We start from the raw sequence: 57,365 nt of genomic DNA, 5'->3' as shown, positions 1-57,365 counted from the left end.
CGCGCTGTTCATGGTGGTGGTGCTGTCGATCGTGTGCTACGGCTTCAAGACCGCGCTGCAGGCCCGCGCCGTGACCCGCCCGACCGACAAGGAAACGCCGTTCGAGCCGCTGCCGGGCACCGCTGCGGCCCAGTCCTGATCCTTACATCGACAAGGAGCCGCCATGCTGGAACAACTTGGCACCATGGGCCGATACCTCGGGCAGTCGCTGCGGCTGATGGTCGGGCTGCCCGACTACCAGACCTATGTGGCGCATATGGAAAGCACGCACCCTGACCGAGCGCCAATGAGCTACGAAGAGTTTTTCCGCGAGCGCCAGGAAGCGCGTTACGGCGGCGGGCAGGGCAAGTGCTGTTGACGGCACGCTGAGCATCGCCACCGAACCTGGCTCGGGGGCAGACAAAGCAGACAGGCGATCACTTGATCGCCTGTCTTTTTATTGAGTGTTGTATTTTCACCGCGCCTTTGTAATGGCCCGATACCGTTTCTGCAGGGGGTTACAGGGCTTTACAGGTGGTTACAGCAAGGCTGCGGCACCTTATCTACACTTGCGACACATCATGGCAATTCGAGGAAAAAACATATGACTCGCCATCCCGTTCGCAACCTGACCGTTGCCCTTGCCCTGGCGGCCTGCGCGCTGCCGGCCTTTGCGGGCGACATGAACAATGCCCTCGGCGGCGCGCTCGGCGGTGTCGCCGGTGCCGCGGTCGGCGGCGCGCTGGGAGGCAGCACCGGCGCCGTGATCGGCGGTGCGGTGGGCGGCGGCGCCGGTGGCGCAGTCACGTCCAACCGCCGCGAGCGCACCGGCGCCATCATCGGCGGCGCGCTGGGCGGTGGCGCCGGCACCGCGGCCGGCAACGCCATGGGCGGACGCACCGGCGGCCTGATCGGTGCCGGCCTGGGTGGCGGCGCGGGCGCGGCGCTGGGCGGCAATATCTCGCGCAACAACTCGTACGACGACGATCGCCGCTACTACAACAAGAGCCATTACAAGCGCAAGAAGCACAAGCACCATCATCGCCACCACTACGACGATTAAGTCGCAGCGGGGTCAGCAAAACGGGCCGTCATGGCCCGTTTTTCTTTGGCGCCGCCCCCGCGGGTATCCCCCCGACCTTATTGCGTTGCGGCGTCTGGCATAATCGACCACGGACCGCGCCGGATCTGCCGGCGCCAGAAACAAAGAAGCCCGCACCGGTCCCGGTGCGGGCTTCTTCTCCAATAAAGCGGGAGAGACGCGGGGCGCTCTCCTAAAGACCTGCGGAGACCAGGTTCAAGCGGTGGACCGTGCCGGCTCAGAGCGGCGCGCGATCGGTCGTGGTGTCGTACTTCGCGCCTTCCGAGAAGGTGTCGAACTTGCCGGTGCGGGCGCCGTCAGTGAAGGTGTCGAACTTGCCGGCCTTGGCACCGTCCGTGTACGGGTCGAACTTGCCGGCCCGGGCGCCGTCGGCGTAGACATCGAAGCTGGCTACCTTGGCGCCGTCGGTGTAGACGTCGAACTTGCCATTCTTGGCAAAGGCGGGCGCGGCGGAGAGGGCGGCAGCGACGGTGGCGACAGCGATGAGGGCGTAACGATTGGTTTTCATGATTCAGGCCTTCCTTGTAGCGTGGATGCCTGATCCGGCACCTTCAGGTGAAGGGCATGTTGCATTGCGGCATCCAATGGCTAGATATTAGGCATTTCCCTCATATCAATAAATATCAGGATCCACAATGATTAGTTTTGATTCGGACAATAAAATAAGCTGATTGCGTAAGAATTCAGCAAAGAACCGGGAGACTATGTCATGGATCGCCTGCAGTCGATGCGTGTGTTTTCCAAAGTGGTGGAGCTCGGCAGCTTCGCGCGTGCAGCGCAGCAGCTGGAAATGTCCAACGCGGTGGTCACGCGCTACGTGGCCGACCTGGAAAGCCACCTCGGCACGCGCCTGCTCAACCGGACCACGCGCAGCCTGTCGCTGACCGATGCCGGCGAGACCTACCTGCAGCGCTGCCAGCAGATCCTGGAAGACGTGGAGGAAGCCGAAAGCGTGGTCACTGCGCGCAGCCAGTCGCTGTCCGGCACGCTGCGCCTGGTGACGCCGGTGATGTTCGGCCTGCACCTGTTGCCCGAGCTGCTGTCGCGCTTCCAGCAGCTTTACCCTGACGTGGTGTTCGACGTGATCCTGTCGGACCGCAATGTCGATATCGTCGAGGAAGGCCGCGACGTGGCCGTGATGCTGTCCGACCTGGGGCTGGGATCGCACCTGGTGGCGCGGCCGCTGCTGTCGGCCGAGGTGATCCTGTGCGCCTCGCCCGGCTATGTCGCCGCGCATGCGCCGATCCGCCATGCGCATGAGCTCAGCCACCATCGCTGCATTGCCATGCGCCTGCCCAGCGCCGAGCACGAATGGACGCTGCTCGGGCCCGAAGGCGAGGTGACCGTGCCGATCCGCCCGGGGCTGCTGTGCAGCAATGCCGAACTGGCGCACCAGGCCGCACTGGCCGACATGGGCGTGGCCATGCTGTCGTCCTACCTGGCGCGGCCCAATATCGAAGCCGGCCGGCTGGTGCACGTGCTGCCTCAGTACCAGTTGCCCCGGCGCGATGTCAGCGTGGTCTATCCGAGCCGCAAGTTCCTGCCCACCAAGGTGCGCGCCTTTATCGATTTCCTGCTGGAAGAGGGGCACGTGCGAAGCAAGGAGGAGCAGCCGGCCGTCAGCCTGGGCGCCCACGCCTTGCGTACATGACGGCGGCGCCCGCGCGGAGCCGCAGCAAATAAAAAACGCCCGGCAATGCCGGGCGTTTTGCCTGGGTGGCTGCGCTTACTCGCCGGCGGCCGCCGCGCGCGTCTTCTTGGCCGCGGCGGTCTTGGCGGGTGCCTTCTTGGCCGCGGCCTTCTTGGCAGGCGCCTTGGTGGCAGCGGTCTTGGTCGCGGTCTTGGCGGCGGTCTTGGTTGCCGGCGCCGCTTCGGCTTCCGCCGCGCCGCGCGATGCCGCCTTGGCCGGAGCCTTGGCCGCCGTCTTGGCGCCGGCCTTGGGCTCGCGCACCTCGAACTCGAAGCCGATCTTGCCGTCGGGCTGCTTGACCAGGAAGGCCTTGAAGTTGCGGCCGGTGCGCGACGACTTGAAGCCGGTCAGCAGGTCGGTCTTGCCTTCGTTGAGCAGCTTGCCGATCTGCTCGCGGCTGATTTCCTGCTGCAGGATGATCTTGCCGGTGGTGAAGTCGCAGCTCTTCGGGCTGGTCGTGCTGTTCTCGCAGACATACTTCATGCCGTGCTCGAACACCGAGCCGCCGCACTTCGGGCAGGTTCCCACCGGCTGCTGGCCGCTGAAGTCGACCGGCTCGCCGTCGCCCTCGTCATCGTTCTGGCCGAAGTCGAACTCCATCTTGTAATGGCCTTCGTCGTCCTTGCCCAGCTTGAGGATGGCGGCGAACGGGCGGCCCATCTTGCTGCGGAAACCCTGCAGCGGACCGATCTCTTTCTTCAGCAGCAGTTCCTCGACTTCCTCGATCTCGAACTGGCGCCCGCCCGGGATCTTGCTGATCGAGAATTCGCACGCGGTGCAGGCAAAGCGGCGGTAGTTCTCCTTGACCTGTCCGCCGCACTGCGGACACGGCGTGTCCAGCGTAGCGTAGTCGCCCGGGATGGTGTCGCTGTCGTATTCCTTGGCGCGCTTGACGATCTGCTGCGTCATCTGCGCAATCTCGCGCATGAACTCGTCACGCTTGAGGCGGCCGCGCTCGATCTGCGACAGCTTGTGCTCCCACTCGCCGGTCAGTTCCGCCTGGGTCAGTTCCTGCACGCCCAGGCCACGCAGCAGCGTCATCAGCTGGAACGCCTTGGCGGTGGGGATCAGCTCGCGGCCTTCGCGCACCAGGTACTTCTCGGTCAGCAGCCCTTCGATGATTGCCGCGCGCGTGGCCGGCGTGCCCAGGCCCTTGCCGGCCATGGCTTCGCGCAGCGCGTCGTCGTCGACCAGCTTGCCGGCGCCTTCCATCGCGGACAGCAGCGTGGCTTCGTTGTAGCGCGCGGGCGGCTTGGTGGTCAGGCCGACGCCCTCGACCTTGTCGGTCTTGACCTTCTCGTCCCTGGCCACCGGCACCAGGTTGGCGGCGTCCTTGTCACCCTGCGCCTCGCGGCCGTAGATCACCAGCCAGCCCGGATTGACCAGGACCTTGCCTTCGGTCTTGAAGTGGTGGCCGGCGACTTCCGTGATGCGGGTCGTGACCTGGAACTCGGCCGCGGGGAAGAACACCGCCAGGAAGCGGCGCACCACCAGGTCGTACAGCTTCTGCTCCGGCTCGGACAGGTTCTTGGGCGCCTGCAGCGTCGGGATGATGGCGAAGTGGTCGCTGATCTTGCTGTTGTCGAAGATCCGCTTGTTCGGCTTGACCCAGCCCTGCGCCAGGATCTTCTTGGCGTGCGGCAGGTAGTTGGGCGAGCTGTCGGCGAGCATGTCCATGGTCTGCTTGACCGTGTCCATGTAGTCCTCGGGCAGCGCGCGCGCGTCGGTACGCGGGTAGGTCAGGACCTTGTGCTTTTCATACAGGGCCTGCGCCAGGCCCAGCGTATTCTTGGCCGAGAAGCCGAAGCGCGAGTTGGCTTCGCGCTGCAGCGTGGTCAGGTCGAACAGCGCCGGCGACTGCTGCGTCGACGGCTTGGATTCCTCGGTGACGGTGCCCGGCTTGTCACGGCAGGCCGCGACGATGCTCTTGGCCTCGGCCTCGCTCCACAGGCGCGACTCGCGCGCCTCGGGGTCGAACTCGTTCTTCTTGAACTTGGGATCGAACCAGCGGCCTTCGTACAGGCCGGCAGCGGCGATGAACTCGGCGCGCACTTCCCAGTAGTCGCGCGGCACGAAGTGCTTGATCTTCTCTTCGCGCTCCACCACGATCGACAGCGTCGGCGTCTGCACCCGGCCGACGGTGGTCAGGAAGAAGCCGCCGCCCTTGCTGTTGAAGGCGGTCATGGCGCGCGTGCCGTTGATGCCGACCAGCCAGTCGGCCTCGGAACGGCAGCGCGCGGCATCGGCCAGCGGCAGCATGTCTTCGTCTTCGCGCAGGGCTGCAAAGCCATCGCGGATCGCCTGCGGCGTCATCGATTGCAGCCACAGCCGGCGCACCGGCTGTTTGGCCTTGGCCTGCTGCGCGATCAGGCGAAAGATCAGTTCCCCTTCGCGCCCCGCGTCGCAGGCATTGATCAGCGCGGTCACGTCCTTGCGCTTGATCAGCCGGTTCAGCACCTTCAGGCGCGACTCGGTCTTGGCGATCGGGCGCAGGTCGAAGTGCGGCGGGATCACCGGCAGGTTGGCGAAACTCCACTTGCCGCGCTTGACCTCGTATTCGTCCGGCGCGGCGATCTCGACCAGGTGGCCGACGGCGGAGGACAGCACGTAGTCATCGCTCTCGAAATACTCGTCGTGCTTGGTAAACCCCCCGAGGGCACGGGCGATATCCGCCGCAACCGACGGCTTTTCCGCGATGATGAGGGCTTTTGACATGGGAAGGGTCCTTGCGGGCTGCATCCGGCAACCCGCTAATTGCACTGCAAACGTAGTAATCCGAACGCCGGGGGGCTATGAGGCGCCAATAATAAGCGCGGTTTCGACGGCGGTGCAAGCCAGCCTCATGGCGGCTCGCCTGCCGTCGCGCGCGCCGCCTAGGCGCCGCCGCGTCCCCCACCAAGCAACCAGTCCAGCACCTCCGGCACGTCTTCGGCGGGCGTCGGCATGGCCGTGCCGCGCGTGAGCATGCGTTCCAGCACCTCGATATGCGGCAGCAGGGTGCCATAGAACTGCGGCAGGCCACCCGCGGCCGGCTGCACCAGCACCGTCGGGAAATTCTCGATATCGATATCGCCGAGCGCATCCGCATGGGTCTCGATATCGATCCAGACAAAGCAATCGTCCGGATGGCGCTCGGCCAGCGCCGTCAGCGCCACCAGGTAATCCCGGCACGTGCCGCACCACTGCGCGCACAGGCAGGCCACCAGGCGGCCCTGCGGCCGCGCCGCCAGGCACTCGGCAATGGCGCCGGCGTCACGTTCAGGAAAGTAAACGGTCATGGCATCGGAAACATGAGGTGCCCGCGACACACGGACAGCCGGCGCATTGTATCGGTATTGCACGGGCGCTCCGGCGCAGCCTTCATGCAAGGCGCCGGAACAGGTTTCCCGGTAGACGCTCGGCATGCCCGGCCAGTTCCAGCTCAAGCAGGCGCGCCGCGGCGGCTTCCGGGGGCTGGCCGCTGCGCTCGCACAGCGCATCCAGCGTAACCGGATCGTAGCCGAGGGCGGCCAGCAGGGGGTCGGCGGGATCGGCAAATTCAGACTGGTCCGAAGCCGGCGGCGATGCCACGGCCTGCGTTCGCGGCCGGCCAGGCACCGGTGCGGCCGGCCCCAGGTTGATTTCCTCCAGCACGTCCTCGGTGCGCTCCACCAGCTTGGCGCCCTGGCGGATCAGCAGGTGGCACCCCTGCGACAGCGGCGCGTGGATCGAACCCGGCACCGCGAACACCTCGCGCCCGAGTTCCGCGGCCAGCCGCGCGGTGATCAGCGAGCCCGATCGCGCCGCGGCTTCCACCACCAGCACTCCGTGCGCCAGCGCTGCGATGATGCGGTTGCGGCGCGGGAAGTTGGCCGGCAGACCCTGCATGCCGAGCGGGAATTCGGTAACCACGGCGCCGCGCCGGGCAACCTCATGGGCCAGGGCCAGGTTGTCGGCGGGATAGACCCGGTCGGCCCCCGTCCCCGTGACCGCGATGGTGCCGCCGCAGCCCGGCAGGCCGCCGGCATGGGCGGCGGCGTCGATGCCCAGCGCCAGGCCGGAGATCACGGTCAGGCCCGCCTCGGACAGCTCGCGCCCGAACGCCTGCGCATCGCGCTTGCCCTGCTCGGTGGCATTGCGCGCGCCGACGATGGCGACTGCGGGGCGGGCCAGCAGCGCGGGATCGCCTTTGATATATAGCAGCGGCGGCGGATCGTGCAGGTCGAACAGGCGGCGCGGGTAGGCGTCGTCGGCCAGCGTCAGCAGATGGCTGCCGGGCGTGCCCAGCCACGCCAGCGTGCGTTCGACCAGCGCCGGCAGCCCGGCCCCCGGCGTGGCCAGCACCGCGCGCGCCAGCTTGGCCGGGACCACGGCAGACAGCGCCGTCACGCTCTGCGCCAACACCTGCCGCGGCAGCCCGAACGCGGCCAGCAGCAGGCGCACCGCGACCGGACCGACGCCGGGGGCACAGGCCAGTTGCAGCCAGGCCTTCAGGTCGTCGGCATCGCGGATGGCGGCTGGCGCGCCGGCGCCGGGATGGCAGGGGGATACGGCGCCGACAGGCGCCGCCGGAGATGTCACCAAGAGCGGCTCAGCGCGGCGAGGTGGCGCGGTCGCCGACCGCGATCACGTTGGAAGCGTCGGTAACCAGCGCATACGAGACGCCGGGAAACACGCGGAAGACAAAGGCCAACCCGTAGCGCTCGTCGGGCAGCCGGATGGCGCGGTTGCTGTCGGTCTTGTCGGTCACGGTCTCGCCGGTGCGCGACAGGGCCAGCACGTGGCCCGGCTCCACCCCGGCCTGGCTGCCGAGGTTGAGCACCACCACCTGCCTGGCGCCACCGAACTCGACCCCGCCATAGACCTTGGCGACGCGGCCGTCGAGCTGCGCGTCGGGCGCGTGCGGCACGTAGCGCAAGGCTTCGCGCGCGGGTTGCGGCATCAGCAGCGTACCGACGCCCATCTCCTGCCTGGCCTGCGTGACCTGCATGGTCGAGACCGCGTCCGGACCCTGCGCGCCGCGTGCCAGGCGCACATTGCCTTCGTATTCGGCCTCGTAGCCCAGCACGGCCTGGGTCACGGGATCGCGCACCGGGGTGAGCGGGCGGTAGGCCTGCCAGTCGCTGCCCTGCGGCGCATCCGCGGGGATGCCGCGTGCGTAGCCGGTGTCGTCGCGGCCCAGGATGACGCGCGATTCCGACACCGCCACGATGCGCGCCGAGGTGTCGAGCGTGTCCTGGTCGACCACCAGCGGCCGGATCAGGAAGGGCTCGATCTCGGCGGCCGGGATGCTCAGGATGGCGGCGCCGTCGACGGCGCCGCTGCGCATCTGCGGCGACAGGCGCACGGTATCGCCGCCGCCCGGCGTGGTCGACAGCCAGGCACGCCCGTCGCGCTGGATCAGGTACAGGATCTGGCCCGGGTAGATCAGGTGCGGATTGCGGATCTGCTGCCGGTTCATGCCCCACAGCTCGGGCCAGCGCCACGGCTGGCGCAGGAAGCGGCCCGAGATGCCCCACAGCGTGTCGCCGGCGCGCACCGTATATTGCGATGGCGCGTTGGCGGCAAGATCGGCCACGGGAATGCCGTGCCGGGCGGTGCGCTGGGCTTCGGCCTGCTGGGCCGGCGTGACCGTCAGGTCAGCCGCCAGCGCCGGCAGCGCGGCCACGGCGGTGAAGGCCGCGGCACTCAATAGTGGATAAGCAAGAAATCTGGGGATGAACGCGTGCAGCCTGCGGCCCGACGCCGCCTGGTGTTCTTTGGTAAGATCGCGCATTTTCCTGACCGGCCGGTGGTTCGGCCGGATTGACCCGGGAGAGCGTGCCTGTTGCGGCGCGCCTTGAATTTTTGTACTTGCGCCCCGATTCTGCATGTAAACATCCGCCGCCGCAACGCGGCCCGGTTGCCGGCAGCAGCCGGCGTTGCGCCCCAGCATCATGGCAAAACTCGACATCCTGACCTACCCCGATCCCCGCCTGCACACCGTCGCCAAACCCGTGGCCGCGGTGGACGACCGCATCCGCCAGCTGGTCAAGGACATGGCGCAAACCATGTACGAAGCGCCCGGCATCGGCCTGGCCGCGACCCAGGTCAACGTGCACGAGCAGGTGGTGGTGATCGACGTCTCGGAAACGCGCGACCAGCTCCAGGTCTTCATCAACCCGGAGATCGTCTGGGCCAGCGACAACCGCAAGGTGTGGGAGGAGGGCTGCCTGTCGGTGCCCGAGGTCTATGACCGGGTCGAGCGTCCCGACCGCGTGCGCGTGCGCGCCCTCAACGAGAAGGGCGAAAGCTTCGAGCTCGATGCCGACGACCTGCTGGCGGTATGCATCCAGCACGAGATCGATCACCTGCGCGGCAAGGTCTTCGTCGAGTACCTGTCGCCGCTCAAGCTCAACCGCATCAAGAGCAAGCTGCAGAAGCGCGAACGCACCCGCATGTAAGCCGCCGCGCGGCAATAAAGATGTAACAGCGCGCCGGAATCCGGCCACCCGCGTGCGGCAGCGGCGCGGGGTCTGTTATCTTTATGACTTCCGAAGAACCACGATACCGGCCGCGATAGCGGCCGGTGCCATTTCAGGCCACGGAAACCTGCCATGTCCCAAGCCAGCCCCTTGCGTGTCGCCTTTGCCGGCACGCCCGAGTTTGCGCGCGTCGCGTTGGAAGCCATCCACGCCGCCGGCTTTCCGGTGGTCGCGGTACTGACCCAGCCCGATCGGCCCGCCGGCCGCGGCATGCAGCTGCAGGCCAGCCCGGTGAAGCAGTTCGCCGTTGCCAATGGCCTGGCGCCGGTGCTGCAGCCGCGTTCGCTGCGCCGCCAGGGCAAGTATCCCGAAGAAGCCACCGCGGCGATCGAAACGCTTGCCGGGCTCGCCCCCGATGTCATGGTGGTGGCGGCCTACGGCCTGATCCTGCCGGCCGAGGTGCTGACGCTGCCGCGGCTGGGCTGCCTGAATATCCATGGCTCGCTGCTGCCGCGCTGGCGCGGCGCGGCGCCGATCCACCGCGCCATCGAGGCGGGCGACGCCGAGACCGGCATCACGCTGATGCAGATGGACGAGGGCCTGGACACCGGCGACATGCTCACGCGCGGGGCGGTGCCGATCGGCGCGGACGACACCACCGGCACGCTGCATGACACGCTGGCCGCGCTGGGCGCGCGCATGATCGTGGATGCGCTGCGGCAACTGGATGCCGGCCGCCCGCTGCCGGCCACGCCGCAACCGGAGCAAGGCGTCACCTACGCCGAGAAGATCGCCAAGGACGAAGCGCCGCTGGACCTGCGCCGCCCTGCCGCCGAGCTGGCCAACCAGGTGCGCGCCTTCAACCCGTTCCCGGGCGCCACCGTGCAGGTAGGCGACACTGTGATCAAGTGCTGGCAGGCCGTGCCGCTGGCGGCGGCCAGCAGCCTGCCGCATCCGCCCGGCACGGTGCTGGCGGCCGACGCCGCCGGCGTCCTGATTGCCTGCGGCGAGGGCAGCGCACTGCAGGTCACCGAGCTGCAGAAGCCGGGCGGGCGCCGGCAGCCGGCGCAGCAGTTCCTGCAAGGCCTGCCGCTGCCGCCCGGCACGCGCTGCGTCGTGCCCGGCGACGGCGCTGCGGCGGCGTGAGCGGACAGCCCTTTGGCGCACATGGCGCTTGATGTGCCGCGGACGGCGCCCCCCTGCCTGCAAGTGAGCAACATTGCAAAGGCCATTGGACGGCCGTTGAATTTTCTGCGATCGGCCCCTATCTAACGGGCATCGCGCCAGCTTTTCCGGGGCGCGTCACGATTTCACGGAGATCACCGCAATGTTCAACTGGGTCAAGACCTTCATGCTGATGGCGGCCATCACGGCGCTGTTCATCGTCATCGGCGGTATGATCGGCGGGCGCAGCGGCATGATGTTCGCGCTGCTGATCGCGCTGGGCATGAACTTCTTCTCCTACTGGTTCTCGGACAAGATGGTCCTGCGCATGTACAACGCGCAGGAAGTCGATGCCGGCAGCGCGCCGCAGTTCTACGGCATGGTGCAGGACCTGGCGCAGCGCGCCGGCCTGCCGATGCCGCGCGTCTACCTGATCAACGAAGACGCGCCCAACGCCTTTGCCACCGGCCGCAATCCGGAACATGCCGCGGTGGCGGCCACCACCGGTATCCTGCGCGTGCTGTCCGAGCGTGAGCTGCGCGGCGTGATGGCGCACGAGCTGGCCCATGTACGCCACCGCGACATCCTGACCTCGACCATCGCCGCCACCATGGCCGGCGCGATCTCGGCGCTGGCCAATATGGCGATGTTCTTTGGCGGGCGCGACGAGAACGGCAACCGCACCAACCCGATCGCCGGCATTGCCGTGGCCATCCTGGCGCCGCTGGCGGCCTCGCTGATCCAGATGGCGATCTCGCGCGCGCGCGAATTCGAAGCCGACCGCGGCGGCGCCGAGATCAGCGGCGACCCGCAGGCACTGGCCAGCGCGCTGGACAAGATCCACCGCTACGCGCAGGGCATTCCGTTCCAGGCAGCCGAGGAGCATCCGGCCACGGCGCAGATGATGATCATGAACCCGCTGTCCGGCGGCGGCATCGCCAACCTGTTCTCGACCCATCCGGCCACCGAGGAACGCATCGCGCGCCTGATGCAGATGGCACAGACCGGCACCTACCCGGCCTGAGCCGCCGGAAATCCGGGGCGCGGCCCCGGCACAAGGTAAACTGCCCGCTGTTCCGCGTGGACCGGCGGGCTTTTTTTGGCCCGTGCCCACGCCTTCCCGATTCACCGCCTTACCCGCTGCCTGATCCGCCGCCTGACCGATATGCGCCTGCCTCCCGATTCGCTTGCCTTCCAGATGCTTGGTGCCGCCGCCGCGGTGCGCACCGTCAGCGAAGGCACCGCCTTGCCCCAGGCGATCGAGGACGCCGCCGCGCAACTGAAGCTGGACCGCGTGCGCGACGCCGCCACGCGCGGCGCGCTGCAGGACATCGCCTACCGCACCATGCGCCAGTTCGGCACCGCGCGCGCGCTGGTGACCAAGCTGGTGACGCGCCCGCCCGGCGCGCAGGTCGATTCGCTGCTGGCGGTGGCACTGGCACTGTTGCTGGAACATACACCGGGCCCGCGCGAGCGGCACGACGGCGCCGACCCGGCGCGCCAGGATGCCGACGCCGGCCGTCCGGGCTACAGCACCTTCACGGTGGTCGACCAGGCCGTGAGCGCGGCCGCCTCCGAACCCAAGACCGCGCATGCGCGCGGACTCGTCAACGCGGTGCTGCGCCGTTTCCTGCGCGAGCGCAAGGCGCTGCTGGCCGAGGTCAACCGCGACGAGCAGGCGCGCTGGAACCTGCCGCCGTGGTGGCTGCGCATGCTGCGCGAGGCCTACCCCGACCAGTGGATGGCGCTGGCCGCCAGCGCCAACGTGCGCCCGCCGATGACGGTACGCGTCAACACCGCGCGCGTGTCGGTGCAGCAGTACCGCACCGACCTCGCCAACGCCGGCCTGGCCGGGCACGTCGTTGGTCCGCAGGCCGTGCGCCTGGTGCGCGCGGTGCCGGTGAACCAGCTGCCCGGCTTTGCCGAAGGCACGGTCTCGGTGCAGGACGCCGGCGCGCAACTGGCCGCGCCGCTGCTCGAGGTGGCCGACGGCATGCGCGTGCTCGATGCCTGCGCGGCGCCTGGCGGCAAGACCGGACATTTGCTGGAGCTGGCCGATATCGAAGTGACCGCGGTCGAAAGCGATCCGCAACGCGCCACCCGCATCGGCGAGAACCTGGCGCGCCTGGGCAAGACCGCCAGGATCGTGGTCGGCGACGCCAGCCGGCCCGCCGACTGGTGGGACGGACAACCCTTCGACCGCATCCTCGCCGACGTGCCGTGCTCGGCCTCGGGCATCGTGCGGCGCCATCCCGATATCCGCTGGCTGCGCCGCGAAACCGATATCGCCAAGCTCATCACCGAGCAGCGCCGCATCGTCTCGCAGCTCTGGCCGCTGCTGAAGCCGGGCGGCATCCTGGTCTATGTCACCTGTTCTATTTTCCCAACGGAGGGCGAGGAGCAGGCGCGCTGGTTTGGTGAGCAACTGGCAGATGCGATACGATTGCAGGCGCCGGGACAACTGCTGCCCGGCACCCATGCAACGCTTGCCGCGGGCGCGGACGGTGACAAGGCCACCCTTGACAGCACCGGCCGCACCGACGGTACCAGCCTGCCATCCGATCACGATGGCTTCTTCTACGCCCGCTTCCAGAAACGCGCCTGATCTGATCCGATGCCGAGCACGCCGCGCCTGTCAGGCTTTCGCGTTGAAGTGGACCTCCGCTGCAGACTGCTGGCGCGCTGGGCACTCGCGCTGCTGCTGGCGCTGGCCGCCGCGCTGTGGCTGCCGCGCGCCGCACAGGCACAGGTGATCGAAGCCACCGAGGCCCGCGTCGAATACCAGGACGGCGGCTTCGAGCTTGCCGCCAGCTTCGACTTCGACCTGCCGCCCGCACTCGAGGACGCGCTGCACAAGGGCATCTCGCTGTATTTCGCGGTCGACTTCCAGCTGTCGCGCTCGCGCTGGTACTGGTTCGACGACAAGCCGGTCAACACCACCCGCAGCGTGCGGCTGTCGTACCAGCCGCTGACGCGCCAGTACCGCATCTCCACCGGCGGCCTGCAGCTGCCGTTCACGCGGCTGAAGAGCGCGTTGCAGTTTATCCAGCGCGTGCGCGGCTGGCGCGTGTTCGAGCGCAACGCGGTCAAGCCCGGCGAGACCTACAACGCCGAAGTGCGCATGCGGCTGGACCTGTCGCAGTTGCCCAAGCCGTTCCAGATCAACGCCGTCAACACGCGCGACTGGAACCTGGCGTCCGACTGGCGGCGCTTCACCTACACCGTGCCGACCGACCTGAGCGCGCCGCCCGCGCCACCGCCGCAGCCGCCGGCACCGCCGCCCGCGTTGCCCGCATCGCCCGCGCTGCCGGCCTCGCCGCCCATGCCCGCGCCCGCACCGTCTCCGGCCTCGATGCCTGCCGCGGCCAACGAGCGCGGCCTGATGGAAGGACGCGGGCTGTATCTGCAGGCCGCGTCGTACGCGCTGTCGCCGGCGCTGCTGGCGCAGCCCGCGTCGAGCCAGCCATGAGCAACCCGTTGTGGGACAGCCGGTTCCGGCGCGTGCTGTACCGCGTCGTGGCCGGCATCATCGTGTTCCTGGCGCTGGTGCTGGTGGGCCTGCTGGCCGGCGCCTCGGCCAATACCGAATTCTTCGATCGCTATTTCACGCTGCTGTTCAAGGTGAATCTGGTGATCGGCGCGCTGCTGGTGCTGACCGTCGGCGCGCTCGCGGTCACGCTGTGGCTGCGCTATCGCCGCGGCAAGTTCGGCACGCGGCTGATGACCAAGCTCGCCGTGTTCTTCGGCGTGGTCGGCGTGCTGCCCGGCGTGCTGATCTACCTGGTGTCGCTGCAGTTTGTTTCGCGCAGCATCGAGTCCTGGTTCGACGTGCGCGTGGAAACCGCGCTCGAGGCCGGACTGAACCTGGGCCGCTCCACCATCGACAGCTCGCTTGCCGACCTGCAGGTCAAGGCACGGCTGATGTCCGAGCAACTGGCCGGCGCCTCCGGCGTGGCCACCTCGCTGCAGCTGAACCGGCTGCGCGAGCAGTACGGCGTGCAGGAAGCCGCCATCTTCACCGGCAGCGGCCGCGTGCTGGCAAGCGCTTCCAGCAACTATGCCTCGCTGGTGCCGGACCTGCCTTCCGGCGTGCTGGCAGAACAGGCGCGGCTGGCCGGTGGCTATGCCGCGGTGGAGGGCGGCACCGATCCGTCGAGCGATGTCGGCCAGGCTGCCGAGCGTGTCGACAGCAGCCACCTGTATCGGGTGCGCGTGATCATCCCGCTGGGCGCGGCGCCAGGGCCGGCACAGGATACGGTCGGCGCCGCCAGCGCACCGCGTGCGCTAGCCCGCCCGCCGCGCTGGGCCGGCTCGGGCCTGTCGGTGGAGCGCAGCCCGGAAGATTCGCCGTCGAGCGGTTTCGGCCTGGTCGGCGAGACCGTGCGCGAAGAGCGCTACCTGCAGGTGCTGCAGCCGGTGCCGGCCGTGCTCGCGCGCAATGCCGACGAGGTCCAGCGCGCGTACCAGGAATACCAGGAAAAGGCGCTGGGCCGCACCGGCCTGCGCAAGATGTATATCGGCACGCTGACGCTGACGCTGTTCCTGGCGGTGTTCATCGCGGTGATGCTGGCGCTGCTGCTCGGCGGCCAGCTGGCGCGGCCGCTGCTGATGCTGCTGCAGGGGACCAAGGAAGTGGCCGAGGGCGATCTGTCGCCAAAGCGCGAACTGAAGAGCCGCGACGAGCTGGGCATGCTCACGCAGCAGTTCAACCAGATGACGCGCCAGCTGGCCGAGGCGCGCCTGGCGGTCGAGGAAAACCGCGCCGCGCTGGAGCAGTCGAAGGCCTACCTCGAAAGCGTGCTGCAGAACCTTACCGCAGGCGTGCTGGTGTTCGACCGCCGCTTCGTGCTGATCACCGCCAACCCTGGCGCCGAACGCATCTTCCGCCAGCCCTTCGGCGCGGTGATGGGTCTGCCGATGGAACAGATCCCCGGCATGGGCACGTTCGGCGAGATCGTGCGCCAGGCCTTCTCGGACCAGAACACCAGCGAGGTGCTGGGCGGCGCCGAGCACTGGCAGAAGCAGATCGAACTGCCGCAGGGCGAGGAGCAGCCGCTGACGCTGCTGGTGCGTGGCGCGCGCCTGCCCGGCGGCGAGCGTGACGAGCCCGGCTATGTGATCGTCTTCGACGATATTTCCGATGTGATTTCCGCTCAACGCTCGGTGGCGTGGGGCGAGGTGGCACGGCGCCTGGCGCACGAGATCAAGAACCCGCTCACGCCGATCCAGCTCTCGGCCGAGCGCCTGCAGATGAAGCTCTCGCCCAAGCTGGAAGGCACCGATGCCGACGTGCTCAAGCGCGGCGCCGCCACCATCGTCAACCAGGTGGCGGCGATGAAGCGCATGGTCGATGATTTCCGCGATTACGCGCGCACGCCGCCGGCGGTGCTGCAATCGCTGCAGCTCAACAGCCTGGTGGCCGAGGTGCTGCATCTGTACGGCATCGACGATCCGGCGGTGCACGAGCACCCGGTGATCCATCCGACGCTGGGCCGAGCGCTGCCCGAGATCAAGGGCGACCCGACGCAGCTGCGCCAGGTCATCCACAACCTGCTGCAGAACGCGCAGGACGCGGCCGCGGAGAACGTCGCGGCCGGTAGGGCGGCGCCCCATATCACTCTGCACACCGAGACTGTAGAATACAAAGATTCTGCCGGCGAGAACCGACAGGCCGTCAAGCTCACCATTGCGGACAATGGTCCCGGTTTTGCACCACGCATCCTGAGCCGTGCGTTCGAGCCCTATGTGACCACCAAAGCCAAGGGCACTGGTCTCGGGCTCGCGATGGTAAAGAAGATCATTGACGAACACGGCGCGCGCATCGAACTGCGCAATCGCATGGAAGGTGCCGAGATCGTCGGTGCGCAGATCTCGATCCTGTTCGTTAAACTGGCATAGTCAACATTGGCGTCCGGTCCCGGAACGCTGCGGTGGGGTTAAGAGGGGAAGTATGGCAACCATCCTCGTAGTCGATGACGAAATGGGAATCCGGGAGCTGCTCTCGGAGATCCTCAGCGACGAAGGCCATGTGGTCGAACTCGCGGAAAACGCGCAACAGGCGCGCGATTACCGTGCGGCGGGCACGCCCGATCTCGTGCTGCTCGATATCTGGATGCCCGATACCGATGGCGTCACGCTGCTCAAGGAGTGGTCCGCGCAGGGACAGCTGACCATGCCCGTGATCATGATGTCGGGCCACGCCACCATCGATACCGCGGTCGAGGCCACCAAGATCGGCGCGCTCAATTTCCTGGAAAAGCCGATCGCGCTGCAGAAGCTGCTGTCCGCGGTGGAGCAGGGCCTGGCCCGCGGCATCGAACGCCCGCGCAGCAGCACCGCGGCCGCCGCCGCACCCGCCACCGCGCCGACCGCGGAGCCTGGCACTGCCGCCGCCACGCCCGAGACCACTGCCGAAGCCGCGCCCAATGGCAGCCCGGCGCGCGTGCCCGAGGCCGAGATGCAGTTCTCGTTCGACATGCCGCTGCGCGAAGCGCGCGACCTGTTCGAGCGCGCCTATTTCGAATACCACCTGCTGCGCGAACACGGCAGCATGACCCGCGTGGCCGAGAAGACCGGGCTGGAGCGCACCCACCTGTACCGCAAGCTCAAGCAACTCGGCGTCGAACTGGGCCGCAACAAGCCGGAACCGGCCGAACACTGAGGCAGTGCCCTACATGACGCTTGACTGGTCCTGAAAGACAAGTTATAGTTTCGCTTCTTTGGCCCGGTAGCTCAGTCGGTAGAGCAGAGGATTGAAAATCCTTGTGTCGGCGGTTCGATTCCGTCCCAGGCCACCAGAACAGGAAAAGCCCGGCTCTTGCAGCCGGGCTTTTTGCATTGGGCGCTCATTGGGCGCGCCATGCCTTCCGCGCTCTCCGGCGACACATCTGCATTCCACCCACGTCGCATCCCCCCGAACCGCTCGACACGGCTGACCGAAGTCAAGGTTGCCTTGCGCGTGCCGGCACATCGTGACGCGCTCGACAGCAGGAAGCTTGCCTGCTGCACCCGACAGGGAATTTTTGTACTGGCAAATATTCCTTGTCCCGCCTATTTAATGCCTATACAATAAATTGGTGCCGCTCGTGTTCGATCCGGTCAAGGATCTGGCCAACCAGATCAAGCATGGCGTACCGCTCGCCTTGGCCGAAGCATTCGAGATGGATGGTGCGCTGATCCGGGACGATCTGCGCTTTGCATACGGTGAAGGGCGCGTGATCGCGACCGGGCTGATCGGCAACCGTGTCTTTGTCATGGTCTACACGATGCGAGGCGAGACGATGCGCGTCATCAGCCTGCGCAAAGCCAATCGCCGCGAGGTACTGAAGTATGTCAACGAAACGCAAGGTTCATATCCCGACTGATGCCGAAGACAAGGCACTGACCCGCGCAGCGCAGGCCGATCGTGACAACCCGCCGCTGACGGATGCCGAGCTGGCGCGCATGCGGCCGGCGCGTGAAGTCCTGCCCCGGCTGGTCGGTGGAAAGGCAGCGCAAGCGCTGTTGCGACCCCGCGGACGTCCGGCGCTGCCGGAAGGCCAACGCAAGGTCACGCTGAACATGCGTTGCGACCGCGATGTGGTCGAAGCCTTCAAGGCAACCGGTGATGGTTGGCAGACGCGCATCAACGACGTGCTGCGTGCCTATGCGAAGTCGCACCGGATGCTGTCCAGCCGCTGACGCGGCCGTCGTTTTGCGTGGCGCGCAACACCCAATCCAGAAGTAAAAATCTTCTACTTGGCACCCGATCCATGTCTCTCTACGATGCCCTGACGCGCCGCTGCCAGGCGCGCGGGCCAGGCCGGCCAAGCCGCATCCCAAGTCTTATATAAAGCAGATACGCCGGCCCGGGCCGATACCTTTTCACCGGGGGTTCGATGGACACACTGATCGGGACGGACAAGCGCTGGCCGCCGCAGACCGCGGCCGGCGAGCGTGGCTTGTGGAAGAGCACCGTGGCGGCGGCCAGCCAGGCGCTGGGGGCGGCGGGGCGGATGCAGCAGGCGGTATCGCAGACCCTGAAGCTGCAGAACAAGATCCGTGCGCTGCGCGACGAGCTGCATCAGATGGAAGCCGAGCGCGATGTCTACCGCGAGCTGCACGCGCGCACGGTGGAAGAGCTGCACCAGGCCATCGACCGCAGCCCGGCGGAGATCAAGCGGTTGCGCGCCGAGACCGAGGCCATGCAGGTGCGCCATCGCGCCTACAAGCTGCTGGTGCAGCACTACATGCGCCTGGGCACGCCGATCGATCCCGCCGTGTTTGCCGAACAGCGCAGCCGCGTGCAGCAGCACATCCTGTTCCAGCGCCGCAAGGGCATCCCGGTGGGGAATATCGTGGTCGAGGATATTGCGTTCCTGTTGCGCTGAACGGCGCGATTCGAAACCCGGCGTCAGCACACAACATCGCCAGCGCGCATTGACGCGCCCGGGCCGCGGCGGAACACTGTCGCGACCGCGTGCGCAGCCGCTGCGCCGCGGCGTTGACCTGCTCAGGGCAACGACCTGCCACCGTTCGAGGCGTCGTCTCAGGCGACGTTGTCCATCTTGTTGCTGCGCGCTGTCCCCATCGTTTCCGCCACAGGCCCCGATACAAAGCCACGGGCCGGCCTTGCTCCCGTCCCCACTTCGCGCCGCTGCGCCGGCGCAGCGCAGCGATGAGTACGCTGGCGCGCCGCCTGGTGGCGGAAGGACTCGGCACCGCGCTGCTGGTGGCGATCGTGGTCGGCTCTGGCATTCGAGCCGAGCGCCTGGCCGCCGGCGACACCGCGCTCGCGCTGCTGGCGAACTCGCTCGCCACCGGCGCCGGGCTGGTGGCCTTGCTGGTGTCGCTGGGGCCCGTCTCGGGCGGGCATTTCAACCCGGTGGTGAGCTTGTCGGCGCTGGTGCAGGGCACACTGGCCCCACGCGATGCGCTGCGCTACGTGCTGGTGCAGCTGGCGGGCGGTGTCTGCGGCGTGCTTGCGGCGCATGCCATGTTCGGCGAGCCGGCACTGGCGTGGTCGGCGCAGAGCCGCACTGGCGCCTCGATGTGGTGGAGCGAGTTCGTGGCGACCTTCGGCCTGGTCGGCGTGGGCATCGGCACGCTGCGCAGCCGCCCGCAACTGGTGCCGTTCGTGGTGGCCGGCTATATCACCGCGGGCTACTGGTTTACGTCATCGACCTCGTTCGCCAATCCCGCGCTGACGCTGGCCTGCGCGCTGACCGATACCTTCACCGGGATCCGGCCGCAGGACGTGCCGGGCTTCGTGCTGGCGCAGATCGGCGGCGGGCTGGCGGCCACGCTGCTGTTCCACTGGCTGTTGCGCAAACCCGCCGCGGTGGCACCGGCGCCGGCCGGTACCCTGAGCGGCCCTACCAGCGCAACTACCAGCGCCGATTGAGCTGCACGCCGAAGATCGAGCCACTCGGCTGCGAGGCCCACGCGTCGGCCGGCGCGGTGTAGCCGATGCCATCCACGTCGCTGGCGCGGCTGTAGGTGTAGAAGGCGCGCAGGTTGGCATTCCCGGCCGACTTGCCCAGCGTCAGCGTCGGCGCCACGGTCAGTGCGGTGCGCTGGCCGCTGACGCCGAAGCCGGACGAGATCTGGTCGTGCGACACCTCGAAGTTCAGCCGGAACTGGCTGCTGGCCACGTAGGCGGGGCGCAGCCGCGTGGTGGTCCACTGGAGCGTGCCGACCGGCGAACGGTCGAACTGCAGGCTCTGCTCGACGGCGCCGCTCAGCCCCCAGCGGCTCTTCCATTCGATCGAGTCGGCCACACGCGTGCGCGACAGTGACGGTCCCATGCCGGTATAGCCGGTCATGGCATTGCGCGAACCCGAGCCGAACTGCAACCCCAGCCGGTTGGTGCCGAACAGCACGCCTTTCTGCTCGTGCAGCGCCGAAGCCCACCACGCTCCGCCGGAGTCCTCCACCAGCGGCTGCGCTTCCACCCGCGTGAAGCCGAGCTGGACCGAACCCTGTTCATTGGTGGGGATCGGCGCAGTGCGCAGCGAGTGGTAGCTGGGCAGGTTCTGTCCGTTCTGGTCGGCGCGCGCGGTGTACTGGTAGTTCAGGCCGATATCGCCAACCAGCTTGGCGTTGTCCACGCCGAAGCGCATCGCCGTGGAGTTCGGCGGCAACAGCCCGGACGACATCAGGAACGGCGCGTTGTCGCGCCGGCCGGCCCACATGGTGGCGCCGTCCAGCACCGCCAGGCCGCTCACCGCCGTATAGAACTGCGGCACCAGCGCATAGGGATCGATCGCCGCCGGGCGGCCATTGACGGTAGTGGCATCGGTGCCGCGCGCCTGCGCGATCAGCATCACCTGGGCGCCGCCGTCGAGGTCCAGCACCGACTCGCGGATCCGGACCTCGCCCGCGCTGCGGCAGGCCAGCCCGCTGCCGATGCCGGTGGACAGCGCGCCACCGGGACAGGCACGCATGGTGGACGGGCGATCCTCGACCGCAGCGCGGCCACTGTAGCTCAGGCGCCACACGGAATCGCCCGCCGGGTCTTCGGCGGGCAGGTGGGAATGCAATACCGGCGGCGCGTCCGACGGGGTGCCGGCGTCCGCAGCACCTTGAGCCGGGGCAGGGGACGCCTCGGCCTGGAATTCGCCAAGCCTGGGCGGGAACAGCACCAGCGGCGGTGGCGGCGGGGCCGGAGGTTCGGGCGGGCCGACGAAATCGGGATCGACCGGCGGCGGGGTCGCGGCAATGCTGGTGTCCGCCGAAGCGGGTACGGTGACGCTCGCCGCGGGCGCCGCTTCGCCGGCGATCAGCGCGGCAAGCGGGTCTTCGGTGGTGGCCGGCGCGGGCGATGCTGCCGTTGCGGCGGTCGCCGCTGCCGGCGCTGCCGCCGGTATGCCTGGCGCCGCCACTGACGCGGTGACCGTTGCCGGCACCGCCGGCCGCGGCGCAATGCGCGGCGGCTGCAAGGCTGCCGCGGATTCGTCAGCGCCCGTCACCGGGGCACCGGTCTGCGCGCATGCCGCCAGACCCCAGGCAGCCAGCACGGCAAAGCCGAGGCGGCGCAGCGGCACGCGGCGGCCTGCGCAAGCGCCGGGCGGCTTCAGGGGGAGTCGACGAGAACAGGCGGGCAATTGGTACGGCAACGAGGCAATTCAGCGGGCAACCACGATATCCGGCAGGCAGGGCTCCGGAGGCGGGACTGTTTTTTATCAGCCGAGACCATTTGACCGCAAGCCGGGTTACAAAATCCATCACAGCGTGCGGCGTCTCACAATACGAAAAACAGCGGAAATGGCGCAATCGACTAGCGAAAACCCGCACTTGCGCGGGGCCCCGTGCCGAAAGGGCCACCGCTATAATCGGCTGGCTTGTCTTTCGGGTAAGACAGCCCTCGGCCGTGGGCGCGGTTCCAGCGTCCGGCATGCAGGGCACGCCGCCGTGCCCGTTCGCCACAGGCACTGCGCTGCGCAGGCCGCCGTACCCCGGCGGCCGGTGCGTCACGGTCCGGCGCGCGGCCTCATGCAAGCCGTGCGCCCGCATCCGAATCAATATCTATAAGAGGAGAAGTGGAGATGGAACGTCGTTCCTTTCTGTTGAAAGCGTCGGCCGTGGCTGCCACCGGGGCACTGGCCGCGTGCGGCAAGGGTGAAGAGAAGGCAGCGCCTGTCGCCGCCAGCGGCCCGGCCGCGCCGGCCGTAGTGGGCAGCAACCCCGCCGTGGAATGGCGCCTGGCCTCGAGCTTCCCCAAGTCGCTCGACACCATCTTCGGCGGCGCCGAGACGCTGTCGGCCCGGGTCCGCGAACTGACCGACGGCAAGTTCAACATCAAGGTCTTCGCCGCCGGCGAAATCGTGCCGGGCCTGCAGGTGCTGGACGCGGTGCAGAACAACACCGTGCAGATCGGCCACACCGCCGGCTACTACTACTTTGGCAAGAACCCGACGCTGTGCTTCGACACCACCGTGCCGTTCGGCCTGACCACGCGCCAGCAGAATGCCTGGATGCTGCAGGGCAACGGCATGAAGCTGATGCGCGAGTTCTTCAAGGAATACAACGTCGTCAATTTCCTGGGCGGCAACACCACCGCGCAGATGGGCGGCTGGTTCCGCAAGGAAATCAAGACCGTGGCCGACCTGCAGGGCCTGAAGTACCGCATCGCCGGGTTTGCCGGCGTGGTGCTGTCGCGCCTGGGCGTGGTGCCGCAGCAGATTGCCGGCGGCGACATCTACCCCGCGCTGGAGAAGGGCACCATCGACGCGGCCGAGTGGGTGGGCCCGTACGATGACGAGAAGCTGGGCTTCTACAAGGTGGCCCCGTACTACTACTATCCGGGCTGGTGGGAAGGCAGCGCGCAGCTGTCGTTCTACGCTTCGGCCAGCGAGTTCGAGAAGCTGCCCGCGCTGTACAAGCGCGCGCTGGAAACCGCCACTATCGAGGCGCACACCGCCATGACGGCCAAGTACGACACGGTCAACCCGCAGGCGCTGGCACGCCTGCTGGAAAACGGCGTCAAGCTGCGTCCGTTCTCCAAGGAGATCATGGAAGCGTGCTTCAAGGCGACCCAGGAGTCCTACGCCGACGAAACCGCGAAGAACCCGTCGTTCAAGAAGATCTACGACGACTGGCGCGTGTTCCGCAACAACCAGGCCGCCTGGTTCAACGTGGCCGAGCAGGGCTTCGCCCAGTTCAGCTTCGCGCGCAAGCTGTAAGCCGCGTGGCGCCCGGGCAACCGGGCCCGCCGCAAACCCCATGATCCTTCGGGAGCATGGGGTTTTTTATTGGCGGCGGCCGCACGCGGCGCGCACCGGCGGGGATGGCGCGGCCCCGGTAGAATCGCCGGCATCGATCGGAAAACCTTATGCAACTCGGCATTCTCTACGCCCTGCTGGCGTACCTCATCTGGGGCCTGCTCCCGCTCTACATCAAGTCGCTTCCCGGTATCGCCCCCACGGAGATCCTGCTGCACCGGATGGTGTGGTCGCTGGTCTTCCTGGGCCTGATCCTGGCCTGGCGCCGCCAGTGGGCGTGGCTGGGCCAGGTGGTCAGGGACCGGCGCCTGCTGCTGTCGTTTGCCGCCAGCGCGGCGCTGCTATGCGCCAACTGGTTCCTCTATATCTGGGCGGTGTCGGCCAACCGCGTGGTCGACGCCAGCCTGGGGTATTTCATCAATCCGCTGTTCAGCGTGCTGCTCGGCGTGGTGTTCCTGCATGAGCGCCTGCGCCGGGTGCAATGGCTGGCGATCGCGGTGGCGGCGGCCGGCGTGGCCTGGCTGACGGTGGCGGCGGGGCAGCTGCCGTGGATCGCGCTGGGCCTGGCCGCCAGCTTTGGCGGTTACGGGCTGCTGCGCAAGACCGGTGCGCTGGGCGCGCTGGAAGGGCTGTCGCTGGAAACGCTGCTGCTGTTCCCGCTGGCCGCGGCGGCGCTGGGCTGGCTGTTCGCCACCGGCCAGGACAGCTTTGCCCACGCAGCGCCGGGTACGCAGTGGCTGCTGTTGCTGGCGGGGCCGGTGACGGCGGTGCCATTGCTGTTCTTCGCCGCCGGCGCGCGGCGCATTCCGCTGTCGCTGCTGGGCCTGCTGCAGTACACCGGTCCGACCCTGCAACTACTGCTGGGCGTGTGGCTGTGGCACGAGCCGTTCCCGGCGCAGAAGCAGGTGGGGTACGCGCTGATCTGGCTGTCGCTGGCCTTGTATGCGGCCGAAGGGGTGTGGATGAATGCACGGCAGAAGCCCGCCAGCATTCAATCGATCAATGAGACGACGTGAAAACCGATATCAGCCATTCATGCCGCGGATAATCTTCGGCTAGCCGCTCCTCATCCCGGCCTCCATGTCCGCCCCGCCTGAAGCCATTGCCGCGGTCCAGCGCAAGATCATCCATTGCGACTGCGACTGCTTCTACGCCTCGGTCGAAATGCGCGACGACCCGTCGCTGCGCGGCCGGCCGATGGCCGTGGGCGGCGCGCCCGACCGGCGCGGGGTGATCGCCACCTGCAACTACGAGGCGCGCGCCTACGGCGTGCGTTCGGCGATGGCGTCGGCGCAGGCGCTCAAGCGCTGTCCGGACCTGCTGATCGTGCGTCCTGCGATGGACAAGTACCGCGAGGTCTCGCGCCGCATCTTTGCGATCTACCGTGAATACACCGCACTGGTCGAGCCGCTGTCGCTCGACGAGGCCTACCTCGATGTCAGCCTGTGCACGCACCATGGCGGCAGCGCCACCCGCATCGCCGAAGAGATCCGCCAGCGCGTGCGGGACGAAGTCGGGGTGACCGTGTCGGCCGGCGTCGGCCCCAGCAAGTTCGTCGCCAAGATCGCCAGCGACTGGAACAAGCCCGACGGCCTGTTCGTGGTCAGGCCGGCCGCGGTCGATGCCTTTGTCGCCGCGCTGCCGGTGGAGCGCATCCATGGCGTGGGCAAGGTCACCGCGGCCAAGCTGCGCCGGCTCGGGGCCGAGACCTGCGGCGACCTGCGGCCGTGGTCGCCGGACCGCCTGCATCGCGAGTTCGGCGTGTTCGGGGCGCGGCTGTACAAGCTGTGCCGCGGCGTCGACGAGCGCGCGGTCACGCCCGAGCGCGAGCGCAAGTCGATCAGCGTGGAAGAGACCTATGCCGACGATTTGCCCGACCTGCAGGCCTGCCTGGCCGAGCTGGAACCGCTGATCGCCTTGCTGGAGGCGCGCATTGCGCGCGCCCAGGCGCACGACACCATCGACAAGCTCACGGTAAAGCTGCGCTTCTCGGACTTCCGGCAGACCACGGTGGAATGCCGCGGCCATGCCCCGGACCGCAACGTCTATGCACGGCTGCTGGCCGAGGGCCATGCGCGCCGGGGCTTGCCGGTTCGGCTGCTGGGCGTTGGGGTGGGCACGAGCGACCGGGATACCGCGCAGCTGGAATTGTTCGACTGACCCTTTTTATTTATACGATTTATCAGTAGCGAATAAATGACCGTTCGCTGATAAATCGCATCGATAATCCGATCTACTGCAGGTCGTTGCGCATCACCAGCAGCCAAGGCATATGCGAGTTGGTGATCCCGTCGAGCCGGCCCGAGTCGCCCAGCTCGATCTCTTCCATCGATACCGATTGCTGGACGTTGCCGCCGATGGCGCGCACCACCCGCGCGGCCGGATCCACGGCGACCACGATGTCGCAATGCATCGGCGTGGTACCGAAACCGATTTCCGCGATGTCCTCGAGATAGCGGTCGCGGCCGCGGCCGGCGCAGATGATGTCGCCGGGGCGGGGCATCGCGGGTACGGGCTCGATGCGGAATGCCGGGCGCGGCAGGATCCCGTCGCGGGCATCGACCACGTACATCGAGTGCGACTGGCCGGTGAGGAACTGGCGCTCGTCCAGGCCCGCCTTGCGCAGCACCCATGACACAAAGACCGCCGACCAGGCCCAGGCGCCCTGCGTGACCTGCCTGCAGCTGGGCGCTTCGCCGACGATGCCCCAGTAGCGGCGCACCAGCGTGCAGCCCAGCGGCGTGGCCTCCATGCCGGTGCCGTCCGGGAAAGAAAGGCAGCTGGCTGCCGGCGGCGGGTTGCCGTTGGTCTTGGACTCGGTGTCGGTGGTGGCCACGGCGGGCGCTGCGGCGTCGGTCGGGGACGCCGGCGGCAGCTCGGGGGGCAACTCAGATGGCAATTCCGGCGCCGGCACCGGGCTGTAGGTTACGCAAGAGCTGTCGTCGCGGCCCAGCCGCACCACCTGCCCGCCCCAGCGAGCCCATTCCTGGGTGGCGATCTCGACGATGCGCTCGCGCGGCGTGGCGCCCGGGCTCGTCACCGGCCGCTCGCTGTCCTGCAGGGCCCGTGCCTGCGGGCGGGCCGGTTCGCTGACCGTGGTGCAGGCGCTCAGCAGCGCCAGCAGCGCGGCCGCGCAGGCGGTGCGCAGCGGCAGCGGCGGGGTGGGCGCCTGTGGAGAACGCTGTGGAATCGGCTGTGGAAAGCGTTGTGCATAACGCTGTGGAGATCTGCGGTGCTGCGGACGGGCAAGCATGTTGGCCCCACATGGCACGGCGCCCGGCATGGCGAGTTCTGGCCAAGGCTGGACGCCTGTTGGAAGACTTTGGCGCGCCATCGCCCAGGCGCGCAGCAGGCGATGCGGCGGATACTGCAGGATATTCAGATCACGACTGTGGATAACGTCCCCCGCCTGGCGCGCGCCTGCGCCCTCGGGCACCGGGGCGGCGGCATGGCGGGGTCAGGCAATGCCGGGCTCTGCAGTGCAGCCCGTCAGGATCACTGGTTGACAGCGTCCTTGAACTTCTGGCCAGCCTTGAACTTCACGGTCTTGGCGGCTTCGACCTTGATTTCTTCACCGGTACGCGGGTTGCGCGCCATGCGCTCGCCACGCTCGCCCTTGCTGAACGTGCCAAAGCCGATGAGGCTCAGCGTGTCACCCTTGGCCACTGCGTCCATGATGGCCGACAGGGTCACGTTGAGTGCCTGTTCCGCCTTGGCCTTGGTCAGACCGTCCACCCCGGCTGCGATAGCGTCGATCAGTTCGGTTTTCGTCATGCTTCACTCCGTATCGAGTTGATAAAACACAGGCGTCCCATGCCGGGCGGCCAGGCTGGCACCGCTCCGGCAAAGACGCCGCGGGCCACATGATACCGTGTCGGACAAGGCGCACCGGGAACAGATTGTTACCTGGCAGTTTCCGCGAGGCCGCGCCAGCACGGGGCTGGAGGCAAATCGACGTTGCTGGAGAGGAGTCCGCTGTCGGCGGAATAGCGGCGTAAATGGCAAATGCGCGGCAAATGCCGTACGTCGGCCGACTGGGCTGGCGCGATTGGCGTGGCACGGTATACCCCCGTGCCAGGCGCCTTCAGAAGGCCGCTGACAGCCCTCAGATCCGCCGGGAGGGTACGGGCACCCCCGAGCTCTCGAACGGACTGGAGGCACCCTACGGGCTGCAACGCAGCCAACTGCACTATGGTGCATGTGTTGGTCAGCCCCACAGCCAGCCTTGCCCGGCGTTATTCGGCGCATGCATGGAGCCCTCGGCCATCGCACTGAACCGTGATCAGCCGCCATCCGCGTATACCGCGGCGATTGCGGTCTTGCCGCCCGGTATACGTCGCCGGTATACGCACCGCCCGAACGGGCAAACAGAAAGTCTCTCGCAAACCCGCCGTTTACGCCTGTCGCCTTTCGGACGATGCCAGGGATCCGGATCGTTCTTTCGGTTTACCTTTTTCTTTCATGTATACAGATAGTAGTAGTAGGTAAACACCCGCAGCCGCTGTGGAAAACCCCGTAAACATCTTTGCCTTCAAGGGTTTACGTAAACGAGAAGTGGTCTCATCGAATGTTGGCCGAGGTGGAAGACTCAGCCCAATGGATGAGGTGCGAGCCGAACCCCCTCCGACTTATGCCCGAGGCATCCCCACGCCAGCCCCAGGCAGCCCACACCCAATCCGCGTGCTTGTCCACAGATCGGGGCGCGGTTATCCACATGCCGGGTGGTAAACGGTCGCGACGTATACCGGTTGCGGCCACCGGGTGAGGTCGGGCGTATACGTCTGCTTGGGCCGGTTGCTGTCATGCCGGGATGTGTTGCTACGTATACGTGTCGCGGCCGCCCCGGTATCATCCCCGATCGCGCGGGGCGGCCGGCACCGGCCACCCAGGCACAACAGGCGAAAGCACGGACAGGCAAATGGCGGACAAGGCAAAGCGCAAGGCAGCGGGCGAGGGCAGCAAGAAAACGGCGAGCGACCGGATCGAGGTGCGCCAGTCAGGCGTGCACGGCAAGGGCGTCTATGCCATCGCGCCGATTGCCGAGGGCGAGCGCGTGATCGAGTACAAGGGCGAGCACATCTCGTGGAAGAAGGCGCTGGAGCGCCATCCGCACGATCCCAGCGATCCCAACCACACCTTCTATTTCAGCCTGGACGACGGCAGCGTCATCGACGCCAAGTACGGCGGCAATCGCGCGCGCTGGATCAACCACGCCTGCGAGCCTAACTGCGAGGCGCGCGAAAAGAAGGGCCGCGTCTTTATCCACGCGCTGCGCGACATTGCCCAGGGCGAGGAGCTGTTCTATGACTACGGCCTGGTGATCGACGCGCGCTATACCGCCAAGCTGAAGAAGGAATTCGAGTGCCGTTGCGGCAGCCCGCAATGCCGCGGCACCATGCTGGCGCCGAAGGAAAAGAAAAAGAAGGCCAAATAAGGCCGCCGCCCGCGCAGCAGCGGGTTCAGGCCACCGACCCTGCCGGCTCGCAGGGGATCCGGATCACGAAGCGCATCACCGCGCGCCGCTCGGGCGTGCTTTCCGTGGCGGTGGCTTGTGTCGCCGTGCCCGGAGCGGGCGGCACGTCCTCGATGCGGATGGTGCCGTGGTGCAGGGTCACGATCTCATGCACGATGGCCAGCCCCAGGCCGGCGCCGCCGGCCTGGTCGGCGCGGCCGCCGCCGGGCTCGGGGGCACGGTCGCCGCGGAAGAAGCGCTTGAACACTTCCTCGCGCCGCTGCGGCGGGATGCCGGGGCCGTTGTCTTCGACCATCACCACCGCCATGCCGCGGTGGCCCATGGCCTCGCCGCCGGCGCGCACCGTGATGCGCCCGCCCGACGGCACGTATTTCACCGCATTGTCGATCAGGTTGGACAGCGCCTCGCGCATCAGCAGCCGGTTGCCGCGCACGACCGCCGGCGCGCTGCCGGTGAAGGTGGGACCGGGCAGGATCTCGAAGCCCAGGTCGATGCGGCGCGCCAGCGCCTGCGGCACCCATTCGGCGCCGGTCTCAAAGGCCAGCTCGGCCAGGTCGAAGTGCTCCACCGGCCCCAGCCGCTCCAGCGACAGCCCGGGCTCGGCCCGCGCCAGGGACAGCAACTGGTTGGACAGGCGCACGGCGCGGTCGGCCGCGGTCTGCACCTCGCGCAGCGCATGGCGGGCCACTTCCAGCGAATCGGCGGTCTGTGCCCGGTCGGCATGCAGCTTGACGGCGGTCAGCGGCGTGCGCAGCTGGTGCGCGGCATCGGCAATGAACTTGCGTTGCGCGTCGAGTGCGTCGCGCAGCCGCGCCAGCAGCGCGTTCAGGCCGCGGATCAGCGGCGCTACCTCGGCCGGCACCTGGGTTTCGTCCAGCGCCGCCAGCGAGCGCGCGGTCTGGCGGTTGAGCTTGTCGGCCAGGATCTGCAGCGGCACCAGTTCTTCCTTGAGCACGTGCGACAGGATCAGGCTGCCGACCAGCAGCAGCAGGATCAGCGGCACCGACACCGATAGCAGGATCTCGTTGGCGGCGGTCTCGCGCCGGTCCAGCAGTTCCGCCACTTCCACCACGATGGGCCCGCGCGCGGGCTTGCCGGCCTCGCTGGTGCCAAGCTCGTCGACCGCGGCGCTGGGCAGCATCACCGGCAGCCGCACCGCGCGCACCTGGCGTCCGCTGAACCAGGCGTAGAACAGCCGCGCATCGTGCAGCGAGGTCTGGCCGGTGCCATAGCCCAGCCAGGTATCCATGCCGCCGATCAGGCCGTCGGGACCGTGGATGCGCCAGTAGATGCGATCGGTGCCCTCGGCCTCGACCAGCGTCTGCGCAATCATCGGGATGTCCTGCTCCAGTCGCGGGCCGGCGATGCGGATCTGCTGGGCGATGTTGTTGGCCACGCCGTACAGCGCGCGGTCGAACACCTGCGTGGTGTAGTGCGCCGCCAGCCAGTAAGACAGCGAGCCGCTGGTCAGCACCAGCGCAAACAGCGGCGTGGCCAGCGCGCGCAGCAGGTGCACGCGCAGGCTGATATTGGAGCCGGAGCGGGAGGCCTGGCGCGTCGCCGCGGGCGCAGGGTCGGCGCCAGCCGCAGCGGACGACGGGGGCACGTTCCGCGTTGCGATGCGGGAGGCGGTGCGCCAGGAAACGCGGGAGGAGGTGCGGGAGGAGGTGCGGGAGCGAGGCCACATTGCCAGCTAGTCCGAAGGACAGGGCCGCGTATGGGATAACCGCGGCGGCCGGAGCGGCTTCATTGTCCGGCGCGGATCTGCAGCAGGTAGCCGAAGCCGCGCACGGTAACGATCTCGACGTCGCTGTCCTCGAGCTTCTTGCGCACGCGGTGCACGTAGACCTCGATTGCGGTGTCGCCGACGGTATCGCCGCCCTCGCCGGCGGGATGGGCAAAGGTGGCCAGGTGGTCCTGCAGCTGGGCCTTGCTGACCACGCGGCCCTGGCGCTGCAGCAACAGCTCCAGCACCGCAAACTCGCGCGGCGACAGCTCCAGCGGACGCGCGTCGATAAACATGCGGCGGTCGTTGCCCGACAGCCGCAGGCGGCCCAGGCGCACGTCGCGCTCGGGCGCGGCCTCGCCATGCTGGCTGCGGCGCAGCAGCACGCGCACGCGCGCTTCCAGCTCGGGCAGGGCGAAGGGTTTGATCAGGTAGTCGTCGGCGCCGGCGTTCAGGCCCGAGAGCTTGTCTTCGAGCTCGTCGCGCGCGGTCAGGATGATGACCGGGGTGGTGCGGTTGCGGGCGCGGTAACGCGCCAGCAGGGTCATGCCGTCGATGCCGGGCAGGCCCAGGTCAAGGATGACCAGGTCGTGCTGCTCGCGCAGCAGGTGTTCGGTGGCATAGACGCCGTCGTGGACGACGCGTACCTGGTGGCCGGCGCGGGACAGGCCGGCTTCGACGCCGCTGGCAATCTGGCGGTCGTCCTCGATCAGCAGGATACGCATGGCGGCAGCTCGGGAAGGACGTTGGGCATGGCTGGCAGAGAAAGGCCGCACAGCGCACACGGCGGTGCGGGCCTGCCGCAGATTGTACTAGGCGCCGCCCCCGGCTTCCTTACGGTTAGCCTACAGCCACCGCCGCGGCCCGCCGGTCAGTTGGTCACCGCGTCGGCGGCGCGCTCGATGAAGTGGGCCAGGTCGATGTCGCGCTGGGTCAGGCCGTTGGCGTCGTGCGTCGACAGCGTGATGTCGACCCGGTTGTAGACGTTGAACCATTCCGGGTGGTGGTCGGCCTTCTCGGCCTGGATCGCCACGCGCGTCATGAAGCCGAAGGCGGCGTTGAAGTCGTGGAAGGTAAAGCGCTTGAAGATCGCATCGCGGTCGGCAACGGTGGTCCAGCCGGGCAGTTCGGCGAGCAGCGTGGCACGGGCTTGCGGGGACAGAGGGGTCATGGTGGGCTCGATCTGGTTCTTGGAAAAAACGAAGGTCGCGCAGTGCGGAGAAGGCGCACCATGCGGACAGCCGGCCCGCCCGCGCCGTGGCGGCGGGCATGCCGGCATTGTTTCACAAAGTGGGGAATGGGGCAGGGCCGCGCCGGGGTCGAGCGCGCGCCGCGTCAGATGTCTTCGGTATCGGCCCAGCCTTCGCGGGTGCCGGCGTTGAGCACCTGGTCGCCCTCGGCGATGTCGCCTGCGCCCAGCGTCGGCTGCGCGCGCAGCGCTTCGTACAGCGGCGCGAAATCCGGGCGGGTGGCGTCGAACAGTTGCTCGAAGCTGTCGATCACGAAATAGGTCTTCTGGAAGGTGTCGATGCGGTAGCGCGTGCGCATGATGCGGCGCACGTCGAAGCCGATCCGGTTGGGGCTGGCCGAGTCAAGGCTGTAGATCGACTCGCCCTGGCTCGACAAGATGCCGGCGCCATAGATGCGCAGCCCTTGCGGGGTGCGGATCAGGCCGAACTCGACGGTGTACCAGTACAGCCGCGACAGCATTTCCAGCGCGCCCAGCCCCGCCGCTTTCAGGCCGCCCTTGCCGTAGGCTTCCATATAGTCGGCAAAGACCGGGTTGATCAGCAGCGGCACATGGCCGAACACATCGTGGAAGCAGTCCGGCTCCTGCAGGTAGTCGAGCTGCTCGGGCTTGCGCATCCACCAGCTGGCCGGGAAGCGGCGGTTGGCCAGGTGCTCGAAGAAGACCTCGTCGGGCACCAGGCCGGGCACGGCCACGACCTGCCAGCCGGTGGCGCGCATCAGGGTCTCGTTGAGCTGGTCGAAATCCGGCACGCGGTCCTTTTCCATGCCCAGCGTGGCCAGCCCCTGCAGGAATTCGTCGCTGACGCGGCCGCGCAGCATCTCGGCCTGGCGCTCGTACAGCTTGCGCCAGATGGCGTGGTCGATGCTGGTGTAGCGGTGCACCGGCTGGGCAATGGTGAAGTCCGGGCGCAGTTCCTGGCCGGACAGCAGGCCGGCGTCGAACTGTTCCTTGAGTTTGTCGGTCAGGGTGCCCTGGAAGGCGCCGGGGGCTTCGGTGGCCATGGCGATGGACATATTGCTGGTGTCTCCTTGGAATGCGCGCTGGCTGCGTCGGCGCCAGCATGGATGCGGATTTACTGCGTAGTTTAGGCGCCGGAAGCCGCAATCTGTCCGCATAGTCCGCTCGATTTAGCGGGATCATGCATATAATGCGCATTCGTAGATTCGGATATGCGGGATTTGTGTATGGCGGCCCATAGTGTTTCCCTCGATGCGTATGACCTGGCCCTGCTGAGCGCGCTGCAGGCCGACGGCCGCACCACGCACCAGCAGCTGGCCGAGCGCGTGCACCTGTCGCCCAGCCAGGTCGGGCGCCGGCTGGCGCGGCTGGAAGCCGACGGGGTCATCACCGGCTACCGCGTCAGCCTGTCGTCGCAGGCGCTGGGGCTGGGCGTGGTGGTCTTTGTCAGCGTCAAGCTGGCGCATCACGGCGACACCATCATCGAGCGCTTCCGCGAAGAGATCCTGCTGCTGGAAGAGGTGCAGGAGTGCTATTCCGTCGCCGGCGAGGCCGACTACCTGATCCGCGTGGTGGTGCCGGACCTGCCCACGCTGGCCGAATTCACCATGAAGCGGCTGATGCGCGTGCCCGGCGTCGAAAGCGTCCGGTCGAATATCGTGCTGACCGCGATCAAGTGCGAGGGGCCGCTGCCGCTGTCGCACCTGCGCTGAAACGCTTGCCGCAGCGCGTTGCCGGTGCGTGCCGGTCTTGCGCTCTTGTGGCGTGCGTGTCACCCTCGCCGGGTGCCGCAAACGTGGCGGGAACGGAGGATGGCAGGATGAAGGGAATCGTCGCCCGAGCCGATCGGGGTCTTGGCAGTTCGCTACAGCAATCGCACCTGGCGCGGGCCTCTGCGACGGTGGCCTTGGCGGCCGCGCTGGCCAGCCTGGCTGGCGGCGCACTGGCCGCGCAGGTGAGCCGTTTCTCGCCGGAAGGCACGGTGGGCCAGGTGCGGCAGGTGGCGATCCGCTTCGACGAAGCCATGGTGCCGATGGGCGATGTCCAGGCCACGGCGCCCGCGGCGGTTTCCTGTACCGGCGCCAGCACCAGCGGCCAGGCCCGCTGGATCGACGCCAGGAACTGGGTCTACGACTTCGCCGGCGACCTGCCGCCCGGCGTGCGCTGCACCGTGCGCATGCGCGCCGGGCTGCGCAGCGAGGCCGGCAATGCCTATGCCGGCAAGGCGGAATACCGCTTCGAGACCGGCGGCCCGACCGTGGTCTCGAGCCGGCCCTCCGGCGGCGAGATCGAGGAAGACCAGGTCTTCGCGCTGCGCTTCAACGGCGCCGCCACCGCGGCCTCGCTGCGCGAGCACGCCTGGTGCCAGGCGCAGGGGCTGGGCGAGCGTATTCCGGTGCGGCTGCTGGCCGGCAAGGAGCGCGAGACCGTGCTCGAGGCGATCCGCTGGGACCGCCTCGCCAAGCCGGCGCCCGACGCCGTGCACCTGCTTGCGTGCCAGCAGCGGCTGCCCGCCGCGGCGCGCGTGCAGCTGGTACTGGGCGCCGGCATTGCCACGCCGTCCGGCGTAGCCACGCGCGAGGAACGCCGCTTCGACTACACCGTGCGCGAACCGTTTACCGCCAGCTTCAGCTGCGAGCGCGAACATGCGCAGTCGCCCTGCACGCCGCTGCGGCCGATGACGGTGACGTTTTCCGCGCCGGTGCCGCGCAAGCTGGCCGAGAGCGTGGTGCTGAAGACGCCGTCGGGTCCGCGCGCGCCGCAGTTCGATCCCGACCTGGCGCCCGACGCCAGCGTCAGCGCGCTCACCTTTGCCGCGCCGTTCGCCGAGAAGGCGCAGTTCACCATCGAAGTGCCGCGCAAGCTGCAGGACGACAGTGGCCGCGCGCTGGCCAATGCCGACCTGTTCCCGCTCAAGGTGGCCACGGCCGCGATGCCGCCGCTGGCCAAGTTTGCCGCGGCGCCGTTCGGCGTGGTGGAGCGCTTCGGCGAGCTGCCGCGCGGCAAGCCGGCGCAAGACTACCCGCCGCTGCTGCCGGTCACGCTGCGCAATGTCGAAGCCGACCTTGCCGTGCGCGGCGTGCAGGCCCGGGCCGGCACCGTGATGAAGCTGCGCGTCGACGACGATGCCGCCGTGATGCAGTGGCTGGGCCTGGTGCGCCGCCTGCACGAGGCCAGCTACACGCGCGGCGAGCTCGACGCCGTGCTGGCGGGCCGCTCGCCGTACCGCGTCAACAATCCGCGCAACGCGGTGTCGATCGAAACCCGTTCGGTGTCGCTGCTCGAGCGGGCCCCGGGCGTGCAGAAGCTGGCGGTGCCCAAGCCTTCGGGCGATGCGCCGCGGCCGTTCGAGGTGGTCGGCATCCCGTTGCCGGAGCCGGGCTTCCATGTGGTCGAGATCGCCTCGCCGATGCTGGGCGAGGCGCTGCTGGGCAAGCGCGCGCCGATGTACGTGCGCACCGCGGCGCTGGTCACCAACCTGGGCGTGCATTTCAAGCTGGGCCGCAGCAGCGGCAACGAGGATGACGGCAGCCGCAGCGGGGTGGCCTGGGTCACCGCGCTGGACGACGGCAAGCCGGTGCGCGACGCCGCGGTGGCGGTGCGCGACTGCAGCGGGCGCCTGCTGGGCGAAGGCCGTACCGATGCCAGCGGTGTGGCACGCTTTGCCAAACTCGCCGCGGCACCCGAGAGCGCGTGCGACCAGAATGGCCTGTCGGGCTATTTCGTTTCCGCCCGCATCGCGGCCACGCACCCGCAGGCGCGTGGCAAGGCCGACATGGCCTTCGTGATGTCGGACTGGAACCGCGGCATCGAGAGCTGGCGCTTCAACGTGCCGACCGACACCAGCGCCACGCCCACCGTGCGCGCCCACACCATCTTCGACCGCACCCTGTTGCGCGCCGGCGAAACCGTGTCGATGAAGCACCTGATCCGCGCCGAGACCGCGCAGGGCTTTGCCTTGCCGCCGGCGAGCCGTCCGTTGCCCACGCGCGTGACTATCCGCCATGAAGGCAGCGGCCAGAGCTACGAGCTGCCGCTGCAATGGCGCCAGACCGCGACCGGCGGGCGCAGCGCGGAAAGCACCTTCCAGGTGCCCGCGGCGGCCAAGCTCGGGGTCTATACGGTCGAGCTGGAGACGCAGAAGGGCGAGGGCGCCCAGGACGACGGCGGCGCGCGCAGTTACACCAGCGGCAGCTTCCGGGTCGAGGCCTTCCGCCTGCCGGTGCTGGCCGGCACGCTGCAGGCGGCAGGAAAGGCCGGGCCCGTGGTGGCACCGGCCGAACTGCCGGTCGGGGTCGAGATCCACTATCTGTCCGGCGGCGGCGCGGCCGGGCTGCCGGTGCGCGTGTCCGCGCTGCTGCGCGACAAGCACGTGAGCTTCCCCGGCTACGACGAGTTCTCGTTCAACCCGCCGCGCGCGCAGCGCGAAAGCGGCGGCGACGAGGAGATGGACGAAGACCAGCAGGGCGATGCCAGTGCCGACGGCCAGCAGCTGGTCGCCGACAAGCTGCCGCTGACGCTGGACAAGAACGGCAATGGCAGCGTGACGCTGCGCAAGCTGCCCAAGACCGACGCGCCGCGCGACCTGGTGCTCGAAGCCGGCTTTGCCGATCCCAACGGCGAGATCCAGACCCTGCGCCAGACCGTGCCGGTATGGCCGGCGGCGGTGGTGGCCGGCATCCGTACCGACGACTGGGTCTCGGTCAAGCAGAAGCTGGCGGTGCATGGCGTGGTGCTCGACGTCAACGGCAAGCCGGTGGCGGACGCGCCGGTCAAGGTCAATGCGCGCGCGCGCATCACCACCTCGGCGCGCAAGCGCGTGGTGGGCGGCTTCTACCGCTATGACAACCGCACCGAGACGCGCGAGCTCGGCACCGTGTGCGAAACCCGCACCGATGCGCAGGGGCGCGCGCGCTGCGAGGTGGCGCTGGAGCAGGCCGGCCAGATCGAACTGGTGGCGAATGCGCGCGACAAGGACGGCCGCACCGCGCAGGCCGCCACGACGGTGTGGGTCACGCGTCAGGGCGAGCTGTGGTTCGGCGGCGAGAACCATGACCGCATCGACCTGCTGCCCGAGAAGAAGTCCTACGCGCCGGGTGACACCGCGGTGTTCCAGGTGCGCATGCCGTTCCGCCACGCCACCGCGCTGGTGGCGGTGGAGCGTGAAGGCATCTACCAGACCCAGGTGGTGGAGCTGCACGGCAGCGATCCGACCGTGCGCGTGCAGGTGAAGCCGGAATGGGGACCCAACGTCTACGTGTCGGTGCTGGCCCTGCGCGGGCGCTTGCACGAGGTGCCGTGGTATTCGTTCTTCACCTGGGGCTGGCGCCAGCCGGGCGAGTGGTGGCGCGCGTTCCGCAGCGAAGGGCGCGAGTATGCGGCGCCCACCGCGCTGGTCGACCTGTCCAAGCCGGCCTTCCGGCTGGGGCTGGCCGAGATCCGCGTCGGCAACGCCGGCCACCGGCTCGACGTCGCCGTGACCCCCGACAAGACCAGCTATCCGGTGCGCGGCAAGGCGCGCGTGGCGATCCAGGTCAGGCTGCCCGACGGCAAGCCCGCCGCCAACGGCGAAGTGGCGCTGGCCGCGGTGGACCAGGCGCTGCTGGAACTGATGCCCAATACCAGCTGGGACCTGCTCGACGCGATGCTGCAGCGGCGCGGCTACGGCGTCGAAACCTCGACCGCGCAGATGGAGATCATCGGGCGCCGCCACTACGGGCGCAAGGCGGTGCCGGCGGGCGGCGGCGGTGGCAAGAGCCCCACGCGCGAACTGTTCGACACGCTGCTGCTGTGGAACCCGCGCGTGCAGCTCGACGCCGAGGGCCGGGCCAGCGTGGAGGTGCCGCTCAACGATTCGCTGACCAGCTTCCGCATCGTCGCGGTGGCGGACCTGGGGCTGGGCCGCTTCGGCACCGGCAGCGCCACCATCGCCGCCACGCAGGATCTGCAAGTGATTTCCGGCCTGCCGCCGCTGGTGCGCGAGGACGACCGCTACCGCGCCATGTTCACGCTGCGCAATACCACCAAGCGTGCCATGACGGTGCAGGCCAGCGCGCGCGGCACGCTGCTCGGCAATGAATCGGGCCTGCCGGCGCAGACCGTGCAGATTCCCGCGGGCGAGGCGCGCGAGATTGGCTGGGACGTGACCGCGCCCGCGCTGCTGGCCTACGCGCGCACCGGCACCGTGATGTGGGAAGTGCAGGCCAGCGAGCAAGCGGGTGGACGTGATGCCGTAGGTGCTTCCGACCGCATCAAGGTGTCGCAGCAGATCGTGCCGGCGGTGCCGGTCACGGTGCAGCAGGCCACGCTGGCGCAGGTGGCGCCGTCGCTGTCGATCCCGCTCAAGGCGCCGCCGGGCGCGCTGGCCGATCCGGCCGGCAAGGTGCGCGGCGGGGTGCAGGTCAACTTCCAGTCGTCGCTGGCGGGCGGCATGCCGGGCGTGCGCGAGTGGTTCCGCAACTATCCGTTCACGTGTCTGGAGCAGCGCGCCTCGAAAGCCATCGGCCTGAACGACAGCGCCGCCTGGGACGCGCTGATGGCGCAGCTGCCGTCCTACCTCGATGCCAACGGCCTGGCCTCTTACTTCCCGCTGAGCAGCGACAGCGACTACGGCAGCGAAGTGCTGACCGCCTACCTGCTGGCGGTGACCGATGAAGCCGCGCGCGCCGGACAGGCACTGCGCATTCCCGACGCGCAGCGCGCGCAGATGGAGCGCGGCCTGGCGGACTTCGTCGAGGGCCGCATCCGCCGCGACAGCTGGTCGCCGGTGGGCGGCACGCAGTATCTGGAGGTGCGCAAGCTGGCCGCGCTCGAGGCGCTGTCGCGCACCGGCCATGCGCAGGCGCGCATGCTGGGATCGATCCAGATCCTGCCGGCGCAATGGCCGACCTCCGCGTTGCTGGACTGGACCCTGCTGCTGACGCGCGTGCAGGACATCCCGCAGCGCGAGCAGCGCCTGGCCGAGGCGCAGCAGCTGCTGCGCTCGCGCCTGACGGTGCAGGGCACGCGCCTGGCGTTCTCCACCGAGCGCAACGACAACTGGTGGTGGATGATGGCCGGCGGCGACGTGAATGCCGCGCGCCTGCTGGCGCTGGCGTCGGAGCTGCCGGGCTGGAAAGAGGATGCGCCGCAACTGGCCACAGGGCTGCTCGGACGCCAGGTGCATGGCGCCTGGGGCACCACCACTGCCAATGCCTGGGGCATGCTGGCGGTGACGCGCTTTGCGCAGGCGTTCGAAAAGACGCCGGTGGCCGGCACCACGCGCGCCAGCATCAGCCATGCCGCCGACGCCGCGCGCAGTTTCGACTGGGCGCGCGCGCAGCGCAGCGACGGCGTGGCGCAGGGCAGCGTCGACCTGCCATGGCCGGCCGCTGCCGAAGGCGGCACGCTGCAGGTGGAACAGGCGGGCGCGGGCCAGCCGTGGGCCACGGTGCGCGCCATGGCGGCGGTGCCGGTGACCGCGCCGCTGGCCGCCGGCTACCGCATCCAGCGCACCGTGACGCCGCAGGAGCAGGCGGTGCCGGGCAAGTGGTCGCGCGGCGACGTCTATCGCGTCAAGCTGGAGATCGATGCGCAGGCCGACATGACCTGGGTGGTGGTCAGCGATCCGGTACCCGCCGGCGCCACCATCCTGGGCAGCGGCCTGGGCCGCGACTCGGCCATCGCCGCGCGCGGCGAGCGTCGCCAGGGCGCGGCGTGGCCGGCCTATGTCGAGCGCACGCCGCAGGCCTATCGCGAGTACTTCGGCTACCTGCCCAAGGGCAAGGTCTCGGTCGAATACACGGTGCGGCTGAACAATGCCGGCGACTTCGCGCTGCCGCCCACGCGGGTCGAGGCGATGTACGCGCCCGACGTGTTCGGCGTGGCGCCCAATGCGCGGCTGGCAGTGGGGGCACGCCCATGAGCTGGCTGGCGATGATGATGCCGGCGCGCGTGCGCGAGTGGTGGCTCGCGGGCGCGATGGCCGGCCTCATCTACGGCGCGCTGCTGGTGCAGGTGGCGCTGGACCTTCCCGAGGGCGCGCCGCTGACCGGGCATATCGCCATGCAGCCGGCGTGGAAGACGGCGATGGCGGTGCTGCTGGCGCGCGCCGCGTGGTTCCATCGCGTCCCCGGCGAGCGCCGCTGGCTGGTCACGGCGCTGCTGTGCTCGGCGCTGGGGGATTTCCTGCTGGCGCTGCCGACGCTGTCATTCTCGTTCGTGGGCGGGCTCGGCGCCTTCCTGCTGGCGCACCTGGCCTACCTGCGCCTGCTGGTGCCGCTGGCGGGCGACACCCGCGCGCACCGGCTGATTGCCTGCGGCGCCATGCTCGGCGTGGCGGGCACCATGCTGGGCCGCTTCTGGCCCAACCTCGGCACGCTCGCCGTGCCGGTGACGCTGTACGTGGGCGTGCTTGCCGCGATGGTGTGCAGCGCGCTGGTGGCGCGCCTGCCGACGCCGCTGGCGGCGCTGGGGGCGCTGTGCTTTGCCGCGTCAGACCTGATGATCGGCATTGCGCGCTTCCTGGTGCCATTCGAATCGTTCCAGCTGGGCATCTGGTGGACCTACGCCGCGGCGCAGGTGCTGCTGGTGGCCGGGCTGGTATCGGGACGCACGCAGCCATGACGCGGCGCCTGGCTCTGGTTGCGATGGCGGTGGCGCTGGCCTGGCCGGCGCCGGCCGCGGCCTTGCCCAGCTTCGCGCAGGTGCGCGCCGACTGGCGCAGCGCCGACGTGGTGGTGCTGGACCGCGACGGCGAGCCGGTGGGCCGCGTGCGCGACGACTTCCGCGCGCGCCGCGGCGACTGGGTGGCGCTGGCCGACACCTCGCCCGCGCTGCGCACCGCCATCGTGCTGTCGGAGGACCGGCGCTTCTATGCGCATAGTGGCGTCGACTGGCACGGGGTGGCCGCGGCGGCCTGGGCCAATTTGTGGAACACGCGCACGCGCGGGGCTTCCACGCTGACGATGCAGCTGGCCGGCCTGCTCGATGAAGACCTGCGCCGCCCGGGCGCGCCGGGGCAGGGCCGCAGCCTTACGCAGAAGCTGGGGCAGGCGGCCGGTGCCGCGGTGCTGGAACGCAGCTGGAGCAAGGACCAGATCCTGGAGGCCTACCTCAACCTGGTGCCGTTCCGCGGCGAACTGGTGGGCCTGTCGGCGATGTCGCAGGTGCTGTTCGGCAAATACCCCGAGGGGCTCGATGCGCGCGAATCGGCGCTGGCGGTGGCGCTGGTGCGCGCGCCCAATGCGCGCGCGGCGCAGGTGGTCAGCCGTGCCTGCGGCATCCTGCGCGAGATGCGCCTGCCGCGCGAATGCGACGGCCTCGAAGGCTTTGCGCAACTGGCGCTGCTGCGCACCGGCCCGGTGGCGCAGCGCGCCGCGGCGGCCGCGCCGTCGGCGGGGTTCAGGCAGCTGGCGCCGCACCTGTCGCGGCACCTGGTCAGCGAGACCCGTGCGCAGCTGCCCGCCGGCGCCGCCATGCCCGCGCGCATCGCATCGACGCTCGACGCCCGCCTGCAACGCGCTGCCGTGGCCAGCCTGGACCGCCACCTGCGCGAACTGGCCGGACGCAATGTCGAGGACGGCGCGGTGGTGGTGATCGACAACGCCAGCGGCGACGTGCTGGCCTACGTCGGCTCGTCCGGCGCGCTGTCCGGCGCCGCGCAGGTCGACCACGCGGCGGCGCTGCGCCAGGCGGGATCGACGCTCAAGCCTTTCCTGTATCAGCAGGCGCTGGAAGAGAAGCGGCTGACCGCGGCCTCGCTGCTCGATGACCGGCCGGTGAACCTGCCGGTCGGCGGCGGGCTCTACGTGCCGCAGAACTACGACCACCGCTATGCCGGCTGGGTCAGCCTGCGCGCGTCGCTGGCGGCATCGCTGAACGTGCCGGCGGTGCGCACGCTGGTGATGGTGACCCCGCACCGCTTCCACAAGCGCCTGGTGGCGCTGGGGCTGCCGCTGACCGAGGCGGGCGACTACTACGGCTACAGCCTGGCGCTGGGCAGCGCGGATGTGTCGCTGCTGGCGCTGACCAATGCCTACCGCGCGCTCGCCAATGGCGGCAGCTACGCGCCGCCGCGTTTGCGGCAAGGCGCGCCGGCCGTGCCGGCAACGCGCGTGATGCAGGCGGGCGCAAGCTACGTGATCGCCGACATCCTGTCCGACCGCCATGCCCGCGCCCGCACCTTCGGCCTCGACAGCCCGCTCACCACGCGCTTCTGGACCGCGGTGAAGACCGGCACCAGCAAGGACATGCGCGACAACTGGTGCATCGGCTGGTCGCGGCACTACACCGTGGGCGTGTGGGTCGGCAATGCCAGCGGCGCCAGCATGCGCGACGTGTCCGGGGTGTCGGGCGCGGCCCCGGTGTGGCACGACGTGATGGAAGTCCTGCACCAGGCGCGCGCCAGCCTCGCGCCCGCGATGCCCGCCGGGGTGGAGCGCGTGGCGCTGCGCTTCGACGACGGGCTGGAGCCTGCGCGCGATGAAGTGTTCCTGGCGGGCACCGCGGTCCGGCAGGTCAGTGTGGCGGCGCCCGCGGCGCGCCCGGGCGCGCCCATGATTGCCACGCCGGCCGACGGCACCGTGTTTGCGCTGGATCCCGACATGCCGCCGGCCGCGCAGCGGGTGTGGTTCCATGCGCAGGGCGTAGCCGGCCAGTCGGCACGCGCGGTCAGCTGGCGCATGGACGGCAAGCCGCTGGGGCGGGGCGGCGAGGTGGCATGGCTGCCCTGGCCGGGGCGCCACCAGGTGGAGCTGCTCGACGCGGCCGGCAAGGTGGTGGACCGCATCGGCATCGAAGTGCGCGGCGCTTCGGTGCGCGCGCCCGGGCCCGCGGCCCGGCACTGAGGCCCGGCACTGAGGCTCGTATCGAAGTGCTCGGACCCGCGCCGCGGCCAACGCCGGTGGCCGTGGGCAATAATGGCGCTTCGACATATTCCGCAGGAGCCCGCGCATGTCCCTCGTTGCCCTCGATGCCGCCGCCACCGCGGCGCGCCTGCCGTATCCCGAACTGGCGCAAGCCATTGCCGACATGCTGGCCGAACTGCGCGACGGCACCGCCATGGCGCCGCCGCGCATCGCGCTGCCGGTCGGCGACACGCAGCAGGGGGCGGGCACGCTGCTGGTCATGCCCGCGCGCAATCGCCGGCTGGTGATGACCAAGAACATCACCGTGCATCCCGGCAATCCGCAACGCGGCCTGCCCAGCATCCTCGGTGAAGTGGTGGTGGCCGATGCGCATACCGGCGCGCGCATCGCCATGCTCGACGGTCCCACCGTCACCGGGCGGCGCACCGCGGCGGTGTCGCTGCTGGCGGCGCAGCGCTTTGCCGCGCGCCCCGATGGCGAGCTGCTGATCGTCGGCGCGGGGGTGCAGGCGCTGACGCACCTGGAGGCCTTCGTCGCCGGACTGGGCGTGCGCCGGCTGTGGCTGCATTCGCGCACGCGCGACAAGGCCGAGGCGCTGGCCGCGCATGCGCGCACGCTGGGGCTGGAAGCGCAGGTGGCCGAATCGGTCGCGGCGGTATTGCCGCGCGTGTCGATGGTGGTCACGGTGACTTCGAGCCGCAGCCCGGTGCTGCCGGACCTGGACAGCGGCCTCTGGCGCGACCATCACTTCATTGCCGCGGTCGGCGCCTTCCGGCCCGACATGTGCGAACTGCCGCCGGCGCTGTGCCATGCCGCCGCGGAGCATGGGCGGCTGCTGGCCGATACCCTGTTCGGCATCGAGGACGAGGCGGGCGACCTGCTCCAGGCCGGCATCGACTGGGCCGAGGTGCAGCCGTTCGAGACCGCGATCCTGCAGGCCGACGCGATCCGCGCGCGCACCGGCAGCCCGCTGGTGTTCAAGAGCGTGGGCTATGCGCTGTGGGACCTGGCCGCGTGCGTGCTCGCCAGCCGCGGCTGATCAGCGCTCGCGGTCGCGCTCGCGCAGCCAGTCGGCGAACAGGTCGCGCGCCGGCGCCAGGAAGGCGGCGATCGGTTCGCTGCGGTCGCTGGCGTACCAGTGGCAGTAGCAGCCGTGGATGGCGGCGATCATCAGGCGCGCCATCGGCGCGGGCAGCGGACGGCCGGGCGCCGACAGCGCGGCCACCAGGTCTTGCACGTGGCTATCCCAGCTGCGGCGGATTTCCTCGCGCACGCTGGCCGGCACGCTGCCGGAAAACAGCAGGGCCAGCACCACGCCCTTGGCTTCGGGATTGGCGGTGAGATAGTCGGCGACGCCGTCGAAGCTGTTCTCGAGCCGCCGCGCCGCGGTCCTGCCGTGGTGGGGCTCGGCGCCCAGCGCCTCGCCGATCTGGCGGAACAGGCTGGTGGCGGCCTCCGCCAGCAGCATCTCCTTGCTGCCGAAATGCCAGAGCAGGCTGCTCTTGGCGACGCCGGCCTCGGCCGAAATCTGATCGAGCGTCACCTCGGCGTAGCCATGCGCGCTGATCAGCCCGCGCGTGACCGCGAGCACGCGTTCGCGGGTTTCGAGCCCGCGCCGGTTCTTGGCGACCGGCGCGGCGGGGGTGGGGGCGGTGCGCTCGGCGGACTGGCGGGTCGGTGGCATGGATGGGGGCGGCAAAAAGTGGGGCAGCAAAAGGTGGAGCGGCAAAAGGTGGAGCGGGACAAGGCGTCGGCGGCCGGGCTCTATTTGACAGCAGACGAGGTCTGCCAGCAAACTCCTGAATTGTACTGAACGTTCAGCACAATGATATAAGCGCTGCCGGCCGCCTGCCCGCGCCGGGCGCAGGATCCAGGAGACCAAGATGCCGAATCCGACTGCCTTTGCCGCCGCCACCGCGCTGGCCGCCGCCTTGAGCCTTGCGGGGACCGCCGGTGCCGCCCCCGCCGCCGGCGCAGGCAAGCCCGCCACCGATGCCACCGCCCGTGCCAATGCTGCCGTACTGCAGCAGCTTCCGTTCCAGGACCGGCGCGACTTCGACGCCGCGCGCCGCGGCTTCATCGGCACGCTCGACCAGACCGAGATCCGCGACGCCAGGGGCAACGTGGTGTGGACACTGGAGCCATACGATTTCCTCAAGCCGGAAACCGCGCCCGCCACGGTCAATCCCAGCCTCTGGCGCCAGGCGCGCCTGAACCTGCACCATGGCCTGTTCCAGGTGACCGATCGCATCTACCAGGTGCGCGGCTTCGATATCGCCAACATGACCATCATCGAGGGCGATACCGGCCTGATCGTGATCGACCCGCTGACCGCGATGGAAACCTCGCGCGCCGGCCTCGAGCTTTACTTCCGGCACCGGCCGAAGAAGCCGGTGGTGGCGGTGATCTACACCCACAGCCATGGCGACCACTTCGGCGGCGTCAAGGGCGTCATCAGCGAGGACGACGTCAAGGCCGGCCGGGTCAGGGTGCTGGCGCCGGAAGGCTTCATGGAAGAAGCCGTCAGCGAGAACGTCTTCGCCGGAAACGCCATGAGCCGCCGCGCGCAGTATATGTATGGCTTCAACCTGCCGCGCTCGGCCACCGGCCAGGTGGACGTGGGGCTGGGCAAGGCCGTCGCGCAGGGCACGCTGACGCTGATCCCGCCGACCGACCTGATTCACAAGACCGGCGACACCCGCACCGTCGACGGCGTGCAGATCGAATTCCTGATGGCGCCCGGCACCGAGGCCCCGGCCGAGATGCTGATGTACTTCCCGCAATGGCAGGCCTTGTGCGCCGCCGAGGACGCCACCCACAACCTGCATAATCTCTACACTATCCGCGGCGCCCAGGTGCGCGACGCCAACCAGTGGTGGCGCGCGCTGGACGAGACCATCGACCGTTTCGGCGCCCGCACCGAGGTGCTGTTCGCCCAGCACCACTGGCCCACCTGGGGCCGCCAGGAGATCGTCACTTACCTGGGCAAGCAGCGCGACGGCTACAAGTACATCCACGACCAGTCGCTGCGGCTGGCCAACCTCGGCTACGTGCCGGCCGAGATCGCCGAGCGCGTGAAGCTGCCGCCCTCGCTGGCGAGCGAGTGGCACCTGCGCGACTACTACGGCACCGTCAGCCACAACGCCAAGGCGGTGTACCAGCGCTACCTGGGCTGGTATGACGCGAACCCGGCCAACCTGAACCCGCTGCCGCCGGAAGAGGCGGGCAAGCGCTATGTCGAATTCATGGGCGGCGCGGCGCGCGTGCTGGAGCAGGCCCGCGTCGCCTATGCGCGCGGCGAGTACCGCTGGGTTGCCGAGGTGGTCAAGCACGTGGTCTTTGCCGACCCTTCCAACCAGGCGGCGCGGCAGCTCGAGGCCGATGCGCTGGAGCAGCTTGGCTACCAGGCGGAATCGTCGACCTGGCGCAACGCCTACCTGAGCGGCGCCGCCGAGTTGCGCGCCGGCCCGCCCAAGACCGGCCGCCGCGCCGGCAGCCCGGACGTGCTGCGCGCGATGACCGACACCATGTTCCTGGACTACCTGGCGATCAGCCTGAACGGCGACCGTGCCGCCGGCAAGACGCTGGCGCTGAACTGGGTACAGCCGGACACCGGCAAGCGTTTCGCGCTGACCGTGGAGAACGGCGTGTTCCGCTACAAGCCCGACGCGCAGCACGCCGCGCCGCAGGCCACCCTGACCATACCGCGCGCCGTGCTGATGGGCGTGCTGGCCGGCCAGACCACGCTGACGGCAGAAACCCAGGCGGGCCGCGCGCGCGTCGAGGGGGACCCGCAGGCGCTGGCGGCGTGGGCCGGGCTGATGGACAAGGCCGAGCCGAACTTCGCCATCGTCACGCCCTGACGGCTTTGGCGTATGCGGGCGCGCAGCTGCTGTTGCGCGCCCGGCACCGAAAACCGCTTCTGTGTAAGGGTTTTTCCCGCCAGCCCACATAAACCGTTGCGTGGAGGCAGCGGATGGTGGCCGATAGTGCCGCTGCCACGCCATTTCCTCATGGTTAACCCTCCTTTTAGGGGGCAGCCTCTACGAATCCGTGTCATTGATGAAACAACCCGGCGCGGGCTCGCCGGATAATGCACGCGGCAGTTACCGAATGAGGAGTATGAGGATTATGAAATCGACCTATAAGAAGATGCTGGCCGCGGGCGCCGTGATGGCGCTGACCGGAGCCGCACACGCGCAGTCCGCGGGCAGCAATATCGTCAGCCTGGGCTGGTTCCGCGTGATGCCGAACAGCTCCGCCGATCCGCTGACCGTGGACAGCATCGGCGGCCGCCCGGTCGGCATGACCCGGCCCAACACCGGCGCGGAAATCGAGTCCGCCGACACGCTGGGGCTGGCCTTCAGCCACTACTTTACCGACAACATCTCCGGCGAGATCGTTGCGGGCATTCCCCCCAAGCATGACGTCAAGGGGACCGGCAACTACGCCCAGTATGGCAAGCTGGGTTCGGTCAAGCAGTGGAGTCCGGCGCTGGTGGTCAAGTACCACTTCTTCGACGCCAAGACCAAGTTCCGTCCCTATGTCGGCATCGGCGTGAACTACACCTGGTTCACCGACGAGACCATCACCAACCAGAACTTCGTCAACCACGAGTTCGCGCCGGGGGCACGCATGACCGCGAGCGCCAAGCCGTCGTGGAACCCGGTGTTCAATATCGGCGCCAACTACGCCATCAACGACAACTGGTTCGTCGGCCTGTCCGTGTCCTATGTGCCGGTGTCGACCCGGGCCTCGTTCACCACCCAGGCGGGGCCGGTGACGATCCAGTCGCACACCAAGATCAAGATCGATCCGGTGGTGACGTTCCTGAACGTGGGCTACCGCTTCTGAGCGCGGCACACCACAAGCAAAAGGGCGCCCGGGGGCGCCCTTTTTGCTGCCAAGGCGATGGCTCAGGCCACCGACCTGACCGGATAGCCGGCTTCCTCGATGGCCTCGCGCAACGCCTGCGTGTCGGCGCCGCTGTCGACGCGAACGGACTGGGCCGGCACATCCGCGCTGACGCGCGCGGCGGGGTCGACGGCGAGCACGGCGCGCGTGATGGCGCCGACGCAGTGGTTGCACGTCATGCCTTCTACCTGGAACTGGATCATGCTGGAACGCTCCTGAACGGGATGGAAACGCGGCATCGGGCCGCGACAGATTCAGTGTGAACCTTGCCACGATGGGAAGCGCAAGGGGAAATTTCTGTTGTGAAGGTGGTGCTGGCGTCATCTGCAGCGGCCCTTGACCTTCCAATGATGGTAAGGTCCATGATGCTGACATCGACACTGTGGATGACTCAGAACCATGCCAGATTCCAGCGCTGTGCTCGCTCCCCAACCGGTCCGCACGGACTACCACCCGTCCGCCGACGCCATGCCCGAGTGGCGGCTGCCGGTCGAAGGCATGACCTGCGCTTCCTGCGTGGGACGCGTCGAAAAGGCCCTGGCCAAGGTGCCGGGCGTGCGTGACGTGGCCGTCAACCTGGCTACCGAGGCCGCCACGCTGCGCGCGGCGTCCGCCGCGGTGCTGCCCGCCGCCGCGCGTGCCGTGGCCGACGCCGGCTACAGCGTGCCGCGCGACACCCTCGAACTGAATATCGCCGACATGACCTGCGCCTCGTGCGTGGCGCGGGTCGAAAAGGCGCTGCGCGCCGTGCCGGGCGTGGTCGAGGCCACCGTCAACCTGGCCACCGAGCGCGCCAGCGTGACGCTGCTGCGCGGCGCCGCCGATGCCGCGGCGCTGGTCAGCGCGGTCGCGCGTGCCGGCTATGGCGCGACGCCGGTGGCCGATGCGGTGCAGGCGGGCGCCACGGCCCAGCCCGGCCAGGCCACGCGCCCGGCGTTCTGGGACGGCCCGTGGCCGGTGGCGATCTCGGCGGCGCTGTCGTTGCCGCTGGTAGCGCCGATGGTGCTGGAATGGTTCGGCGTGCACTGGATGCTGCCGGCGTGGGTGCAGTGGCTGCTGGCCACGCCGGTGCAGTTCGTGTTCGGCTGGCGCTTCTACAAGGCCGGCTGGAAGGCGGTGCGCGCCGGCGCGGGCAATATGGACCTGCTGGTGGCGCTCGGCACCACCGCCGCCTACGGGCTGTCGCTGTGGCTGATGTGGCGCACGCCAGCCGATGCCATGCCGCACCTGTACTTCGAGAGCGCGGCGGTGGTGATCACGCTGGTGCGCCTGGGCAAGTGGCTGGAGACGCGCGCCAAGCGCCAGACCGCCGATGCCATCCGCGCGTTGGCGGCGTTGCGTCCCGATACCGCGCGGGTGCGGCGCGGCGGTGCCGAGTACAGCGTGCCGCTGTCCGCCGTGACCGTCGGCGACGAAATCGTGGTGCGCCCCGGCGAGCGCATCCCGGTGGACGCCGAGGTGGTCGAAGGCACCAGCCATGCCGATGAATCGATGCTGACCGGCGAAAGCCTGCCGGTGCCCAAGCAGCCCGGCGACCGCATTACCGGCGGCGCCATCAATTTCGAGGGCCTGCTGGTGGCGCGCACCGTGGCGGTGGGCGCCGAGACCGTGCTCGCGCGCATCATCCGCATGGTCGAGCACGCGCAGGCGGCCAAGGCGCCGATCCAGCGGCTGGTCGACCGCGTCAGTGCGGTGTTCGTGCCGGTGGTGCTGGTCATTGCGCTGGTGACGGTGCTGGGCTGGGGTCTCTTTGCCGGCGACTGGGAAGCGGCGCTGCTCAATGCCGTGGCGGTGCTGGTGATCGCCTGCCCGTGCGCGCTGGGGCTGGCCACGCCCACCGCGATCATGGCCGGCACCGGCGCCGGCGCGCGCGCCGGCATCCTGATCAAGGACGCCGAGGCGCTGGAAGTCGCGCACCGGGTCGGGGTGGTGGCGTTCGACAAGACCGGCACGCTGACGGTGGGCAAGCCCGAAGTGGTGGCGCTGCATGCGGCCGATCCTGCCGACGCCGACGGCAGCGCGTTGCTGGCGCAGCTGGCCGCGCTGCAGGCCGGCAGCGAGCATCCGCTGGCGCGGGCGGTGCTGGCCGCGGCGCAGGCGCGCGGCATCGCCGTGCCGGTGGCCGGCGGCGTGCAGGCCCTGCCGGGCCGCGGCATTGCCGGCGTGGTCGACGGCCAGGCGCTGCAACTGGGCAGCGAGCGCCTGCGCGAGTCGCTTGGTGCGCCGGCCGGCGCGCTGGCCGCGGTGGCGGAGCGGTTGCAGGCGCAAGGGCGCACCGTGTCGTGGCTGGTGCAGACCACGCCGCCGCGCGTGGCCGGGCTGGTCGCGTTCGGCGATGCCATCAAGCCGGGCGCGCCGGCGGCGATCGCCAGGCTGCGCGCCGCCGGCGTGCGCACGGTGATGCTGACCGGCGACAACGCCGGCGCCGCGGCGCGGGTGGCGCAGGCGCTTGGGCTGGATGACGTGCAGGCCGAAGTCCTGCCCGAAGACAAGGCCGCGCGTGTGCAGGCGCTGGGCCGCGATGGCGCGGTGGTGGCGATGGTGGGCGACGGCATCAACGATGCGCCCGCGCTGGCCGCGGCCGACGTGGGCATTGCCATGTCGACCGGCACCGACGTCGCCATGCATGCCGCCGGCATCACGCTGATGCGCGGCGACCCGGCGCTGGTGGCCGATGCGCTGGCGGTCTCGCACCGCACCGTGCGCAAGATCCGCCAGAACCTGTTCTGGGCCTTTTTCTATAACGTGGTGGGCATTCCGCTGGCCGCGGCAGGCATGCTCAATCCGGTGGTGGCGGGCGCGGCGATGGCGTTCTCCAGCGTCAGCGTGGTCGGCAATGCGCTGCTGCTGCGCCGCTGGCGCGCCCAGGCCGGCACCGCGCCGGCCGCTTCCGCCGCGGCCCAGGGAGGCGAGTGATGAATATCGGCGAAGCGGCGCAGGCCTCGGGCGTATCGGCCAAGATGATCCGCCACTATGAATCGATCGGGCTGGTGGCGACGCCGCCGCGCACCGAAGGCGGCTACCGCCGCTATGACGAACGCGCGGTGCATACCTTGCGCTTCGTGCGGCGTGCCCGTAATCTCGGATTTTCGCTCGACGAGATCCGCAACCTGCTGTCGCTGTGGCACGACCGCGACCGCGCCAGCGCCGACGTCAAGGCGCTGACGCTGCGGCATGTGGCCGACCTGGAGCAGCGCATCGCCGAACTGGCGGCTATGCGCGACACGCTGCGCGAGCTGGCGCGGCACTGCAGTGGCGACCACCGCCCTGACTGCCCGATCCTGGCCGACATGGCGCAGCCGGACGTGCCGGCCTGCCACGGCTAGGCGATGGCCAAGCGATGGCTTAAACCCCGGTTGCAGCCATGGCAGGGCCGGCACATGCCGGCGCAGCGGACTCCATAACAACAACGATAGCTGGCGTCGCGCCTGGCCCGCGCGCGCCGGCAGGAGACCTGTGCAAATGGAACAGCCGATGACGGACGATCCGGCCATGGCCGGCGTTGCCAGCCCCGCCGCCGCAAGCCCGGCGGGCGCGCATGCGCCGGTGCAGAGCCGCCAGCGCATGCGTGACGGCACCGAACTATTGCTCCGTACCTGGCAACCCGACCCGGCTCGCTTTGCCGAACCGCTCGGCTCGGTGCTGCTGGTGCACGGGCTTGCCGAACACGCCGGGCGCTACCAGCATGTCGCCGATCTGCTGTGCGGCCTGGGGCTGCGCGTGCGCGCCTTCGACCTGCGCGGCCACGGCGCCAGCGGCGGCGCGCGCATGGTCGTGGACCATCCGGACGCCTACCTGAACGACCTGGCCGAGATCTACGATGCCGCGGTGCCGGGCTGGCATGAACTGCCGATCCTGCTCGGCCACAGCATGGGCGGGCTGATCGCGGCGCGCTTTGCCACCGCGCGGGTGCGACCGGTGCGCGCGCTGGTGCTGTCGTCGCCGGCGCTGGCGCTGCGGCTGTCCCGGCCGGCGCTGACGCTGCACCGCGTGCTGCTGACGCTGGCGCCGCGGCTGCGCGTGCCCAATCCGATCGATGCGCGGCACCTGTCGCATGACCCGGCGGTGGTCGCCGCCTACCGCGCCGATCCGCTGGTGCAGACCACCATCAGCGCCGGCGTGCTGGAAGGATTTATCCGCGGCATGGCGCAGGCGCAGGCCGACGCGGCGCTGCTGGAAGCACCCACGCTGATGCTGGTCGGCGGCGCCGACCGCGTGGTCGACCCGGCCGGCAGCCGCGCCTTCTTCGACGGTGCGCCGCCCGACTTGCGCGAACAGGTCTGGTTCGACCACGGCTACCACGAGATCTTCAATGAAGCGCAGCCGCTGCGCGGCGAAGTGTTCGCGGCGCTGACCGGCTGGCTGCAGCGCCGGCTGGCCAGCCCGCAGCGCTAGGTACGGAACACCGATTCGGCGACACCGAATATCGCGGCGACCACCGGGTCGTCGCGGCGCGCGGTCAGGCAGACCAGGGTCAGCTCGGTCTGCACCGAGACCCCTTCGACGATCACCAGCCCGTGCGCATGCGATTCGCGCAGCGCAATCGCATCGCGCACCAGCGACAGCCCCACGCCGGAGCGCACCAGGTCGCGCATCGATGCTTCCTGGTCGACGTGCGCCACCTTGGGCACGGTGGCGGGGTCCACGCCCGCCTGCGCGAAGTGCGCCGACAGCAGCCGGTTGTGCGCCGACTCGGGCGGTGTCCAGATCCATGGCAGCGTCGCCAGCTGCGCCCACGAGCGCAGCGCGGTGCGCTCTTTCCAGCCCTTGGGCGCGACCACGTAATACGAGAACGGTGTCAGCGTGAGTGCGTGGAAGCCGGCTTCCGCCGGCTGCCCGAGGTAGAAGCCCACATCGAGCGCGCCGCTGCGTATCTGCTGCAGCACCCAGCCCGACATGCCGTGGCGCAGCTCCGTGCCGATCTGCGGATGGCGCTCGACCAGCGTGCGCAGCATCGGGCCCAGCCGCGTGAATTCCGGATCGAGGATAGTGCCGATCGCGAGTCGCCCACGCACGGTGTGATGCATGGCGTTGACGGTGTGCTGCAGGTCGCCCACGCCATCGAGGATGCGCTCGGCCAGCGGCAGCAGCGCGGCGCCGTCGGCGGTCAGCGTCAGGCCCGCCGCGGTGCGTTCGAACAGCCGGACGCGCCAGGCCGACTGCAGCGCCTTCAGCTGCAGGCTGACCGCGGGCTGGGTCAGGTGCAGGCGCTGCGCGGCGCGGGTCAGGTTGCCTTCGCGCGCGACGGCAACAAAGGCGCGCAGGTGGTGGAGGTCCAAGGGGCGGGGCGAGGTTGGCGGTGGTGCGTCGCAATATTTTGCGCGGCTTATATTGCGATTGACGATAAATCATTGGACGGGGCCGCGCAACTGCACCAAGCTTGCGCTCAACCATGGCCCGAAGTCTTGTGCCGCACGCCATACGTGGCGGAGGCGGGGCGCGGCGCAGCGTGGCAGCGTCTTCACCAGACGCAAAGATAGACGGGACGGACCGGAGGCAGAATCGCTCCGGGGAACCAGCATTCAGGAGCGGAAGTGGAAGACATCCTTGCAGAGGCCAGCGCAGTGCAGGCCATCATCGGCCATAGTATTGCGGGCCGGCAGACACGCGGCGCCTCGCAGCGCCTGGCCGACGTATTCAATCCCGCCACTGGCGAAGTCGCCGCGCGCGTCGCGCTGGGCACCGCGCAGGACGTGGCCGATGCCGTCGCCGCCGCCAAGGCCGCCTTCCCGGCGTGGGCCGACACCCCGCCGCTGCGCCGCGCGCGCATCCTGTTCAAGTTCAAGGAACTGCTGGACCAGCACCACGACGATCTCGCCGCGCTGATCACGCGCGAGCACGGCAAGGTGTTCTCGGATGCGAAGGGCGAGGTCACGCGCGGCATCGAGGTGGTGGAGTTCGCCTGCGGCATCCCCAACCTGCTCAAGACCGATTTCACCGACAACATCGGCGGCGGCATCGACAACTGGAACCTGCGCCAGCCGCTGGGCGTGGTGGCCGGCATCACCCCGTTCAACTTCCCGGTGATGGTGCCGATGTGGATGTTCCCGGTGGCGCTGGCGTGCGGCAATACCTTCGTGCTCAAGCCGTCCGAGCGCGATCCGTCGCCGAGCCTGCTGATTGCCGATCTGCTGCGCCAGGCCGGCCTGCCCGATGGCGTGTTCAACGTGGTGCAGGGCGACAAGGAAGCGGTCGACGCGCTGCTCGCGCACCCCGACGTGCAGGCGCTGTCGTTCGTCGGCTCGACCCCGATCGCCGAGTACATCTATACCGAAGGCACCCGGCACGGCAAGCGCGTGCAGGCGCTGGGCGGCGCCAAGAACCACCTGGTGGTGATGCCCGACGCGGACCTGGACCAGGCCGTCGACGCGCTGATCGGCGCCGCCTATGGCTCGGCCGGCGAGCGCTGCATGGCGATCTCGGTGGCGGTGGCGGTCGGCGAGGTGGCCGACCAGCTGGTGCCGCGGCTGGCCGAACGCGCGCGGGCGCTGAAGATCCGCAACGGCATGGAGGCCGATGCCGAGATGGGCCCGCTGGTGACCGGCGCGCACAAGGCCAAGGTCGAGGGCTATATCGCCAGGGGCGTGGCCGAGGGCGCGACGCTGGTGACCGATGGCCGCGGCCACCAGGTCGACGGCCACGAGAACGGCTTCTACGTCGGCGGCACGCTGTTCGACCATGTGACGCCGGAGATGACGATCTACAAGGAAGAGATCTTCGGCCCGGTGCTGTCGGTGGTGCGGGTGCACGACTTTGCCGAGGCGGTGGCGCTGATCAACGCGCACGAGTACGGCAACGGCGTGTCGTGCTACACCAGCGACGGCGGCATCGCGCGCGCGTTCGCGCGGCAGATCCAGGTGGGCATGGTCGGCATCAACGTGCCGATCCCGGTGCCGATGGCGTGGCATTCGTTCGGCGGCTGGAAGCGCTCGCTGTTCGGCGACCACCATGCCTATGGCGAAGAGGGCGTGCGCTTCTACACGCGCTACAAGAGCGTGATGCAGCGCTGGCCGGACTCGATCGCCAAGGGCGCGGAGTTCACCATGCCGGTGGCGAAATAAACCCGACCATCACCATAACAGGCGCCATGGAGACATTCGACTACATCATCGTGGGGGCCGGTTCGGCCGGCTGTGTCCTGGCGAACCGGCTGACGCAGGACCCGGACGTCAACGTGCTGCTGCTGGAAGCCGGCGGCAAGGACGATTACCACTGGATCCACATCCCGGTGGGCTACCTCTACTGCATCGGCAACCCGCGTACCGACTGGCTCTATCGCACCGAAGCCGAAGCTGGGCTGAACGGGCGCTCGCTGGGCTATCCGCGCGGGCGCGTGCTGGGTGGCTGCTCGTCGATCAACGGCATGATCTACATGCGCGGCCAGCGCGAGGACTATGACGAGTGGGCGCGGCTGACCGGCGACGACGGCTGGCGCTGGGACAACGTGCTGCCGCTGTTCAAGCGCAGCGAAGACCATCACCGCGGCCCAAGCGAATTCCACGGCGCGGGCGGCGAATGGCGCGTGGAGGGGCAGCGCCTGCGCTGGGACATCCTGGAGCGTTTTGCCGATGCCGCCGAGGAAGCGGGGATCCCGCGCACCGACGACTTCAACCGCGGCGACAATTTCGGTGTCGGCTATTTCGAAGTGAACCAGCGCCGCGGCATCCGCTGGAATACCGCCAAGGCGTTCCTGCGGCGCGCCTCGGAGCGGCCCAACCTGACCATCGTCACCGGCGCGCAGGTGAGCGGGCTGAGCTTCGACGGGCGCCGCTGCACCGGCGTCAACTATCTGGGCGGCGGCCGCGCGCATGCGGCGGCGGCCACGCTCGAGGTGATCCTCGCCGCCGGCGCGGTCAACACGCCGCAATTGCTCGAGCTGTCCGGCATCGGCCAGGCCGAACGGCTGCAGGCGCTGGGCATTCCGGTGCGCCACGCGCTGCCCGGCGTGGGCGAGAACCTGCAGGACCACCTGCAGCTGCGCAGCGTGGTCAAGGTCAACGGCGTGCGCACGCTGAACACGCGCGCCGCCAGCCTGTGGGGCAAGTTCTGCATCGGCGTGCAGTACGCCTTCAACCAGAGCGGGCCGATGAGCATGGCGCCATCGCAGCTGGGCGCGTTCGCGCGCTCGGATCCGTCGCAGGCGCGGCCGAACATCGAGTACCACGTGCAACCGCTGTCGCTGGACAAGTTCGGCGATCCGCTCCATGCCTTCAACGCCTTTACCGCCAGCGCCTGCAACCTGCGCCCGACCTCGCGCGGCAGCGTGCATGCCGGCAGCGCGGATTTCCGCCAGGCGCCGGTGATCGCGCCCAACTACCTGTCGACCGACGAGGACCGCAAGGTCGCCGCCGATTCGATCCGGCTCACGCGCCGCATCGTCGCGTCGCCGGCGCTGGCGCCGTACCGGCCCGAGGAATGGCTGCCGGGACCGGCGTTCCAGAGTGACGACGAACTGGCCGAAGCCGCCGGCAATATCGGCACCACCATCTTCCATCCGGTGGGCACCTGCAAGATGGGCCGCGGCGACGATCCCATGGCGGTGGTCGACCATCGGCTGCGCGTGCTGGGAGTGCAGGGGCTGCGCGTGGTCGACGCCTCGGTGATGCCGCTGATCACGTCGGGCAACACCAACTCGCCGACCATCATGATCGCCGAGCGCGCCAGCGACATGATCCGCGAAGACCGCAGGCAGCGCGCCATGCCGACTGAAGTGGCAAGCCCGGCGCAGGCGCAGGCCGAAGCCGGTTCCGTGCCCGTGACAGCGGCGTCGAGCGCTTGAAGCGCCGCGCCACATGACCACCGGCGGGGCGGTGGTCGTGTGACCCGAGCGGCGCTTGTGCGGCCGCAAAAAAACTGACACTTGGTTCATGTTTCATAGTGCAAACCCCGATGTTTTGCGATGCAACAGGCGCACACAATAGACGCCTCACAGGGTGCTCCGGCCGCACATGCCATGCCGCCGCCGACACCCGCGCGGGAGCCGCCCCGCACAGATAAAACCCGCAGGCCTGGCCGGCAACCACGGCGAGCCTGACGGAACAAGCGGCAGTAAGGGCCTACAAGGCCGGTTCGGACCATTGTCAGTGCCGGGCATCACCCCGGCAGTTCAGCAAGAGGGCGGGCAGGAGACATGAACCAGCAGGAAACCATCCTGGAAACGCGGAACCTCACCAAGGAGTTCAAGGGGTTCACGGCGGTGAGCGACGTCAACCTGCGGGTGCGCCGCGGCTCGATCCATGCGTTGATCGGCCCCAATGGCGCGGGCAAGACCACTTGCTTCAACCTGCTCACCAAGTTCCTGGAGCCGACCACCGGCACCATCCTATTCAACGGCATCGACATCACACGGGAAAAGCCGGCGCAGATCGCTCGGCGCGGCGTGATCCGCTCGTTCCAGATCTCGGCGGTGTTCCCGCACCTGACGGTGATGGAGAACGTGCGCATCGGGCTGCAGCGGCAACTTGGCACCGCGTACCAGTTCTGGCGCAGCGAGCGCTCGCTCGATGTGCTCAACGACCGCGCCATGGAGCTGCTCGACCAGGTCGGCCTGACCGAGTTCGCGCTTACGCTCACGGTGAACCTGCCGTACGGGCGCAAGCGCGCGCTGGAGATCGCCACCACGCTGGCGATGGAGCCCGAGCTGATGCTGCTCGACGAGCCCACCCAGGGCATGGGCCACGAGGACGTGGACCGCGTCACGCAGCTGATCAAGCAGGTCTCGGCGGGCCGCACCATCCTGATGGTGGAGCACAACATGAGCGTGGTCTCGTCGATTGCCGACAAGATCACGGTGCTGCAGCGCGGCGCGGTGCTGGCCGAAGGCCCGTATGCGGAAGTGTCGAGGGACCCGCGCGTGATGGAGGCCTACATGGGCACCGCCGACGCGGAACTGCAGGGCGCGCACTGAGGCCGGGGACGACACATGAGCACAGCCATTACTCCCGCCCTGGAAATCAAGGGGCTGCACGCCTGGTACGGCGAATCGCACATCCTGCACGGCGTCGACCTGACCGTGAACCCAGGCGAGGTGGTCACGCTGCTGGGCCGCAACGGCGCCGGGCGCACCACCACGCTGCGCGCGATCATGGGCCTGACCGGCGCGCGCAAGGGCTCGAT

General features: G+C 69.0%; 48 protein-coding genes and 1 tRNA gene (1 of these 49 running past the window's edge). 34 read left to right on the top strand and 15 right to left on the bottom strand.

Going from position 1 to position 57,365, the window contains the following annotated elements:
- The 3 genes from FHX60_RS23965 to FHX60_RS23955 all read left to right on the top strand — a co-directional run.
- Nucleotides 1–139 carry the 3' end of a carbon starvation CstA family protein gene (locus FHX60_RS23965; protein WP_183284846.1) on the top strand. The gene continues 1,934 nt to the left of window position 1, outside the view, so only the last 139 of its 2,073 coding nucleotides appear in the window; its start codon lies off the left edge, out of view; it ends in the stop codon at nt 137–139.
- Nucleotides 140–163: 24 nt separating this feature from the next.
- The gene (locus tag FHX60_RS23960) at nt 164–358 is read left to right on the top strand and encodes a YbdD/YjiX family protein (protein ID WP_012354346.1); all 195 of its coding nucleotides are present in this window, start codon (nt 164–166) and stop codon (nt 356–358) included.
- A gap of 225 nt (nt 359–583) precedes the next feature.
- On the top strand, nt 584–1,042 hold the full coding sequence (locus FHX60_RS23955) for a hypothetical protein (protein ID WP_092315476.1): 459 nt from the start codon (nt 584–586) through the stop codon (nt 1,040–1,042).
- A 256-nt stretch (nt 1,043–1,298) separates the two neighbouring features.
- On the opposite strand, the gene FHX60_RS23950 is transcribed toward FHX60_RS23955, so the two are convergent.
- Entirely contained in the window at nt 1,299–1,589 is a 291-nt protein-coding gene (locus tag FHX60_RS23950) for a hypothetical protein (protein WP_112775976.1), read from the bottom strand.
- Between the two features lie 201 nt (nt 1,590–1,790).
- Between FHX60_RS23950 and FHX60_RS23945 the strand changes: the two genes are divergently transcribed.
- On the top strand, nt 1,791–2,732 hold the full coding sequence (locus tag FHX60_RS23945) for a LysR family transcriptional regulator (protein ID WP_092315480.1): 942 nt from the start codon (nt 1,791–1,793) through the stop codon (nt 2,730–2,732).
- A 75-nt stretch (nt 2,733–2,807) separates the two neighbouring features.
- Here the strand turns inward: FHX60_RS23945 and FHX60_RS23940 are convergent, their stop codons facing one another.
- From FHX60_RS23940 to FHX60_RS23925, 4 genes are all read right to left on the bottom strand, one after another.
- Nucleotides 2,808–5,486, bottom strand: coding sequence for a DNA topoisomerase III (locus FHX60_RS23940; RefSeq protein WP_116602285.1), 2,679 nt, complete (start codon nt 5,484–5,486; stop codon nt 2,808–2,810).
- Nucleotides 5,487–5,644: 158 nt separating this feature from the next.
- Complete coding sequence (locus FHX60_RS23935) at nt 5,645–6,049, bottom strand: thioredoxin family protein (protein ID WP_183284845.1); 405 nt, start codon at nt 6,047–6,049, stop codon at nt 5,645–5,647.
- A gap of 82 nt (nt 6,050–6,131) precedes the next feature.
- Nucleotides 6,132–7,334 carry a DNA-processing protein DprA gene (gene dprA / locus FHX60_RS23930; RefSeq protein WP_183284844.1) on the bottom strand — a complete coding sequence of 401 codons (1,203 nt, stop codon included), beginning with the start codon at nt 7,332–7,334 and terminating at the stop codon, nt 6,132–6,134.
- Between the two features lie 7 nt (nt 7,335–7,341).
- On the bottom strand, nt 7,342–8,526 hold the full coding sequence (locus FHX60_RS23925; protein WP_183284843.1) for a LysM peptidoglycan-binding domain-containing protein: 1,185 nt from the start codon (nt 8,524–8,526) through the stop codon (nt 7,342–7,344).
- Between the two features lie 160 nt (nt 8,527–8,686).
- Here FHX60_RS23925 and def point away from each other — a divergent pair, with 160 nt between their 5' ends.
- The 12 genes from def (at nt 8,687) to FHX60_RS23865 (ending at nt 19,760) form a co-directional block, all read left to right on the top strand.
- Complete coding sequence (gene def, locus FHX60_RS23920) at nt 8,687–9,193, top strand: peptide deformylase (protein ID WP_183284842.1); 507 nt, start codon at nt 8,687–8,689, stop codon at nt 9,191–9,193.
- A gap of 153 nt (nt 9,194–9,346) precedes the next feature.
- Complete coding sequence (gene fmt, locus FHX60_RS23915) at nt 9,347–10,360, top strand: methionyl-tRNA formyltransferase (RefSeq protein ID WP_116381569.1); 1,014 nt, start codon at nt 9,347–9,349, stop codon at nt 10,358–10,360.
- Between the two features lie 181 nt (nt 10,361–10,541).
- Complete coding sequence (gene htpX / locus FHX60_RS23910; RefSeq protein ID WP_018005006.1) at nt 10,542–11,402, top strand: zinc metalloprotease HtpX; 861 nt, start codon at nt 10,542–10,544, stop codon at nt 11,400–11,402.
- A 141-nt stretch (nt 11,403–11,543) separates the two neighbouring features.
- Nucleotides 11,544–12,983 carry a 16S rRNA (cytosine(967)-C(5))-methyltransferase RsmB gene (rsmB, locus tag FHX60_RS23905; protein WP_183284952.1) on the top strand — a complete coding sequence of 480 codons (1,440 nt, stop codon included), beginning with the start codon at nt 11,544–11,546 and terminating at the stop codon, nt 12,981–12,983.
- A gap of 9 nt (nt 12,984–12,992) precedes the next feature.
- Nucleotides 12,993–13,847 carry a DUF4390 domain-containing protein gene (locus tag FHX60_RS23900; protein ID WP_112775969.1) on the top strand — a complete coding sequence of 285 codons (855 nt, stop codon included), beginning with the start codon at nt 12,993–12,995 and terminating at the stop codon, nt 13,845–13,847.
- Nucleotides 13,844–16,276 (top strand): sensor histidine kinase, encoded by a 2,433-nt coding sequence (locus tag FHX60_RS23895; RefSeq protein ID WP_112775968.1) that lies wholly within the window; start codon nt 13,844–13,846, stop codon nt 16,274–16,276. Before FHX60_RS23900 ends, FHX60_RS23895 begins: the two co-directional genes overlap by 4 nt.
- Before the next feature lie 52 nt (nt 16,277–16,328).
- On the top strand, nt 16,329–17,039 hold the full coding sequence (locus tag FHX60_RS23890; RefSeq protein WP_183284841.1) for a response regulator: 711 nt from the start codon (nt 16,329–16,331) through the stop codon (nt 17,037–17,039).
- A 60-nt stretch (nt 17,040–17,099) separates the two neighbouring features.
- Nucleotides 17,100–17,175: transfer RNA gene (locus FHX60_RS23885), tRNA-Phe, on the top strand.
- 288 nt (nt 17,176–17,463) lie between these two features.
- Nucleotides 17,464–17,742 carry a BrnT family toxin gene (locus tag FHX60_RS23880; RefSeq protein ID WP_311730630.1) on the top strand — a complete coding sequence of 93 codons (279 nt, stop codon included), beginning with the start codon at nt 17,464–17,466 and terminating at the stop codon, nt 17,740–17,742.
- A complete protein-coding gene (locus FHX60_RS23875; RefSeq protein ID WP_112775966.1) occupies nt 17,708–18,058 on the top strand; it encodes a BrnA antitoxin family protein in 351 nt (116 codons plus the stop codon). Before FHX60_RS23880 ends, FHX60_RS23875 begins: the two co-directional genes overlap by 35 nt.
- Before the next feature lie 197 nt (nt 18,059–18,255).
- Nucleotides 18,256–18,747 (top strand): hypothetical protein, encoded by a 492-nt coding sequence (locus FHX60_RS23870; RefSeq protein WP_183284839.1) that lies wholly within the window; start codon nt 18,256–18,258, stop codon nt 18,745–18,747.
- Between the two features lie 287 nt (nt 18,748–19,034).
- Nucleotides 19,035–19,760, top strand: a complete 726-nt coding sequence (locus FHX60_RS23865) for an aquaporin (protein WP_183284838.1) — start codon at nt 19,035–19,037, stop codon at nt 19,758–19,760.
- Here the strand turns inward: FHX60_RS23865 and FHX60_RS23860 are convergent.
- Entirely contained in the window at nt 19,744–21,402 is a 1,659-nt protein-coding gene (locus FHX60_RS23860) for a carbohydrate porin (RefSeq protein ID WP_183284837.1), read from the bottom strand. The two genes, FHX60_RS23865 and FHX60_RS23860, sit on opposite strands and share 17 nt — an antisense overlap.
- A gap of 501 nt (nt 21,403–21,903) precedes the next feature.
- Here FHX60_RS23860 and FHX60_RS23855 point away from each other — a divergent pair.
- The 3 genes from FHX60_RS23855 to dinB all read left to right on the top strand — a co-directional run bounded on the left by FHX60_RS23855 (nt 21,904) and on the right by dinB (nt 25,239).
- Nucleotides 21,904–23,040: a TRAP transporter substrate-binding protein gene (locus FHX60_RS23855; RefSeq protein ID WP_092315506.1), complete on the top strand. Its 1,137-nt coding sequence runs from the start codon at nt 21,904–21,906 to the stop codon at nt 23,038–23,040.
- 149 nt (nt 23,041–23,189) lie between these two features.
- Complete coding sequence (rarD, locus tag FHX60_RS23850; protein WP_183284836.1) at nt 23,190–24,095, top strand: EamA family transporter RarD; 906 nt, start codon at nt 23,190–23,192, stop codon at nt 24,093–24,095.
- 64 nt (nt 24,096–24,159) lie between these two features.
- Entirely contained in the window at nt 24,160–25,239 is a 1,080-nt protein-coding gene (gene dinB / locus FHX60_RS23845; protein WP_183284835.1) for a DNA polymerase IV, read from the top strand.
- Nucleotides 25,240–25,312: 73 nt separating this feature from the next.
- Here dinB and FHX60_RS23840 read toward each other — a convergent pair whose 3' ends face one another.
- Nucleotides 25,313–26,332, bottom strand: a complete 1,020-nt coding sequence (locus FHX60_RS23840; protein ID WP_183284834.1) for a DUF2272 domain-containing protein — start codon at nt 26,330–26,332, stop codon at nt 25,313–25,315.
- A gap of 242 nt (nt 26,333–26,574) precedes the next feature.
- Entirely contained in the window at nt 26,575–26,853 is a 279-nt protein-coding gene (locus FHX60_RS23835; protein WP_012354324.1) for an HU family DNA-binding protein, read from the bottom strand.
- Between the two features lie 1,144 nt (nt 26,854–27,997).
- Between FHX60_RS23835 and FHX60_RS23830 the strand changes: the two genes are divergently transcribed.
- The gene (locus FHX60_RS23830; protein ID WP_012354323.1) at nt 27,998–28,513 is read left to right on the top strand and encodes an SET domain-containing protein; all 516 of its coding nucleotides are present in this window, start codon (nt 27,998–28,000) and stop codon (nt 28,511–28,513) included.
- A gap of 25 nt (nt 28,514–28,538) precedes the next feature.
- Here the strand turns inward: FHX60_RS23830 and FHX60_RS23825 are convergent, their stop codons facing one another.
- The 4 genes from FHX60_RS23825 to phhA all read right to left on the bottom strand — a co-directional run bounded on the left by FHX60_RS23825 (nt 28,539) and on the right by phhA (nt 32,543).
- On the bottom strand, nt 28,539–30,158 hold the full coding sequence (locus FHX60_RS23825; RefSeq protein ID WP_373861864.1) for a sensor histidine kinase N-terminal domain-containing protein: 1,620 nt from the start codon (nt 30,156–30,158) through the stop codon (nt 28,539–28,541).
- A gap of 140 nt (nt 30,159–30,298) precedes the next feature.
- Nucleotides 30,299–31,003: a response regulator transcription factor gene (locus tag FHX60_RS23820; protein ID WP_012354320.1), complete on the bottom strand. Its 705-nt coding sequence runs from the start codon at nt 31,001–31,003 to the stop codon at nt 30,299–30,301.
- Nucleotides 31,004–31,149: 146 nt separating this feature from the next.
- Entirely contained in the window at nt 31,150–31,449 is a 300-nt protein-coding gene (locus FHX60_RS23815; RefSeq protein ID WP_026164049.1) for a 4a-hydroxytetrahydrobiopterin dehydratase, read from the bottom strand.
- Between the two features lie 164 nt (nt 31,450–31,613).
- Nucleotides 31,614–32,543 (bottom strand): phenylalanine 4-monooxygenase, encoded by a 930-nt coding sequence (gene phhA / locus FHX60_RS23810; protein ID WP_092315518.1) that lies wholly within the window; start codon nt 32,541–32,543, stop codon nt 31,614–31,616.
- Nucleotides 32,544–32,714: 171 nt separating this feature from the next.
- Here phhA and FHX60_RS23805 point away from each other — a divergent pair, with 171 nt between their 5' ends.
- The 5 genes from FHX60_RS23805 to FHX60_RS23785 all read left to right on the top strand — a co-directional run bounded on the left by FHX60_RS23805 (nt 32,715) and on the right by FHX60_RS23785 (nt 43,374).
- Nucleotides 32,715–33,200, top strand: coding sequence for an Lrp/AsnC family transcriptional regulator (locus tag FHX60_RS23805; protein WP_018005022.1), 486 nt, complete (start codon nt 32,715–32,717; stop codon nt 33,198–33,200).
- 107 nt (nt 33,201–33,307) lie between these two features.
- Nucleotides 33,308–39,391 (top strand): Ig-like domain-containing alpha-2-macroglobulin family protein, encoded by a 6,084-nt coding sequence (locus tag FHX60_RS23800; RefSeq protein WP_183284833.1) that lies wholly within the window; start codon nt 33,308–33,310, stop codon nt 39,389–39,391.
- Entirely contained in the window at nt 39,388–40,092 is a 705-nt protein-coding gene (locus FHX60_RS23795) for a lysoplasmalogenase (protein ID WP_112775955.1), read from the top strand. The genes FHX60_RS23800 and FHX60_RS23795 overlap by 4 nt, the downstream gene beginning before the upstream one ends.
- The gene (gene pbpC, locus FHX60_RS23790) at nt 40,089–42,314 is read left to right on the top strand and encodes a penicillin-binding protein 1C (protein WP_183284832.1); all 2,226 of its coding nucleotides are present in this window, start codon (nt 40,089–40,091) and stop codon (nt 42,312–42,314) included. The genes FHX60_RS23795 and pbpC overlap by 4 nt, the downstream gene beginning before the upstream one ends.
- A 106-nt stretch (nt 42,315–42,420) precedes the next feature.
- Nucleotides 42,421–43,374: a delta(1)-pyrroline-2-carboxylate reductase family protein gene (locus FHX60_RS23785; protein WP_183284831.1), complete on the top strand. Its 954-nt coding sequence runs from the start codon at nt 42,421–42,423 to the stop codon at nt 43,372–43,374.
- Here FHX60_RS23785 and FHX60_RS23780 read toward each other — a convergent pair whose 3' ends face one another.
- On the bottom strand, nt 43,375–44,019 hold the full coding sequence (locus tag FHX60_RS23780; protein WP_183284830.1) for a TetR/AcrR family transcriptional regulator: 645 nt from the start codon (nt 44,017–44,019) through the stop codon (nt 43,375–43,377). It lies immediately after the preceding gene.
- A gap of 199 nt (nt 44,020–44,218) precedes the next feature.
- Between FHX60_RS23780 and FHX60_RS23775 the strand changes: the two genes are divergently transcribed.
- Entirely contained in the window at nt 44,219–46,198 is a 1,980-nt protein-coding gene (locus FHX60_RS23775; RefSeq protein WP_183284829.1) for an alkyl/aryl-sulfatase, read from the top strand.
- 268 nt (nt 46,199–46,466) lie between these two features.
- Nucleotides 46,467–47,189 carry an OmpW/AlkL family protein gene (locus tag FHX60_RS23770; protein WP_092315534.1) on the top strand — a complete coding sequence of 241 codons (723 nt, stop codon included), beginning with the start codon at nt 46,467–46,469 and terminating at the stop codon, nt 47,187–47,189.
- Nucleotides 47,190–47,251: 62 nt separating this feature from the next.
- Here FHX60_RS23770 and FHX60_RS23765 read toward each other — a convergent pair whose 3' ends face one another.
- Entirely contained in the window at nt 47,252–47,452 is a 201-nt protein-coding gene (locus FHX60_RS23765; protein WP_112775950.1) for a heavy-metal-associated domain-containing protein, read from the bottom strand.
- 196 nt (nt 47,453–47,648) lie between these two features.
- Here FHX60_RS23765 and FHX60_RS23760 point away from each other — a divergent pair, with 196 nt between their 5' ends.
- The 3 genes from FHX60_RS23760 to FHX60_RS23750 all read left to right on the top strand — a co-directional run bounded on the left by FHX60_RS23760 (nt 47,649) and on the right by FHX60_RS23750 (nt 51,644).
- Nucleotides 47,649–50,165 carry a heavy metal translocating P-type ATPase gene (locus tag FHX60_RS23760; protein WP_311730599.1) on the top strand — a complete coding sequence of 839 codons (2,517 nt, stop codon included), beginning with the start codon at nt 47,649–47,651 and terminating at the stop codon, nt 50,163–50,165.
- On the top strand, nt 50,165–50,575 hold the full coding sequence (gene cueR / locus FHX60_RS23755) for a Cu(I)-responsive transcriptional regulator (RefSeq protein WP_092315540.1): 411 nt from the start codon (nt 50,165–50,167) through the stop codon (nt 50,573–50,575). Before FHX60_RS23760 ends, cueR begins: the two co-directional genes overlap by 1 nt.
- 136 nt (nt 50,576–50,711) lie before the next feature.
- Nucleotides 50,712–51,644 carry an alpha/beta hydrolase gene (locus tag FHX60_RS23750; protein ID WP_183284828.1) on the top strand — a complete coding sequence of 311 codons (933 nt, stop codon included), beginning with the start codon at nt 50,712–50,714 and terminating at the stop codon, nt 51,642–51,644.
- Here FHX60_RS23750 and FHX60_RS23745 read toward each other — a convergent pair.
- Nucleotides 51,641–52,528, bottom strand: a complete 888-nt coding sequence (locus FHX60_RS23745) for a LysR family transcriptional regulator (RefSeq protein WP_183284827.1) — start codon at nt 52,526–52,528, stop codon at nt 51,641–51,643. The genes FHX60_RS23750 and FHX60_RS23745 overlap by 4 nt on opposite strands.
- A 285-nt stretch (nt 52,529–52,813) precedes the next feature.
- On the opposite strand from FHX60_RS23745, the gene FHX60_RS23740 reads away from it, so the two are divergent.
- The 4 genes from FHX60_RS23740 to FHX60_RS23725 all read left to right on the top strand — a co-directional run.
- Nucleotides 52,814–54,310 (top strand): CoA-acylating methylmalonate-semialdehyde dehydrogenase, encoded by a 1,497-nt coding sequence (locus FHX60_RS23740; protein ID WP_375790551.1) that lies wholly within the window; start codon nt 52,814–52,816, stop codon nt 54,308–54,310.
- A gap of 26 nt (nt 54,311–54,336) precedes the next feature.
- A complete protein-coding gene (locus tag FHX60_RS23735; RefSeq protein WP_092318360.1) occupies nt 54,337–56,028 on the top strand; it encodes a GMC family oxidoreductase in 1,692 nt (563 codons plus the stop codon).
- A gap of 351 nt (nt 56,029–56,379) precedes the next feature.
- Entirely contained in the window at nt 56,380–57,156 is a 777-nt protein-coding gene (locus tag FHX60_RS23730; protein ID WP_183284825.1) for an ABC transporter ATP-binding protein, read from the top strand.
- 15 nt (nt 57,157–57,171) lie between these two features.
- Nucleotides 57,172–57,365 (top strand): ATP-binding cassette domain-containing protein (locus FHX60_RS23725; protein ID WP_183284824.1); only part of this gene is annotated, 194 nt, incomplete at its 3' end.

The organism is Cupriavidus alkaliphilus, from assembly GCF_014191175.1.
In the GTDB taxonomy this organism is placed as follows: Bacteria; Pseudomonadota; Gammaproteobacteria; order Burkholderiales; family Burkholderiaceae; genus Cupriavidus; species Cupriavidus alkaliphilus.
This window is presented reverse-complemented; position numbering and strand designations above follow the sequence as displayed.

Excerpts from the sequence above, each read along its gene's own strand:
- FHX60_RS23960 (WP_012354346.1), top strand. The coding sequence starts at position 164 with ATGCTGGAACAACTTGGCACCATGGGCCGATACCTCGGGCAGTCGCTG.
- FHX60_RS23955 (WP_092315476.1), top strand. The coding sequence starts at position 584 with ATGACTCGCCATCCCGTTCGCAACCTGACCGTTGCCCTTGCCCTGGCG.
- FHX60_RS23950 (WP_112775976.1), bottom strand. The coding sequence starts at position 1,589 with ATGAAAACCAATCGTTACGCCCTCATCGCTGTCGCCACCGTCGCTGCC.
- FHX60_RS23945 (WP_092315480.1), top strand. The coding sequence starts at position 1,791 with ATGGATCGCCTGCAGTCGATGCGTGTGTTTTCCAAAGTGGTGGAGCTC.
- FHX60_RS23940 (WP_116602285.1), bottom strand. The coding sequence starts at position 5,486 with ATGTCAAAAGCCCTCATCATCGCGGAAAAGCCGTCGGTTGCGGCGGAT.
- FHX60_RS23935 (WP_183284845.1), bottom strand. The coding sequence starts at position 6,049 with ATGACCGTTTACTTTCCTGAACGTGACGCCGGCGCCATTGCCGAGTGC.
- FHX60_RS23925 (WP_183284843.1), bottom strand. The coding sequence starts at position 8,526 with ATGCGCGATCTTACCAAAGAACACCAGGCGGCGTCGGGCCGCAGGCTG.
- def (WP_183284842.1), top strand. The coding sequence starts at position 8,687 with ATGGCAAAACTCGACATCCTGACCTACCCCGATCCCCGCCTGCACACC.
- fmt (WP_116381569.1), top strand. The coding sequence starts at position 9,347 with ATGTCCCAAGCCAGCCCCTTGCGTGTCGCCTTTGCCGGCACGCCCGAG.
- htpX (WP_018005006.1), top strand. The coding sequence starts at position 10,542 with ATGTTCAACTGGGTCAAGACCTTCATGCTGATGGCGGCCATCACGGCG.
- rsmB (WP_183284952.1), top strand. The coding sequence starts at position 11,544 with ATGCGCCTGCCTCCCGATTCGCTTGCCTTCCAGATGCTTGGTGCCGCC.
- FHX60_RS23900 (WP_112775969.1), top strand. The coding sequence starts at position 12,993 with ATGCCGAGCACGCCGCGCCTGTCAGGCTTTCGCGTTGAAGTGGACCTC.
- FHX60_RS23895 (WP_112775968.1), top strand. The coding sequence starts at position 13,844 with ATGAGCAACCCGTTGTGGGACAGCCGGTTCCGGCGCGTGCTGTACCGC.
- FHX60_RS23890 (WP_183284841.1), top strand. The coding sequence starts at position 16,329 with ATGGCAACCATCCTCGTAGTCGATGACGAAATGGGAATCCGGGAGCTG.
- FHX60_RS23875 (WP_112775966.1), top strand. The coding sequence starts at position 17,708 with ATGTCAACGAAACGCAAGGTTCATATCCCGACTGATGCCGAAGACAAG.
- FHX60_RS23870 (WP_183284839.1), top strand. The coding sequence starts at position 18,256 with ATGGACACACTGATCGGGACGGACAAGCGCTGGCCGCCGCAGACCGCG.
- FHX60_RS23865 (WP_183284838.1), top strand. The coding sequence starts at position 19,035 with ATGAGTACGCTGGCGCGCCGCCTGGTGGCGGAAGGACTCGGCACCGCG.
- FHX60_RS23855 (WP_092315506.1), top strand. The coding sequence starts at position 21,904 with ATGGAACGTCGTTCCTTTCTGTTGAAAGCGTCGGCCGTGGCTGCCACC.
- rarD (WP_183284836.1), top strand. The coding sequence starts at position 23,190 with ATGCAACTCGGCATTCTCTACGCCCTGCTGGCGTACCTCATCTGGGGC.
- dinB (WP_183284835.1), top strand. The coding sequence starts at position 24,160 with ATGTCCGCCCCGCCTGAAGCCATTGCCGCGGTCCAGCGCAAGATCATC.
- FHX60_RS23840 (WP_183284834.1), bottom strand. The coding sequence starts at position 26,332 with ATGCTTGCCCGTCCGCAGCACCGCAGATCTCCACAGCGTTATGCACAA.
- FHX60_RS23835 (WP_012354324.1), bottom strand. The coding sequence starts at position 26,853 with ATGACGAAAACCGAACTGATCGACGCTATCGCAGCCGGGGTGGACGGT.
- FHX60_RS23830 (WP_012354323.1), top strand. The coding sequence starts at position 27,998 with ATGGCGGACAAGGCAAAGCGCAAGGCAGCGGGCGAGGGCAGCAAGAAA.
- FHX60_RS23820 (WP_012354320.1), bottom strand. The coding sequence starts at position 31,003 with ATGCGTATCCTGCTGATCGAGGACGACCGCCAGATTGCCAGCGGCGTC.
- FHX60_RS23815 (WP_026164049.1), bottom strand. The coding sequence starts at position 31,449 with ATGACCCCTCTGTCCCCGCAAGCCCGTGCCACGCTGCTCGCCGAACTG.
- phhA (WP_092315518.1), bottom strand. The coding sequence starts at position 32,543 with ATGTCCATCGCCATGGCCACCGAAGCCCCCGGCGCCTTCCAGGGCACC.
- FHX60_RS23805 (WP_018005022.1), top strand. The coding sequence starts at position 32,715 with ATGGCGGCCCATAGTGTTTCCCTCGATGCGTATGACCTGGCCCTGCTG.
- FHX60_RS23800 (WP_183284833.1), top strand. The coding sequence starts at position 33,308 with ATGAAGGGAATCGTCGCCCGAGCCGATCGGGGTCTTGGCAGTTCGCTA.
- FHX60_RS23795 (WP_112775955.1), top strand. The coding sequence starts at position 39,388 with ATGAGCTGGCTGGCGATGATGATGCCGGCGCGCGTGCGCGAGTGGTGG.
- pbpC (WP_183284832.1), top strand. The coding sequence starts at position 40,089 with ATGACGCGGCGCCTGGCTCTGGTTGCGATGGCGGTGGCGCTGGCCTGG.
- FHX60_RS23785 (WP_183284831.1), top strand. The coding sequence starts at position 42,421 with ATGTCCCTCGTTGCCCTCGATGCCGCCGCCACCGCGGCGCGCCTGCCG.
- FHX60_RS23780 (WP_183284830.1), bottom strand. The coding sequence starts at position 44,019 with ATGCCACCGACCCGCCAGTCCGCCGAGCGCACCGCCCCCACCCCCGCC.
- FHX60_RS23775 (WP_183284829.1), top strand. The coding sequence starts at position 44,219 with ATGCCGAATCCGACTGCCTTTGCCGCCGCCACCGCGCTGGCCGCCGCC.
- FHX60_RS23770 (WP_092315534.1), top strand. The coding sequence starts at position 46,467 with ATGAAATCGACCTATAAGAAGATGCTGGCCGCGGGCGCCGTGATGGCG.
- FHX60_RS23765 (WP_112775950.1), bottom strand. The coding sequence starts at position 47,452 with ATGATCCAGTTCCAGGTAGAAGGCATGACGTGCAACCACTGCGTCGGC.
- FHX60_RS23760 (WP_311730599.1), top strand. The coding sequence starts at position 47,649 with ATGCCAGATTCCAGCGCTGTGCTCGCTCCCCAACCGGTCCGCACGGAC.
- cueR (WP_092315540.1), top strand. The coding sequence starts at position 50,165 with ATGAATATCGGCGAAGCGGCGCAGGCCTCGGGCGTATCGGCCAAGATG.
- FHX60_RS23750 (WP_183284828.1), top strand. The coding sequence starts at position 50,712 with ATGGAACAGCCGATGACGGACGATCCGGCCATGGCCGGCGTTGCCAGC.
- FHX60_RS23735 (WP_092318360.1), top strand. The coding sequence starts at position 54,337 with ATGGAGACATTCGACTACATCATCGTGGGGGCCGGTTCGGCCGGCTGT.
- FHX60_RS23730 (WP_183284825.1), top strand. The coding sequence starts at position 56,380 with ATGAACCAGCAGGAAACCATCCTGGAAACGCGGAACCTCACCAAGGAG.